This window comes from uncultured Hymenobacter sp. (assembly GCF_964243305.1).
In the GTDB taxonomy this organism is placed as follows: domain Bacteria; phylum Bacteroidota; class Bacteroidia; order Cytophagales; family Hymenobacteraceae; genus Hymenobacter.
The window spans coordinates 1-53526 of the sequence record NZ_CAXTEF010000032.1 but is presented as its reverse complement, the minus strand read 5'-3'; the positions used below and the strand labels follow the sequence as shown (position 1 = coordinate 53526).

The window sequence follows — 53526 nt, the reverse complement described above, 5'->3', positions numbered from 1 at the left end:
CATGGGCAGTGGAAGGTAAGACTGGCCACTGTCTGTTTTCACTGGACCACCTCATCCTTCAGCGTATGGCTTGCATTCCTCAGCCCAAAGCGCTATCTTTGCGCTCCGTTTCGTAAAAAATTCAACCGTGGCAGCGGCGCTGCCTTTCAGCCTTTTACTTCGCCATGAGCGTACTACTCGACTTTATCAACCAGGAATCTCAGGAGCGCCGCGCCAGCTTCCCCAGCTTCGCCGCCGGCGACACGATTATCGTGCACGTCAAAATCCGCGAGGGTAATAAGGAGCGCATCCAGCAGTTTCAGGGCGTGGTGCTCCAGCGCCGCAACCCTAGCTCGAATGGCGAAACCTTCACCGTGCGCAAGATTTCCAACCAAATCGGCACCGAGCGCATCTTCCCGCTGCTCTCGCCCAACATCGACAAGATTGAGGTCATCCGCCGCGGCAAGGTGCGCCGCGCCCGCCTCTTCTACCTGCGCGGCCTCTCCGGCAAGCAGGCCCGCATCAAGGAGCGCCGCCTGAATCCGGTGACCGAGGCTTCGGCCTAAGCCACCTGCGGCGCTTAATTTCAGCAATAAAAAGCCGGCCCTCTTCTTTCGGGAAGAGGGCCGGCTTTTTGGCTTTGGCAACCAGACAGGGGGTAGGGACGTGGCAAGTATTTCTCTATTCCCTACCCCCCTTGCCTTCGCCTAACGGTGCGACGAGTAGTCCTGCGGCAGGCTGCCGTCAATGGTATCGGGCGCGTCGGCAGCGCCTTTGAACTGCTGGGCCACGGCCGTGAGCACTTCGCCGAGCTTGGTGACGCGGGTCGCGGTGTTGGTGTTCTCGGCAAAGTTGGCGGCCAGGCTGGTATTTTTGCCCAGCTTGGTGAGCAGACCGGCAATCACGTCTTTGTCGAAGGTGCCGGAGCCAAAATGCGCCTTCAGCGCCTGCATGTCCACTATCAGCTCGTGCAGAGCGGGGTTGTTTACTTCTTTTAAATCGCCAATCCAGCGCTGTAATTGATTATCGAAACCAGCGCGCGACGCTTCTTCAACTAAATCGCCGCTGAGCAGCTTGATGGCGCCATCGAGGTGCTGCTGGTGCTGAACATCTTTCTTTTCCATGTTTTAAGGGAATAGGATAGGGAATACGAAAGCCGGGCGACCATTGTCGGCCGGCGTCTTTGCCAACGGCACAAGCCCCGGCAGGGTTGAGGTAGCCCCGCAAAAAGCCCCGCCCGGAAGTTTCCGGGCGGGGCTTTTAGATAAATAGCGATAATGAGTGCGGCGGAAGTTGGGACGGCTAATCCCTACCCCCCTCGGGCGGCGCGAAGCCCCTATTCAATCTTGTTCATGCGGTCTTTCACGGCCTCCAGCGCGAGGCGCATGTTTACAATGTCGGCGCGGGCGGCTTCCTGCTCTTTGAGGTTCAGGTCCACGAGGTTGTTGTACTGGAGCAGCTCGGCGGCGTTGGCAGCCAGCTGCTGCTGAATCTCAATTTTGCGGGCCTTGTTTTTCTCGATGTCTTTCTTGATGTTGTCGCCTTTGGCGATAACGGCCATGTGATTGTTTTGCGAAGCCACCAGCGCTTTCTCCGACTCCGAAACCTGGGCTACCAGGTCTTCGCGGTACATCTGCCGGGCAAAGTCCTTGAGATATTTCTCGCCGGCTTTCCACTGTTGCGGCGTGGCTTCCTTGCCCAGGTAGGCATTGCCGAGGTCAATGCTCCACCACACGCTCGTGCCCGTGGGCGAGGCCTCCACCTTACTAATGACGCGCACCGGGTTGGGCGCGATGTCCTCAATCGTAATACCCTCCATCGTGATGACGCCCTTGTTGTTCTTCACCTTGCCGGGAAACTTCTCAGTGAGCTGCTTGGCCCAGGCCGACTCCACCCGGCGGCTGTCGAGTTGAATGCTCACGCGCTGCCCCTTGCGCGGAATGTTGTTGATAGATTGCTCGGTCTCGTCAACCGGCGACTTCTGCGCGTAGCCGCTCAGCGAGGCCAGCAGCAGCGCAAAAGCCAAGAGTATACTTTTCTTCATGATGTATTGGAGGAGTAAAAATTGATGGATAAAGATTAAAGTACAATTCGCGTACCAACGTGCACCTAGTACGGCCTTTCAAATTTAGGTGCTTTCTATTGACTGGCCTTTGTCTGCGGCAACATTTTTCGCTGAATCCGTAAGATTATTACTTTTCTTATATTATAAGTCCGATAGGTGCCAAATCAGGCTTCTAGTGCACTTATTGGTTTATCCAACCGAACAAAGCGGCCCTATCTGGGTTACTTCCCTCTATGCCCATCACCGTCTGCCGCACCGAGCATTTCAACGCCGCTCACCGCCTGCACAACCCCGCCTGGACCGACGAGCGCAACGCGCAGGTCTTTGGCAAGTGCAATAATCCAAATTATCACGGCCATAATTACAACCTCACCGTGCGCCTGACCGGCGACGTGGACCCCGAAACTGGCTACCTCTACGACCTCAAGCGCCTGAGCGACCTGATAAAAGCGCAGGTGCTCGACCGCTACGACCATCGCAACCTCAATCTCGACACCGAGGAGTTTGCGCACCTCAACCCCACGGCTGAGAACATCGCCGTCGTTATCTGGCAGCGCCTGCGCCCGCACCTCGACGCCAGGCTGGGCCTCTCGGTCACGCTCTATGAGACGGACCGTAATTTTGTCGAGTACTATGGATAATTCAGCTGAAGACCAGGCGGCAGCCCTGCTGGCCCTGCCCGGCGATGCGCACCTGCCCGAAAACCTGCGCACGCCCCTGCGCGCCGACGCTTTCGCCGGCGCTGATGCCGACAAGATTGAGCGCATTGCCACGCACTTCCGCGCCATCATGGACGAGCTGGGGCTGGACTTGAGCGACGACAGCCTGGCCGGCACCCCGCGCCGCGTGGCCAAGATGTACGTGCAGGAGTGGTTTCGGGGCCTCGACCCCGCGCAGCGGCCCGAGGTGCGGCTGTTTGAAAACCGCTACGAGTACCGCGAGATGCTCGTGGAGCGCGATATCACCTTGTTTTCGTGCTGCGAGCACCACTTCGTGCCCATCATCGGCAAGGCCCACGTGGCCTACTTGCCCGCCGGCAACGTGGTCGGGCTGAGCAAGCTCAACCGGGTGGTGCAGTACTATGCGCGCCGTCCGCAGGTGCAGGAGCGCCTCACCCGGCAGATTGCCGCCGAGCTGCGCCTGAGCCTGCACACCGACGACGTGGCCGTGCTCATCGAAGCCGACCACCTCTGCGTGATGAGCCGCGGCGTGAACGACACGAGCAGCTCGACGCTGACCGCTGATTACGGCGGGCGCTTTGGCGAGGACGCGCAGCTGCGGAGTGAGTTTTTGCGACAGATTGGAAAGTGATTGAAGAACTCGTCATGCTGAGGAACGAAGCATCTTATGACGTGAGAGCGACGCGGTAATTAATTGATTACTGCTCGTCCAGGCATGGTAAGATGCTTCGCAAGCTCAGCATAACAGGTGTGGTTTTTATAACAGCCAGTTGAGTCTGAGCGCCAGGCTCACATTTACGCCTCTCCTAATTTCCTACCCCCGTCATGGCGCGCAAAGTCCTCATCACCGGCGGCACCGGCCTCATCGGCACCCGCCTTTCAGAGCTGCTGATTGACGCGGGCTACGAAGTGGCCCTGCTCGGCCGCTCGCCGGCCAAGGACAGCCACTACCGCACCTTCCGCTGGGACCCGCAGGGAGCCGGCAGCATCGATGAGGCGGCCGTGCCCTACGCCGACTTTATCATCAACCTGGCCGGCAGCAGCGTCGCCGATGGCAAGTGGACCGATGAGCGCAAGCGCGACATCATGGGCAGCCGCCTCGGCGGCCTGGCCCTGCTGCACCGCGAGCTGGCCAAGGGTGACGGCCATCGCGTACAGGCCTTTATTTCCGCTTCGGCCATCGGCATCTACGGCGACGCGGGCGCCGCGCTGCTGACCGAGCAGACGCCGCCTGCCGTCCCTACCCATGATTTTCTGGCGGATGTCTCGCAGCAGTGGGAGCTGGCCGCCGCGCCCATCGCGGCGCTGGGCATCCGCACCGTGATTCCGCGCATCGGCGTAGTGCTCAGCGATAAGGGTGGCGCGCTGGTGCCCATTGCCCGGCCCGTAAAGCTGGGCGCGGGCGCCCCGCTCGGCAACGGCCGGCAGTATATCTCCTGGATTCACATCGATGACCTTTGCCGGCTCTTCATCGCTATGCTGGAGCAGGCGCGCTACGCGGGCGTCTACAATGCCGTGGCTCCTACCCCCGTCACCAACGAGGCTTTCACCGAGATTCTGGCCGAGGTGCTGCACCGGCCGCTGCTGCTGCCCAAGGTGCCCGCCTTCGGCCTGAAGCTGCTGATGGGCGAGATGAGTGAAATGGTACTCGGCTCGCAGCGGGTGAGCGCGGAAAAGGTGCTGCGCGAGGGCTTCACGTTTGAGTATCCGACGCTGCGGGCAGCGCTGGAATCTTTCTACGGAGCGAAGGTGTAGCTTGAAACAAGCCATACTTTGTAACTTGGTACTGCTAACGTTTCCTGCACCTTTATTACCACAAAGCTGATGATTACCAAAGATAATCTTATTGCCAGCCTTCAGGACTTACCAGAAAAGTTCACACTCGATGAGTTGTTCGAGCGGGCTATTTTGCTGGAAAAGATTGACCGGGCTTTGGCGCAGGTAGCAGCAGGCGAAGTATATACGACCGAAGAAGCCCGGCAGAAGCTGCGAGAATGGTCAAAATAACGTGGTCAAATCTGACCCCATCGCTGCACTCGCTCAACTTTCATGATAGCCCGCTGCCATGATAACTCAAAAGCAAATTGCGGTTGTGCTGACAACGTTGCCTCAAGAATTCTCAATAGCTGAGTTAGTTGACAAGCTTCTGCTTGTAGAAAAGATTGAGCTAAGTATTCAAGAATACGAGCGCGGCGAGACATACTCGACTGAGGAAGCACGTGAGCTGCTGTGGCAGTGGTCTAAAGATTTATAGATACTTAACTTATGATAAAATTTATCAGGTCACTTTTCAGCAAGCCGCGTTCCTCTGAAAGCTTACCGCTTGACTACCCCAGCTATATTAGGAATGCTGTTACTGTAGTAACTAACACCAACGGCCAACTTGAGGACGAGGAGCTTATTAATTTATTTGTAGAAAATGGGATTCCAAGAAACGAAGCAACAGAACTGCTTTTGTTTCTACCTACTGCTTTCTGCCGACACCTACTGCCGCTAGTTGACTGGCCGACTTATTATTGCGAACAAACCGCATCTAATAAAAACATTAAGATTGAGTATGCCGACAATCCTCGTTTCGTAGCTATCCAGAATGTTACGGCTGAAACATACGCCTCTGTGTTTGAGCAAGGCAATGTGGTGAAAATAGCGGGCCGCAGCGCATCATTTAAGGCAATCAACAATTTGTTAAATGATGGCGGACGGCTAGAGGATGTAGCCGTCTCTCCCGAATACGTTATCCGCTAACTCCGCTACAAGCTATCCGGCAGGGCCGCGCCGCCCGCGCCTCGCACGCCGCTGTTCAACTGCTCCAATAAATTATCCGTCGCCAGCGTGTCCACGGCGCGCTCGCGGCGGGGGCCGTCGTCGTAGCCGGGCGAGACGCAGTTGTATTTCTTGGTGATTTTGCTCGATGGCTTGGGGAAAGGGCCGTAGTCGTAACCGAGGCGGCGGTCCTGGTAGATTTTCTCCATGTACTTGCCGAACACGGGCAGGGCCATGCGCCCGCCTTCGCCCTGCTGCGAGCCCTGGAAGTGGATGCTGCGGTCCTCGCCGCCAACCCAGACGCCGGTCACGAGGTCCTTGGTGACGCCCAGGTACCAGCCGTCGGAGTAGTTGCTGGTGGTGCCCGTTTTGCCGCCAATCTGATTGTCCTTGTGCCAGAGGTCGTATTCCCAAAGCGCCTGCGAGGTGCCGCCGGGCTCGTCCATGCCGCCGCGCAGCATGTAGAGCATGAGCCAGGCCGTTTCGGCCGGAATGGCGCGCTGCTGCCGCGGGTCAAACTGCTTGATAACGTTGCCGTTGCGGTCCTCGATGCGCGTGACGATGCGCGGCTCGGAGCGGAAGCCGGTGTTCACGAACGTGCTGTAGGCATCGACCATCTCGTACACGCTCACGTCGCCACCCGAGCCCAGGCCGATGCTGGGTACCGGCAGCAGCGGCGAAGTGATGCCGACCTTGTGGGCGTACTTGGCCACGTTTTCCCAGCCTACTTTCTCCGTTAATTGGGCCGTCACGGAGTTGACAGAGCGGGCCATCGCATGGCGCAGGGTCATGTTGCGGCCGGTGTACTCGCGGGTCACGTTGTCGGGCTGCCACTGCATAGGCTGGCCGTTTTCGACGTAGTTGATGGTCACGCGCTGGTCGCGGATGCGGTCGCAGGGTGAGTAGCCGTTATCGAGCGCCGTCAGGTAGACGAAGGGCTTGAACGTGGAGCCGGCCTGCCGCCTACCCTGCCTGACGTGGTCGTACTTGAAGAAATCGTAGTCGAGTCCACCGACCCAGGCCTTGATGGCGCCCGTAAACGGGTCCATGCTCATCATGCCGGCCCGCAGAAAGTGCTTATAGTAAGCCAGCGAATCGAGCGGCGACATGACCAGTGTGGTATCGCGGTCGTCGTGCTTCCAGGTGAAGACCTTCATGGGCCGCTTGGCATTCAGGGCCGAATCCAGGCGCTGAGGCTGGCTTTTGTAGCGCGCGGCCAGGGCCTTATAGGAGTCGGTGCGCTTCATCTGCGTCTCGATGAAGCCGGGGATTTCGTGGCCGTCCTCATCAACCCAGGGCTGGGAGCGGCGGTTGCGCCAGAACCGGTCGAAATCCCGTTGCAGGCGCTTCATGCGCTCGTTGAGCGCCTCTTCGGCGTGCTCCTGCATCCTAGAGTCAATCGTGGTGTAGATGCGCAGGCCGTCGCGGTACATGTCGTAGCCGTTCTGCTCGCACCACTGGTTCACGAACTGGCTGATGGCGCCGCGGAAGTAGGTATTGGGGCCGTCGATGTGCTTTTCGACCTGGTAGCGCAGGGCCACGGGCGCGGCTTGCAGGGTTGCGACTTCGGCGGGGGGTAGGAAACCGGCCTGCCCCATGCGGCCGAGCACCACGTTGCGGCGGCGGCGGGCGGCTTCGGGGTGAAAGCGGGGGTTGAAGGCCGTAGGATTGTTGAGCAGGCCGACCAGCATGGCGGCCTCCTCGGGCCGGAGACTGTCGGGCGAGGTGCTGAAAAACGTCTTGGCCGCGACTTTAATACCGAAGGCGTTGGAGCCGTACTCGACGGTGTTAAAGTACATGCGCAGCAGCTCTTCCTTGGTGTAGCGCCGCTCCAGCTCCACGGCCGTGAGCCACTCTTTCGTCTTGGCTACCAGCGTGCTCACGCCCGGCACGTGGCCTAGGGCGCCGCGCTCGCCGCGCCGGGTTTTGTAGAGGTTCTTGGCCAGCTGCTGGCTGATGGTGGAGCCACCGCCGCTGTTGCTGCTGCCGCGCACGAGGCCAAACGCGGCCCGCGCTAGGGCCGTGAGGTCGATGCCCGAGTGGTCGTAGTAGCGCACATCCTCGGTGGCAATCAGGGCCTTAATGAGCAGCGGCGACATCTTGCTCAGCGGCACCGGCGAGCGGTTTTCGCGAAAATAGGTGCCAATCAAAACCCCATCGGAGGTGAACAGCTGCGAGGCCTGCTCGACCTTGGGATTTTCCAGCTCATCCAGCCCCGGCGACTTGCCGAACAGAAACATAAAGTTCGACTTGACCAGCCCCGGGTAGAGCAGAAAAAACCCGACTCCCAGTCCGAACAAGACCCAGGCCGTGTGCACCAGCCGGCGCGGCCAGCGGCGGCGCGCAGCAGTAGGTTTAGCGGTCGGAGTGGATGCTTGCGGGTCAGCCATGCGGGCAAAGATACCCGACGCGGTGCGTTTAAAGTAGGGTGCGCAGCTTAGCTGCGCCCAGCCAGGGGTAGGGTGCGGGGCTTGCCCCTGCCCAGCGGGCGCGCCATCAGGATGCGGGAGCCGGGGAGGGCGTCCGGTCCGACGCCCTAGGCGTCCGACCGGCTGTCGGGCGCGCCGGTAGCATGCCGTTGTTCGGCTTGGCCTGACAACAGCCGGTCGGACGCCTGAGGCGTCGGACCGGACCACCTGCTGGCGCGCCGGGCCCGGACGCCGGGCGGGGACAAGCCCCGCGCCCTACGTGTAATACCGCCGTGTCATCAAGCGCTGGGCCTGGCAGCGCCAGGCGGCCAGCACGATGAGCAGACCCTTGGCCGTATCCAACGCCAGATTCGCCGGGCGGCCAAAGGCCAAGTAGATGCCTAGCCCGAGGCCTATCCACCAGAAGCCCAGCAGGTAGCAAAGCACATAGAAGTGCGGGCGCCGCCGCCACACCTGCGAGAACGCCAGCGCCGCCACCAGCGTGATGAAGAGCAGCGTCCAGCCCAGCACGTAGCCCAGAAACGCGGTTTCGGGCGAGTAGCGCACCTGAAACTGCGCCAAGGTGAAGGCCGGCGCGAAGAAAGCGCCCGCCGCCAGCGCCGCTTCGGCCGCCACGGCCAATGCCAACAACCACAGCAGAATCGTGCGCGCCATGCGAAACGGGGGAAATGAGCGGAAGGAGAAACAACGCCGGCCCGCCGGCGCCAAAATGGCGGGCCAAGCTAGCCAATTAGCCCCACAATCCCGCTCACTCCTACCCCCTTACCGCCGAACCAAGGCTCATCGTCGCTCAGCTGGCCCTAACCTGCGACCAACTGCGCCGCCCGCCCGCCACCCCCAGCCGCGCCCGCAGCCACAGCAGCCCCAGCGCCGCCAGCAGCAGCCCGAACAGCAGGATGGTTTGCATAAAGCGCATCTTGTTTGATAATGAAGTGAGCATTAGCGCGGCGCGGTTCATAGCAGCGCCAGCTGCACCACGGCCAGCAGCAACAGCGCCAGCAGCAGCGCCGAAGCGGGCAGCACTCCGCGCAACAGGCGCAGGCGGCGCGCATCGGGCGAGGGCGCCCGCTCCTGCCAGGTGAGCAGCAGGGCCAGCGCGGCTACGTCGCCGGCGCAGAACAGCAGGCCCAGGACGGTGAGGGCGAATTGGGGGAGCGTGGTCATGGAAGGAATACTCTATTTGTCTCTTGTGTCCGCTCGCGCGCAGGTGAGCAGGTGTTCATCAAAACCACGGTCCCCAAGACTGATTGTCGAATGGCAATGCTGCCATTGTTAAGAGTGCCATCAGACACAAGATTTGGAACATTGCTAAGCACCAACGCCATACAAACAAGATTGGGGCTAACCAGCCTAATGTAATCATGCCTTCGGACCCATCTAATGACCAGAGAACAAAGACAGCATACTTCCAAATCAGAATGTGGGCAACTGCGAAGCCGATGAAGGCAGCAGTATATCCAACCCAAAAGCCATTTTCATCGGATGAGACAGCGTAAGCTAAAGTCTTTGCAACATAGGCAAATGCCATACTACCCACGATACAGCCAACTGTCCACAATATGCTGATGTGTAGCCGGCGACTAAATTCCTGCTTCATGCTCCTTTCATTTGGTTTATTTGAAGCCGTTCAACTCCCGGTTAGCCCACCACCCGCTCACCGTGCGGCTCTGCAAGTTCAGGCGCGGAAAATCGGCCCGAAACTCCTGTTCCTTGGCCGCCAGCCGGGCCTGGGCGGATTCTAGGGAAATGACCTCAAACCGGCCGTAGCTATCCGTTCCGACCAGCGTCGCGGCCTGGGTTAGCACGGCGCGCTGGGCCAGCAGCTCGGGCAGCACGCGGGGCGGCATATCGAGCAGGAAGCCGATGTCGAGGGTGCGGAAGCGGGATTGCAGATTGTAGCGGGCCATCCAGATTTCCCAGTTGCCGGCCGCCAACAGTAACAGCACGGCGTAGGCGGCCCAGGCATTAAGGCGGAACAGGCTGAAGGCCGAGCGGCGCTGCCAGATTTTCAGCCCGACCGTGCCCAGGCCAAACAGCGTGAGCAAGAGAAAAAAGCAGACTCCGATGCGCTTGTACGCCAGGCCGGTGTGCAGGATATAGTAGTAGTTGCGCAGCCCGACCGAGACGGCCAGCACCGCGTTTTGCGCGAGCCAGACCGTGGCGGCGCCGCGCAACCAGCGCCGGCCGGGGGCGTAGAAATTGAGGTTGCGCCGGAAAAACCAGAGCATGATGCCCGCCGCCAGCAGGATGCTCACAATCAGCACGTAGGTGCCCTCGTGCACGAACTGCGTGAGGTCGAAACCGGCCGGCGGCGTGAAGCCAAACCAGAGCAGGTTGATGTCAATAATGTTGACGACCAGCAGCAGCGCGTTCAGCAGCCCGAACACGGCCAGGGCCACGTAGTATTCCTTGCGCAAATCCAGCGAGCGGAAGGCGCGCAGCCGGAAATCGGGCCAGCGCACGCCCAGCGAGGCTACACTGTCGCGCTGCCGGCGGATAAAATCGCCCAACCGGCTTTCGTGGTCGGCGAAATAGTAGACCGGCACCACGACCAGCGCGCCCGCCGCGACAAAAAAGCTCACCCCGAAGAATAGCAGGTGCGGCAGCGAGATATCCGGCAGCAGCCGGCCTAGCCACTCGCCCAGCACGGCCAGCATCCGCCCGCTCAGTTCCGCGTACACTGGGTTAGCGAGGGCGAAGAGCAGGTGAAACACGCCCAGCAGCCCCAGCGGCACGCCCAGCAGCCGACCGTAGAACCAGCCGCGGCGCAGCCGCTCGCGCCCCGCGCTGGCCTGGCCGGGCTGCCGCCAAGTGCGCCATACCGCCGCGCCCGCCCGCCAGCCGCTGCTCAGGGCCGTGAGCAGCGCATTGCTCAGCAGCCGCAGCCCCGGCTGATTGAGCTGGCCCAGCACCAGCAGTAGCGAAACGATGCAAGCCAGCACTGCCGCCGTCGAGCCATACCAGGCCACGAGCCCGGCACCCAGCAAGCTGCCCCCTACCCCCACCCAAAAGGCCCAAGCCCGCCAGACCGCCGCGTGGCGTGGCAGCCGCGCCAGCTGCACGATTAAAATAAAAGCGGTGTAGACCAGGAAGTTGAAGCCGGCTGCTTCGGAGTAAAACAGGTAGTCGCAGAGCACCGCGCCCAGCGGCACGAGCACGGTGGCGAGCAGGGCGGGCGCCCGGTAGCCGGGCTTAACGGACACGTCATGGGCAGGCCAGGCCGCAGCGGCTGGAATGGTTGGATTCATTTTTAAAGTGCTTTGTTTTTCAAAGTATATGTAGCTAAAAAATCCGCTTCCTCAGCGGCTTGAACATTCTGCGTCATCTGCGCAAATACTGCGCCCTCTGCGGGAGGCGACGCTAGCGCCGACCACGCTGCCATAACCTACCCCCGCAACAGCTTCTCCAACGCCGCCAGATGCGCCTGAAACGCCGCCCTACCCCCCTCCGTCGCCGCATACGTCGTGTTCGGCTTCTTGCCAATAAACTGCTTGCTTACCAGCACGTAGCCCACCTTTTCCAGCGCCGCCACGTGCGAGGCTAGGTTGCCATCGGTCAGGTCCAGCACTTCCTTTAACTCGGTGAAGCTCACCGACTCATTAGCCAGCAGCACTGCCATTACCCCGAGCCGCACCCGATGGTCGAAGGCCTTGTTGAGCGTATGAATCAGGTGCTTCACGGCGAAACGAGAGCGGCCCCGGCGCGCTCGTAGTGGTTATACATCAGCAGGCCATACCCGATGTGGCCCAGCCCGAAGCCCGCCGCGAACAGCACCAGCCCGTAGCCGGGCAGCAGCAAGCCCAGCAGCCCCAGCCCGATTTCAGTCAGCCCCAGCCAGCGGATTTCATCGAGCGTGTACTTGCTGCCGTTGAGCAAGGCCAGCCCGTAGAATAGCAGCAGGCCCGGCACGACCAGCTCCACGGCCCCGCTCAGATACAGCCGCAGGCAAAACAGCCCGCCCGCCACCAGTGGCACGACCAGCGCCAAGGCCAGCCGCCGGGCCGGGCCGTTCCAGACCGGCCGCCCATCGCGCCGGGTGCGGCGCACCGTGAAAAACACCGCCAGCAGTAGCGCCGCCGCAATCATGGCCGCCGCCAGCGCCAGCAGAAACGGCAGCGCCGCCAGCCGCTCGGCGAGCGTGGACGAGAGCAGCCGCCCAAACCCGCTGGCCTCGTACTCGCCCCGCGCCCCGAACCGCTCCTGAAAGTAGAAGTGCGTGCCGGCCGCGCCTACCAGCGCCACCACGCCCGCCCCTACCCCACTCAGCCCGCTGAGCGAGATAAAGCGCGAACTGCGCTCCATGATGGCGCGAATTTCGGTAAGCTGCGCCAGCGGGTCGGCGGGCGAGGAGACGGCGGGCTTCATAGTTCTCGAAGTGCTTTGTGACGCAAAGTTACTGGAGAGTTTGATATATTCGCCTCACCAAAAAAATTTATGGTTCATTCTCCGCTTACACGCTCACTGATACGCTCACAAAGCGTACAATTATGGCTTCTTACCAATGTTATAGCCATACTGTCATGGGTATTCATAATACTGTTAATCAGTAGAGATGAGGTCTCAATTGGCATAGCAGCTGGCTTGCTGATGACTATTATTTCAGCTCCGATTATTATACCGTCCGCATGGCTGTTCCCGCAGCTACTGCAAACCGAACCGCAGCGGCAGCGATTATTATCTGTTTATGGATTAGCTATCGGGTTTGGAATAAGTAGCATAGTGCTCTGTCTATTGCTGGCTGCATTTCGGGATATGATTTATCTTGGCCGTTTAGTGGAACCAGAATTCTTACTCGTCTTAGGGTTAATAGTTTTGCCTTATCTATTGGCTGGACTAATGGCAACAACTTGGGTGTATAAGCCGTGGCTTTTCCGCCCTGATGAGCCGCTTTCATGAATTGATTTTAGCAGTAACAGGCGACTCAATTCCCTACCCCCTCTCCCCGCGTGAAGCTCCGCCTGCAACTGCTCGAACTTGAAGACCAGCCGTGGTTTCCGGCCGTCATCCGGGCCGGGATGATGGACTATCTGCGGTTCATGATTACGCTGCTGCACACCTACCGGCCCATCGCGCCGCTGCTGGCTGAGGGCCTCGCCCGCACCGGCCAAACGCACGTGCTGGAGCTGGGCGCCGGCGCCGGTGGCGGCACCGAGGACGTGTGGCAGGCCCTGCGCCAGCAGCCCGGCCTGGCCGAAGTCCGCATCACCCTCACCGACCTCTACCCCCAGCCCGCCGCTTGGGCCGACATCGCCCGGCGCACCGGCGGCGCCATTCAGGGCTGCGCGCCGCCCGTCGATGCGCTGGCCGTGCCCGCGGCCCTGACTGGCTTTCGGGCCATCTTCTCGGCGTTTCACCACTTCCCGCCGCTGGCCGCCGAAGCCCTGCTGCGCGACGCCGTGCGGGCCGGCCAGGGCATCGCCGTGTTCGAGGGCGCGGGCAAGCACTGGCTCGAAATCGGCCTGGCCTGGACCGTGCTGCCCGTCGCGCAGTTGCTGCTGACGCCTTTTTTCCGGCCCTTCCGACTCAGCCGGCTGGTGTTCACGTATTTGCTGCCGCTCATCCCGCTCGGCACCATCTTCGACGGCACGGTTTCCATCCTGCGCCTCTACCCGCCTGACTACCTGCTGCGCCTGGCCCGGCAAGCCGACCCGGCCGGCCGCTACGAGTGGCAGGCGGGCAAAAAGCGCCACTGGTGGGGCCCGGAAGTCACGTACCTGATTGGCTGGCCGGAGGGCAATTGATAGTGAACAGTGAAGCAGTGGGCGAAAGAACGTCATGCTGAGCTTGCGAAGCATTTCGCTCGGTTAGTAATCAATGGCTCACAACGATTGAATTACTTCCCCCAGCGAGATGCTTCGCAAGCTCAGCATGACGTTCTTTTGTGTCCCTGCTAACTGCCTGTCCATTGTCAATTGCCAATTACAAAAAGGCGCTGCCGCTGCTGCGCATCCCGTTTTCGCTCTACCTGATGCCGGTGTTCTGGTTTGGGCTGAGCGCGCTGCGCGGGCCCTGGAGCGGCGGGCGGGCGGCGGCCGTGTTCGTGGTGGTGCACCTGCTGGCCTACCCCGCCTCCAACGGCTACAACTCCTACTACGACCGCGACGAGGACAGCATCGGGGGCCTCAAGGCGCCGCCCAAGGTGACGCCGGAGCTGCTGCACCTGGTCTGGCTCTTCGATGCGCTGGCCGTGGGCGGCGCGGCGCTGGTGTCGGGCGCGTTTGCCGGGCTTATGGTGCTGTATCTATTGGTGTCGAAGGCGTACAGCTACGAGGGCATCCGCCTCAAGAAATACCCGCTCCTGAGCACGGCAGTGGTGGTGGTGTTTCAGGGCGCCTACACGTTCTTGATGACGCAAGTGGGGGTAGGGAATAACGCAGCGGCCTTGTTTGAAAATACCAACCTGCTGCTGGCCGTGGTCAGCACCCTGTTTTTGTGCGGCTCCTACCCCCTTACCCAGGTCTACCAGCACCAGGAAGATGCCCGGCGCGGCGACCGCACCCTGAGCTTGCGGCTGGGTGTGCGGGGCACGTTCATCTTCGCGGCTCTAGGGCTGCTGGCGGGCGCGGCGGCGCTAGGGCTGGCCTACTGGCTGCGGCAGGAACCGCGGGCGCTGCTCGTGTTTTTGCTGGCCACGGGGCCGGTCGTGGCCTTGTTTGGGCGCTGGGCCTGGCTGGTCTGGCACGATGCGGTGGCGGCCAGCTTCGAGTGGGCCATGCGCATGAACCAAGTGTCGTCGCTGTGTTTGAGCGCTGCGTTCGGGCTGCTCGTGCTGGCGCGGCAGCTGGGTTGGGCCGGGTTTTAGGTGGGAAAATAAGAGGGGGTAGGAGGATAGGAGGGAAAAAAGGCGGTCATGCTGAGCTTGCCGAAGCATCTCGCGGGCAGCACTAATTCAATCGTTGTTTATCACTAATTGCCTTCCCTCAAGCGAGACGTCTCGGCAAGCCCGGCATGACCGCCTTTTGCCTCCTACCCCCTCTTATTCTCCTTTATCCTTCAGCATCCGCCTGCCGCAGCGCGGCCTCCACATTGGCGGCCAGCGCGGTATAGGACTGGTAGCCGCGGGCCAGCACGTAGCCCTGCTCGCCCAGGCGCAGCACCACCGTGGGGAAGCCCCGCACGCCGGTGCGGGCCACGGCGGCAAATTCCTGCTGCGTGGCGCGGGCCGCGTCGGGGCTGCGCCAGCGGGCTTCCCAGGCGGCGGCGTCCACGTCAGCATACAACTCAGTCAGAATCTGCTGGTAGGTGGCGGCCTCGTTCAAATCCTGGCCATCCCGAAACAGCGCCGCCTGCACGTCGTGGGCAAAGGGCACGGCGCGGCCGGGGTCCCGGGTCCCCTCCAGCTGCCGGAACGCCACAATAGCCCGGCTCGGCGGCTCCGAGTCATACACGTAGTCGCCGGCTTCGGCCAGCTGCCGAAAAGCCGCGCCAAACTGCACGCCCGTGGCCCGCTCCACGTCGCCCAGCGCGTCTTTTATGTAGCCCCAGTTTTCCTTGATAGGCCCGGCCCGCTCGCCCACGGCCATGCCGCCGCAGAGCACCGTCACGTCGAGGCGGCCGGCGTAGTCATGCTTGAGCTGCTGAATCACTGGGCTCAGGCCATAGCACCAGCCGCAGAGCGGGTCATGCAGGTAGAGGAGTTCGGGGCGGAAATCAGGAAGCGGGACGGGCGGCACGCAGGCAGGTAGGATGGGGAATATGACCCGCCGAAATTACAACTAATCCAAGCTCGAAATAATATTTCTTCCCGTTTTATGACTATCCCAACAAAGCATAGTATCTTGAGAGCTTACCTAGGTGCCGCTGAAAGCTGAACCACCACTTGCAATTTACCTTGCAGGCCGCTTTTATAACATATCGTCCAGCTTATTGAAGCTTAGCTGTTAATTTCTACTTCTGTAAGATGGGGCTCCAAGCACTCTATTGCGCTTATTCAACTAAGGTCAGCTCACGGGCTCGCCACCAATCCTTGCTAATGCAAAAATCTAAAATCGAGCAGCTTCACCTGATTCGTGCCATTGCCATGATAGGTGTCGTGCTGACGCACGCCAAATTCGTGCTCTGGAGCGGGGGTGAGGCCTACTTGGCCAAATACCCTACTGCCACCTGGCACCCGACCGATTACCCCTTATTCTTTACCGACTTAATCAGCTCGCTCGGCGAGCAGCGGGTGTACCTGTTCTTTATCTTATCGGGGTTCTTTATTCAATATTCGGTCCGGCATGGCTTTTCACTGCCGGCCTTCCTGCGCAAACGCTTGCTGCGCATCTATCCGGCTTACGTGGTTTCGGCCCTGCTCGCTGGCCTGGCGCTGTACGTGGCCGTTAAGGTGATAAGTCCCGCTATCTACACCGAGCACCTGCGCGAACTCAACTCCCGCCTGGTTTCCAGCTATCAGGGCCTGACGGTTTCGTCCCTGTTGCACACCCTGTTTTTCACCAACGACGGCGAATATTTTGGGCTGACCATCCAGTACTGGTCGCTCAAGCACGAAATGCTGTTCTACGCGTTGTTTCCCTTCTATGTCCTTTGCAGCTTCCGGGGCCAACTTGGCCTGCTAGGGCTTGGCCTGGGGCTGGCTGCTTTCACTACCAACTCCCTGGTATTTTGCCAGTTGTTTTTTCTGATTGGCATGTTGTTTTATCAGCTCTTCGAGCGCGGAATTCAGCTGCCAGGCACCTGGCCCGCCTGGGCCTACTGCACCGCTTTCGGAAGCCTCTACCTCAGTATTTATCTGCTCAACAAGCTGCAATACAAGTATACCAGCAGCCTGCTGACCGTGGTCCTGGCTTTCCTGGCTCTTGAATTTCTGCTTACCCGCCCCGTCAGGGTGCCCCGGTTTCTGACTTGGCTTAGCACCATCAGTTACTCGGTGTATCTCAACCACTTCTGGGGCCTGCTGCTGTACTACGCCGTGCTGTCGCGGCTCTCGGGTGAGCTGGTATTCTACAGCCGGTGGCCGTACTACACGGGAGCAATAGTAGCGGTGCTGTGCTCCCTGCCGGGCTATTATCTGCTCGAAAAGCCCATTGTGGCCTACCTGCGCCGCTCCGGCCGCCAAGGGCAGGCGCCTACGATAACTCACGAGAACACCACCGGCTTGCCAAAGCTGCAACTGCTCCAGTCGGCCGCCCAAATAGTGCGGGTGGCCGTGGCCGAGAAAGCGTAGCTAGTGCGTCGCGGCCTGTTCAGCCGCCGCACAGCTTGCCTGGCATCGGGTGCGCCGCGGGGCTCACTATTTTTTCACTAGCAGTTTGAGCGCTAGCGCCAATGCTGCCGCAAAAAAGCCTTTCCCCGCGGGGAAAGGCTTTTTTGCGGCAGCATTGGCGAGGCAAACAACTCAGCCATTCATCGAAATCAGAAACTCCTCGTTGTCCTTGGTGCCCTTCATACGGTCTTTGATAAACTCCATCGCCTCGGTGGCGCTCATATCGGTCATGAAACGGCGCAGAACCCACACGCGGTTCAGCTCGTCCTTGCTCATGAGCAGGTCTTCGCGGCGGGTGCCGGAGGCGGGCACGTCGATGGCCGGGAACACGCGCTTGTTGGCCAGCTTGCGGTCGAGCTGCAACTCCATGTTGCCGGTGCCCTTGAACTCCTCGAAAATTACTTCATCCATCTTCGAGCCCGTCTCAATCAAAGCGGTGGCGATGATGGTGAGCGAGCCGCCGCCCTCCACGTTGCGGGCCGCGCCGAAGAAGCGCTTGGGCTTTTGCAAGGCGCCGGCATCAATACCGCCCGAGAGAATGCGCGACGAGCTGGGCTGCACCGTGTTGTAGGCGCGCGCCAAACGGGTGATGGAATCGAGCAGAATCACCACGTCGTGCCCACACTCTACCAGGCGTTTGGCCTTTTCAATGGCCATGTCCGCGATGCGCACGTGCTGGGTGGCCATTTCATCGAAAGTGGAGCTGAGCACCTCGGCTTTCACGGTACGGGCCATGTCGGTTACTTCCTCGGGGCGCTCATCAATCAGCAGAATAATGAGATAGACTTCGGGGTGGTTTTCGGTGATGGCGTTGGCCACTTCCTGCAAGAGCACGGTTTTGCCGGTCTTGGGCTGCGCCACAATCAGGCCCCGCTGCCCCTTGCCGATGGGCGCAAACAGGTCCATAATCCGGGTGCTGTACTGGCTGGATTTGGTGCTGAGCTTGAGCCGCTCGTTGGCAAAAAGCGGCGTGAGGTGGCTGAACGGCACCCGGTCGCGCACTTCTTCCACGGTGCGCCCATTGATGTTGTCGATGCTGACGAGGGCAAAATACTTCTCCCCTTCGCGCGGCGGCCGAATCTGGCAGGCCACGGTGTCGCCGCCCTTGAGGGCAAATTGCTTGACCTGCTGGGGCGACACGTACACGTCGTCGGGCGAGGCCAGGTAGTTATAAAAGGGACTGCGCAGGAAGCCGTAGCCGCCGTCGGGCATCAGCTCCAGCGTGCCGCCCCCTGGCACCACCAGCTCCAGCTCCGGCGCCCGCGGCGGGCGCGGCGCCTGCTGCGGGCCCTGCCCATCGGGGCGCGGCGGGCGCGGCTGGTCGGGGCGGTTTTCGCGGCTCTGCCCGTCGCGACTCTGGCCATCACGGTTTTCCCGCGGGGCGAAACGGTCTTCGCGACGCGGCTGGTCCTGGCCGTTGCGGGGCTGGTCGTTGCGCGGCTCGCGGTCGGGACGGCCGTTCTGGTCCTGGCCGTCGCGGCCGGCTAACTCAGCGCGGGCGGGCTGGTCGGCGCGCGGCTCCCGCGGCTGGTCGTTACGAAACTCACGCTCCGGACGCGGCTCGCGGGGCTGGCCGTTGTCGCGGTTTTGGTTGAAATCTGCGCGGGGCTGGCCGTTGCGGTTGTCACGGCCGTCCCGCTCGGGGCGACCGTCCCGGTCTTCCCGAAACTCGGCGCGGGGCGCGTCCTGGCGGGCAAAGCGCGGCTCACGGTTGTCACGGTCGCGGTTGTTGCGGCGCTCGTCGCGGTCGGGGCGGGCGTCGCGGTTTTCCCGGTTTTCGCGGCCACTCTGGTCCCGGTCGCGGGCTGGCAGCTCAGCAGCCGCTACGGGGGCTTCCGTCTCGCTGGGCGGGCCGGGCTGGGCCGTCACGGCGGGGCCGGTGGCGTCCACGGCGTCGGCGTTGCGCAGGTCCGGGTTTTCGGGGGTCGGGTTGGTGCCGGGCTCGGGACGCGGCGGCAGGGGTCGGCCGAGGCGGTCGGTGCGCTGCCGGCCGCCAGTGCGCGGCGCCGGGGCGGGGCTGCCGGGTGCCGGGGCAGCCTCCGCCGTAGGTGCTGCCAGCGCTTCGCCGGCTGCTGTGCCGTTCACATTTGAGTTGTCCGCGTGGTTGTCGGAACCGGCATTCGTGTCGGCCGGGGCCAGGGCATCGGCCGGAGGCGCGGGAACCGCTTCAGCGGCCGGCGCCTCCGCAGCCGGCACTTCCGCAGCCGGAGGGGGGGTAGGGGCGGCAGCCGGCGCTGGCCGCGGCGCCCGTGCCGGGCGAGCGGGCGCCTCCGCCCGGCCATTGCGGGCGGCGCGGCCGTTGCCATTGGCGGCGGGCGGGGGAGCCACGTCAGAGAAGGGCAGCTCAGCTACCAGGACGGGCGCGGCGGGCGTCACGGGCGCAGCCGAAGTGGCGCGGCGCGGCGTGGGCACGGCAGCGGCCGGTGCGGGCGACTCGCCATCGCCGGCCGGCACCAGGGCCTGCTGATCGAGAATCTTATAAATCAAGTCCTGCTTGCTCAGGCGCTTGAAGTTGCCGACGTGCAGCTGCTCCGCGATTTCCTTGAGGTCAGACAAGAGCCGGTCTTTCAGCTCACTAATGGTGTACATACGGTAGGATAGAGGGAACACAAATGGCGGCCGGGGCCCGCGAAAAGGAGCCGGACGGCACAAAGCCAGCTAGTATCAACAGCACGGGCGCCACGGCCCAGACAAGCAAAGGCGGCGGCGGGCTGCCGGAAGGCAACTCTCGGCACGAGGCAAACGGGGGCAGTAAAGGAGGCAGCAGCGGCGAATGGCTCCGGGCGAGCACAAAAATCGGACCCTGAAACGGGCAAAGCCGCCCGCGGGTCCGGCCCCACGGGCCGGCTTGCTTCCGCAATGATAAGGCTTTACGCACGAACGGCCAAATTGGGTTAGGCTTTGAACAAGTCGTTTTTAACGCTTGCCATCCCTACCCCCCTCCGTCATCCTGAGCTTGCGAAGGACTTTATCACCGTTGAACAACTCACAGTAATCACTTGATTAGTGCTTGTTCTAACCTGACGGGGTCCTTCGCAAGCTCAGGATGACGGAGGGGGGGTAGGGATGACCGTCTTACTTTTGCCCTGACCACTCCCCACTGCTACTAGCTATTTCTCCTCAACACCATGCTCCAAATCGCCGTTCTGCGTGACCAGCCCGAGAGGGTGCTGGCCGGCCTCGCCAAAAAACACTATCCCACGGCTCAGGCCGACGTGCAGGCCATCCTCGCCCTCGACCAGCGCCGCCGCCAGCTCCAAACCCGCCACGACGAAGCCAAAGCCCACGGCAACGAGCTGGCCCGCCTCATCGGCCCGCTTATGAAAAAAAAGCAGACTGCCATCGCGGACCTGCCTGTTCAAGATGAAAACGCGCTGGAAAAATTTCAGGCTGACGCCCTGCTGGCCAAGCAAACCGTGGCCGAAGCCGCCGCCGAGCTAACCCAGACCGAGCACGAGCAGCAGCAGCTTTTGCTGCGCCTGCCCAACCTGCCCCACGCGAGCGTGCCCGAAGGCCGCCGCGCCGAAGACAACGAAGTGGTGCGCGAAGTCGGCCAAACCCCTACCCTCCCCCCCGGCGCCCAACCCCACTGGGACCTGATTAAAAAGTACGACATCATCGACTTTGAGCTGGGCAATAAAATCACCGGCGCGGGCTTTCCGGTCTATAAAAATCAGGGCGCCCGGCTGCAGCGCGGGCTGATAAACTTCTTTCTCGATGAGGCGCGGGCGGCCGGCTACGCCGAGATGCAGCCCCCGATTCTGGTGAACGAGGCTAGCGCTTACGGCACCGGCCAACTGCCCGACAAGGAAGGCCAGATGTATCACGACGAGCGCGACAACCTCTTCCTCATCCCCACGGCCGAGGTGCCGCTCACTAACCTCTACCGCGACGAGATTATTCCCGCCGACAAATTGCCCGTGCGCCTCACCGGCCACACCCCCTGCTTCCGCCGCGAGGCCGGCTCCTGGGGCGCCGACGTGCGCGGGCTCAACCGCCTGCACCAGTTCGACAAAATCGAAATCGTGCAAATCACCCGGCCCGAAACCAGCTACGAGGCGCTCGAAGCCATGCTGGCCCACGTCGAAGGCCTCTTGCAAAAGTTAGGTTTGCCCTACCGCGTGCTGCGCCTCTGCGGCGGCGATATGAGCTTCGCCTCGGCCCTGACCTACGACCTCGAAGTGTGGAGCGCCGCCCAGGGCCGCTGGCTCGAAGTCAGCTCAGTGTCGAATTTCGAGACCTTCCAGGCCAACCGCCTCAAGTGCCGCTACAAGGCCGAGGGCGGCAAAACCCAGCTCCTGCACACGCTTAACGGCTCGGCGCTGGCCCTGCCCCGCATCGTGGCCGCGCTGCTGGAGAATAATCAGTCAGCTGAGAGCATTGCGCTGCCGGCGGTGCTGCACTCCTACTGCGGGTTCGGGCGGATTGTCTGAACCACGGATTTATCGGATTAAACGGATTAGTCGGATTTTGAGGACGATTCCGCTTTCAACTGCATAGGTTATAATCTGTAGAATTAATTATTTACTTTAAATAGTATACTTCTGGACAGTCAGTACAATCAACTTACGGGCAGCATCATCGGGTGTGCAATGGAAGTACATCGCACACTAGGCAGCGGTTTTCAGGAAGTAATTTATCAGCGCAGCTTAGCAGTAGAGATGGAAAAAGCAGGGTTAGTCTTCGGACGTGAATTAGAGATGCCACTGTTCTATAAAGGGGTAGATGTGGGCTCGCGGCGCGTTGATTTTTTGGTAGGCAATGCGGTGTTAGTAGAGCTAAAAGCGTTGCATGAACTTACACCTACCCATTTTGCCCAAATCATCAACTACTTGGAAGCATACCAACTCGAAGTAGGTTTGCTCATCAACTTCGGCGAGCGAAGCCTACGCTTCAAACGTTTTGTTAAAAGTCAGTCCCACACGGCGTAAACATGTCGCAAGGGATGTAATGCAGTTGAAAGCGGAATCGTCCTCAAAATCCGACTAATCCGTTTAATCCGATAAATCCGTGGTTCAGACAACTACCGCCCGTCGCGTGGGGGCGGCAGATTCAGGTCCAGCTTTTGGTCGCGCATACATTTGAAATGACCTTGCGGGCACTGCGCGAAGCCGATTTTCGAGCACGGGCGACACGGCAAACCCGGCACTTCGAGCACCCGAAACTCGGTGCGGTAGGGATACATGCCGAAGGCGGGCACGGTATTACCCCAGACGCTGAAAATCTCCTTCTTAAACGCGGCGGCAATGTGCATCAGGCCCGTGTCGTGGCTGACTACCAGCTGCGCCTGCCGCACCAGCGAGGCCGACTGGTGCAGCGAGAAGCGCCCGCAGCCATTATAAATGAGTGGCTGAGTGACTGAGTGACTAAGTAACTTCTTAGGGAAGTAATAGGGACTGTCGGGAATGGTGGCGACGGCGGGCGCGGCCTGGACCGCCTGTTTTTCGAAGGCCAGTTCAATAATGTGGCCGACGCTCTCATCCTCGGGGCCACCGAGCAGAATGATAGGACGACGCAGATTGGCGCACAGCTCAATCAGCTTCTCGACCGGCAGGCGCTTGGTGGCGTGCTGCGCGCCGATGGCCACGGCCACGTAGCCGCGCTGGAAGCCGGCGGGCAAATCGGCCAGGCTCACTTCCTGGTCTTCAGGGATGAAGTAATCGAGCCCGCGGCCGTCGTTGCGCACGCCGAGCGGGGCGGCGGCAGCCAGGTATCGGTCAACGATATGCTGGCGGGGCAGCACGTTGATTTTAAAGTTTACCAAGAGCCACTTCTGCCAGTTCAGCTTGTCGAATGAGGTGCTCGGCACGCCCAATTGAAGCTTGAGGAGGCTGGTGCGCAGGTTGTGGTGCAAGTCAATTACGTAGTCAAACCGCTCGGCCCGCAGCTCTTTGACCAGCTCGCGCAACGAACCAGTGAGGTAGTGCCCCTTGGCAATGAATGGGTTAGGCTCAATCAGGCCCCGGTAGGCGGGCTTGGTGGCAAAGTGCACCTGCGCGCCCGGCACTTGCTGGCGCAGGGCCCGCACTACGGGCGAGGTAAGCACGATGTCGCCGATAGAAGAAAAGCGGAGTACTAGAATTTTCATAGCAAAAAGCCCGACCGCCCAAACTTCCCTCCTCATTTATAGAAGGGAATTTATGTGTGCGTTACTCAAACAAGGACGACTTGGAAACCGGCAGCGCCTGAATGCCAGCTTTGCGCTGCTCAAAATACGCGGCGGCCTCGTCCACGGTCTTGGCGTTGAAGGTCATCGCCTTGGTTAGCAGACCTTTGCGGCCCATCAGTACGCCGTAGCGCATGTCGGCGTAGCCATCGGTGTGGTGGGCGTCGGGGTTGATGCTGAGCTGCACGCCCTGGTCGAGGGCGTAGCGCACCCAGCGCCAGTCCAGGTCGAGGCGCCAGGGGTTGGCGTTGATTTCAATGATGACCTGGTGCTCGGCGCAGGCGTCAATAACGGCTTTGTAGTCAATGGGGTAGCCTTGGCGACGTAAGAGCAGCCGGCCGGTGGGGTGGCCGAGCATGGTGCAATACGGGTTGCGAATGGCGCGCAGCAGGCGCTCGGTAGCGCGCTGCTCGTCCATCTTCAGGTTAGAGTGCACCGAGGCCACCACGAAGTCGAAGCTGGCCAGCACATCGGGCGCGTAGTCAAGGCTGCCATCGCCGAGAATGTCGCTCTCGATGCCCTTGAAGATGCGAAACGGCGCCAACTCCTTATTTAAGCCGTCAATTTCCTGCTGCTGCTGGCGCACGCGCTCCGAACTCAGGCCATTGGCGTAGTGGGCGGCCTGCGAGTGGTCGCAGATGCCGAGGTACTGGTAGCCGTGGTCGCGCAGAAACGTGGCCATCTCGCGCAAGGAGTGGTTGCCGTCGGAGTAAGTGCTGTGGTTGTGCAGCGAGCCGCGCAAATCCTTATCTTCCAGCAAATCAGGCAGCTGTTGGGCGGCGGCCAGCCCCACTTCGCCCAGGCCTTCGCGCAGCTCGGGCACCACGTACTGTAAGCCAGCCTTTTCGTAGATGGCTTCTTCGCTGAAAAAACGCTCGGTGCCGGCCCACTGCCGCAGGGTGGCGGGCTGGCCCGGTGGCCGGCTTGGGCCGGCGGGGGGGGGTAGAGATTCGCTCAGGTGGGCTTCGGCGCCGGTGAGCAGGAAAAGCTGATTAATAAATTCTTCCGCCTTGACCACCAGCACCTCCACCGGCGCGCCCGACTGCGTGGCCGTGCCGCGCCAGGCGAACGGGCCGGAGCGCTGCGGCGCGGAACTCAGCCCGTCCAGGCTATTGAGCACCTGATGCACGGCGGCGGGCTGCGCGGTCGCGGCCACCAGCCGCACCAGTTCCACGGTTTCGAGGCGGCGGCGGATTTCGCCGGCCACGGCTACCTGCTCGGTCTTCAGCGCCTCACGCAGGCGGCGCTGGAGGTCGTCGGCCAGCTGCTCGGCCTGGGGGTAAAGCAGCTTGCCGCGGCTCTGGTCGGTGAACTCCAGGGCGGCCAGGATGCTGTCCTGGGTTTTTTGGCCAAAGCCCTTGAGCTGGGCCACGCGGCCGGCTTCGGCGGCTTCGCGCAGCTGGTCGGGGCTTTCAATACCGGCCTCGCGCCAGAGCTGGCGGATTTTCTTGGGGCCGATGCCCTTGATTTTGAGCATCTCGACCACGCCGGGCGGCGTGGTGTCGAGCAGGCGCTGCAACTCCTCGAATGTGCCGGTGTCGAGCAGCTCGGCTACTTTGGCGGCGGCAGTTTTGCTCAGGCCGGTGCGGTCGGGCAGGCCGGAGCGCTCGACTTCGGCCACCGGAAACTGCAGCTGCTCCAGGGCCGTGGCCGTGCCTTCGTAAGCGCGGATTTTAAAGGGATTTTCGTCGTGCAGCTCCAGCAGCTGCGCGCAGAGGCGAAAGGCGCGAATCAGGGCGCGGTTGTCCACGGGAAGGAAAATTATGAATTATGAATTAAAAATTATGAATTAAAAATCGAAGTCGCCTAGCTGACAAACGCAGCCTGACGGCCCTCATTTTTAATTATTAATTCATAATTTTTAATTTCCGGAAGCGAATGGGAAGTGGCTAAAGGTAGCGGGCGAAGGCCGTACCTTCATTGGCAGAGCGCATTTTCGATTCTACGAAAATTGTGGGCTCTCATCTTAGGCTCCGCCAGCAATGCTCATTATTCGTCTTTTCGCCCTGACGGCCCTACCCCTGCTGCTGGCCGCCACCTGCCAGCCCGCCGACCGGGTGCCGGGGCTCCCGCCCGCGCTCAAGCTCAAGCCGCTGTACGGCACCTGGCTGCACTCGCAGGAGGAAGACCGGGGCGACACGCTCGTTTACCGCCCCAATACCTACAATTTCCCGCCCAGCCGGGGCCGCACCGGTTTCGCCATCGGGCCCGGCGGACGCTTCACGCAGTACGACATTGCCCCCACCGACGGCCTGCAGGGCCAGGCCGGCACCTGGACGCAGCGAGCTGGCAACCGCCTGCGCATCCAGCTGAGCAGCGAAAACGCCACGGCCTACGAGCTGGAAATAGTGCGGCTGGAAGGCAAAAAGCTGTACCTGCGGCGGCTGGAAATGGCGAAGTAGGGCCGGGCGCTTAGCAGGGGGGTAGGGAATTTATAGCAGGCACTTGTTAAATCCCTACCCCCTCCTCAAGTGCCAGGCACCAAGCACCGTTATGAATTACTGGCTCGTCAAGTCGGAACCCTCGGCCTACTCGTGGGCCGATTTCGTCAAGGAAAACGGCACGGCCTGGACCGGCGTGCGCAACTACCAGGCCCGCAACAACCTGCGCCTGATGCAGCCCGGCGACCTGGTGCTCTTCTACCAAAGCGTGCGCCAGCCGCAGGTGATGGGCCTGGCTGAGGTGGCCGCGCCGGCCGCGCCCGACGGCACAGCGGCGCCCGGCAGCCCTTGGGTGGCGGTGGCGCTGCGGCCGGGGCCGCCCCTACCCCACCCGGTGCCGCTGGCCGCCCTGCGGGCCGACGCGCGCCTGAGCGAGCTGGCCTTGCTGCGGCAGTCGCGGCTGTCGGTGGTGCCGCTGCGGGCCGCCGAGTTTGATGCCGTGCTGGAACTGGCCGGAATGGTGTAACTTCCCTGCCCCAAGCTACGCTACTTTACGCTCTCCTCCCGGCGAGCCCCGGCCCGCTGCCCACTGCCATGAAATCTTCTCTTGCGCTGCTTGTGCTGCTGCCGCTGCTGGCCGCCTCTCCGGCCTGGGGGCAGCGCCTGCGCCCGGTGGCGCCCGGCCGCCTGCCCGAAGGGCCCGGCCCCGTGGGCACTACCCTGCGCCTGACGCCCCCGCCGCCCGTGCCCGAGAAAAGCCGGCGCCGGGCCGGCGCCGCCCGGCCGGCGCCGGACTCGGCGGCGCCAGCCCAAACCGCCCGCCTGGAACTGCGCCTCAGCGAGGCCGAAAACGAGGTGCACGTGCAGCCGCTGGCCGCCGACAGCTCGGTGGTGGTGCTCATCGGCCAAGACGCGCAGGGGGGTAGGGACGACGGCTTTTACTTTCAGCACTACGCCGCCGACCTGCGCCGCCGCCGCGAGGTGCCGGTGGCCGTGCCGCCGGAGTTTCGGTTTGTGCGCCTTTGTGCCGAGGCGCGGGTAGTCTATGCCCTGTTCAGCTCGCGTGACCAGCCCGGCCGCCTCTGGGCCGTGGCCTACGATGCCGTGGGCGGGCAGCTGCGCACCCAGCTGTTTGAAACCAAGCTCAGCCGCGAGGTGGTGGAGCTGCGGGCCGTGGAGGGCTCGCTGTTTGCCACCGTGGTGCTGACCGACGCCACTCACCTGACGGCCCTGCTGCTGAACGTGGCCACCGGGCAGTTCCGGTTTCTGGCCAGCATCTACGAGCCCCTGCCCACCCAGCTCAGCTTCGAGGCCGACGAGCGCACGGGCAAGGCAGCCTACGTGCTGAGCCAGAACAATGGGCGCAAAGCGCGCTTGCAGCTCAAGCAGCTCGGCACCAACGGCCAGCTGCTGGGCGCCGAGGTGGTGCAGGCCGAGAGCGAGCGCAACCTGCTCACGGCCCAGCTCAGCCCGCTGGCCGACTCCAGTGCCCGCCTGCTGGCCGGCACCTATTCGCTGCGGGAGCTGAGCTACGCCCAGGGCTTGTTTGCCACCGACCTGCGGCTGCCGGCCACCGTGCCGGCCGGCACTGCGCCGGCCGCGCTGGCGCGCGCGCCGCTGCGCTTCTATGACTTTCTGCGCTTCAAGCACTTTTTCGATTTCCTCAAGCCCCGCCGCGAGCAGCGCCTGCGCCAGCGCGCCGCGCGCCGCCAGCAGCAGGCCCTGGCGCCGCTGCGCTGGCGCTACCGCCTGCTGCTGCATCCTATGCAGCCGCTGCCGGGCGGCGGCTTCGTGCTCACGGCCGAGGTGTATTATCCGCACTACCGCTACAACAACTACGGGCCCTCAATGGGGCTGGCCTCGGCTGGCACTTATGCTGGCTATCCGGGCTACAGCTACTACGGCGGCAACCGCTCGTTCGACGGCTACAGCACGTCGCACGCCGTCATCTGCGGCTTCGCCTCCGATGGCACTCTGCTCTGGGACAACTCCTACGTAGTGAAGGACTTGCGGCGCTATGAGCTGACCGAAGCCATCCGGCAGGCGCCGCTGCCTGATGGGCGCCTCGTGCTGGCTTACCTTCAGGACGACGAGCTGCACTACAAAATTGTGAGCCAGGCCGCGCCTTCGGCCAACGACCTGCTGGTGCCGCTGCAAACCAGCTCCACCGGCACCGGCGAAAAATCCTTCGACGCCTCGGCCACCGACTTGCAGCCCTGGTTTGGCACCACGTTCGTGGCCAGCGGCTTTCAGCACGTGCGCCCCGAGGGCGGCGTGGCAGAGCGGGAAGTGTTTTTCCTCAACAAGGTCACGTTCAAGTAGCTTTTCTCCGGGTTAAGGTGGGCGGCGCCGGTGGGAAGGGAGCTGCAATGCGCCGGCACTGCAAGGCCAGAGGCCAGCTGGGCGGGCGGCGCTTGGGCGCCCGGCGCGCAAAATTCTGCGGCGAACTCATCTAAGTTTGGCGTGCTGCGTTTGAAGCGCTACACTTTCCCTACCCCCCTTCCCCTCTATGGCTCGTCGTCTTTTTCTGCTGGCTTTTCTGACGCTGGCCGGTTGCCGCGCTGGCGGCCCCGGCACGCCGGCCCTTACCGTGGCCCAGTTTTTCAATAAGTATGAGCGCCGCGAGGGCTTCAAAGCCACCGACTGGTCGGCCGACCTGCTCCAGCGCCTGGCCCTGGTGAAGGCCGCCAAGCTGCTGGGCGGCTCGGAGCTGACCGATGCCATTACCGGTATCCGGGCGGCCAAGGTTATCTCGTTTGCCCCCACCACGGCGTCGGCCCGCGAGCTGGCCGCGCAAGGCCTGCGGCAGGAAGCGACCGGCGTGTTGCAAAGCCAGAAATACGAGCCTTTGAGCGTGGGCAGCACGCTCAGCAACGACTACCAGGTGTCGGTGCGCCCCCGCGGCGACCGGGTGTCGGAGTTCGCCGCTATCGGCGCTCTGCCCGACGTGGCCGACTCGTTCGTGCTGGTTTCGGTCGAGGGCAATTTCACCCGCAGCCAGGTCAACGCGCTGGCCAAGTATCTGCCCCAGATTGTGCAGGCCACGGGCAAATAGCGCCACTTGTCATCCTGAGCTTGCGAAGGACCTTCTCACCGCAGAACAACGACTCGTTCCGGCGGGACAAGGTCCTCCACTGCGTTCAGGATGACTCTGATTAAATCCCTACCCCCTCATCAAGCGCTCAATCTCTTCGGCTTGCAAAGGAATGTCGGCCATCAAATCCTCGTTGCCGGTGGCCGTGATGAGAATGTCGTTTTCCAGGCGGATGCCCAGGTTTTCGTCGGGAATGTAGATGCCCGGCTCGCAGGTATAGACCATGCCGGCCTCGAATTTTCGGTACTTGAAGCCTACGTCGTGCACGTCGAGGCCGAGGTAGTGGCTGGTGCCGTGGGGGAAATACTTTTTATAAGCGGGCGCGTCGGAGTCCTGATTTTTCACGTCCTCGGCCTTGAGCAAATCGAGCTTAATCAGTTCCTGCTCCATATTCTGGCCGACTTCTTTGTGGTAGGTTTCGATGTCGTTGCCGACCACGAGGCGGGTTTTGGCAAAGCTCATCACGCGCAGCACGGCGTCGTACACCTGGCGCTGGCGCGGGCTGAACGTGCCCGACACGGGGATAGCGCGCGAGAGGTCGGCGGCGTAGTTGGCGTACTCGGCGCCGAAATCGAGCAGGAGCACGTCGCCGGCCTGGCACTGGTGGTCGTTGCTGGTGTAGTGCAGCACGGTGGCGTTTTTGCCGGAGGCAATGATGCTGCCGTAGGCCGGCCCACGGCTGCGCCCGCGCACAAACTCGTGCAGAATCTCGGCCTCAATCTCGAACTCCCACACGCCCGGCCTGACGAAGCCCAACACCCGCCGGAACGCCTGCCCCGTCAGGCGCATGGCCTCGCGCATGGTCCGGATTTCCTCAGCGCTCTTGATGGCCCGCAGCCCGTGCAGGAGCGGCGCCACGCGCCGGTACTGGTGCAGGGGGTAGGCGGCTTGCAGGCTTTTGATGAAGCGCGCGTCGCGGGTTTCGACTTCCACGGTTGCCCGAATGTGCTCGTTGGCGTTCAGAAACACGTATTCGGCCTCGTTCATCAGGGCCGGCAGCACGGTTTTGAAGGCGTCGAGCCACATGATGGTCAGGATGCCCGACTGCGTCCGGGCCTCGTCCTTGGTCAGCTTGTAGCCTTCCCAGACGAGAATATGCTCGCTGGTTTCTTTTAGAAACAGGATTTCGCGGTGCTTTTCCAGCGCTGCCCCGGGGCAGAGCACGAGGATGCTTTCCTCCTGGTCGACGCCGCTGAGGTAGAACAAGTCGTTGTTTTGGCGGAAGGGCAGGGTGCCGTCGGCGTTGGTGGGCTGAATATCGTTGGCCTGGAAGATGGCCAGCGCGCCGGGCGGCAGCAGCTCGCGCAGGCGGCGGCGGTTTTCGATGAACAGCTCGGGGGCGAGGGGGGCGTAGCGCATTGGGCGATAAAGTGACTTGAGTGGCTTAGTGATTTGGGAAGGGGGTAGGGCGCGCAAGTTAGCTGGCAGACGCCGGGGCGGAGCGCCGTATTTTTGCCTACCCCCTACTCATGCCTCCACCCGCCGCCCGCCCCACCCTGCTCATCCAAACGGCCTTTATCGGCGACGTGATTCTGGCCACGGCCCTGGTCGAGCACCTGGCCCGGCGCGCGCCCGGCGCGCCGCTCGACGTACTGGTGCGGCAGGGCAATGAGGGGCTGTTGCACGGTCACCCGCACATCCGGCAGGTGTTGGTCTGGGATAAGAAGCACGGCAAGTACGCCGGCTTGTGGCAGCTCCTGCGGCAGATTCGGGCCGGGGGCTACGGCCGCGTCATCACGTTGCAGCGCTTTGCCAGCACCGGCTTGCTCACGGCTTTTTCGGGCGCGCCCGAGCGGATTGGGTTCACCGAAAATCCGTTCAGCCAGTTTTTCACGCGGCGCGTGCCCCACCTCATCGGCGACGGCACGCACGAGGTGGCGCGCAACCTTCGGCTGCTTCCTGAAGCATCAGGCAGGAGCAAGGAAGAAGTATTGTCTCCTAATTTTCCCTTGCTAAAGCCCCGCCTCTACCCCACGCCCGCCGACGAGGCCGCCGCGGCGCCCTACGCCGCCCACGGGCCGTATATCTGTCTGGCGCCCACCTCCGTGTGGTTTACCAAGCAGTATCCGGAAAGCAAGTGGCAGGAGCTGCTGGCCGCCCTCCCCCCCGGCCCGCGCGTGTACCTGCTCGGCGGGCCGCCCGATGCGGCGGCCTGCGCCCGGCTGGCGGCCGGCAGCGGCCGGGCGGCAGTCATCAGCCTGGCCGGGCAGCTGAGCTTGCTGGCTTCGGCGGCGCTTATGCGCGGCGCCCGCATGAATTACGTCAACGACTCGGCCCCGCTGCACCTGTGCTCGGCCGTGGACGCGCCCGTGACGGCCGTGTTTTGCAGTACCGTGCCCGCGTTTGGGTTTGGGCCGCTCAGCGCGCGCGCGTTCGTGGTAGAAACGCCGGAGCCGCTGGCCTGCCGGCCCTGCGGGCTGCACGGCCACAAGGCCTGCCCGCTGGGGCATTTCCGCTGCGCGCACAGCATTGAGGTAGCGCAGCTGCTGGCGCCACTGGGGGTAGGCGTGAAATAGCCCCGGCCGCAGAAACGCCTACCTCCCTGCCCCCACTCTGGTCCCGGCGGCCTAATCCGTCCCTCATTTGCGGCCACCCGAAACCTGCGGCCGGCGGCCGTAGTTTTGTTTTCTCTATGGCTGATTATCACCTGCACGAATACCCGAATGGCATCCGCCTGCTGCACCAGCAGGTGCTGCACACCAAAATCGCGCACTGCGGCTTTTTGCTCGACATTGGCTCGCGCGATGAGGCGCCGCACCAGCAGGGCCTGGCCCACTTCTGGGAGCACATGGCCTTCAAGGGCACCGAGAAGCGCAAAAGCTTCCATATTCTCAACCGCCTCGAAACCGTGGGCGGCGAGCTGAATGCCTACACGACAAAGGAGAAAATCTGCTTCTACGCCGCGCTGCTCAGCACGCACTTCGAGCGCGCATTTGAGCTGCTCACCGACCTCACGTTCAACTCCGTGTTTCCGGCGCGGGAGCTGGAGAAAGAGCGCGGCGTGATTCTGGAGGAGATGAGCATGTACGACGACGCGCCCGAGGATGCCATCGTGGACCGCTTCGATGAAGTCGTGTTCGAAGAGCACCCGCTGGGCCACAACATCCTGGGCACCCGCGAGAGCGTGAGCGGCTTCACATCCGAAGATTTTAAGCAGTTTTTGCGGGAGCAGGTGCGCACCGACCGGCTGGTGTTCAGCTCGGTGAGCAATTTGCCGTTTGCCGAAGTCAAGCGCCTGGCCGACAAATACCTGGCCCCGCTGCCGGCCCGGCTCGGCCCGCGCGAGCGGCGGCCGTTCGGCGATTATCAGCAGAAGATGCAAACCGAAAACCGGCCCATCACGCAGGCACACTGCCTGCTCGGCGGCCCGGCCTTTTCGATTGCCGACGAGCGGCGTATTCCGTTTTTCATGCTCAACAACATCCTCGGCGGGCCCGGCATGAATTCGCGCCTCAATCTGGCCGTGCGCGAGAAGTACGGTTTGGTGTACACCATCGACTCGACCTACGCACCCTACACCGACACGGGCCTGTTCAACATCTACTTCGGCACCGAGAGCAAGCAGGTCAAGCGCACCATCAGCCTGATTCAGAAGGAGTTGAAAACCCTGCGCGAGAAGCCCCTGACGACCACGCAGCTGCACAACGCCAAGGAACAGCTCATGGGTCAGCTGGCCATGAGCGAGGAAAGCAACTCCGGCTTGATGCAGCTGCTGGCCAAATCGACGCTGGATTTAAACCGGATTGAGCCGCTCACCGAGCTGTTCGGGCGCATCCGCCGCATCACGGCGGCGGAGCTGCAAGACTTGGCCAACCAGGTGCTGACCGAGCAGCACCTGAGCGTGCTGCAATACCTGCCGTCGGCGAAGGCGGCCTGAGGAAAAGCAGCTTAGTCCGGCCGGACAGGGCAGAGAGGACCGCCCAGTTTTGCATTTATCAACTCAGCAAAAAGCCCCGGCTCACGAGCCGGGGCTTTTTGCGGGGCAGCGCACGAATACGCCTTGCCTTGGCAGCTAGCGGCTGATGGTGAGCCGTTTGGTCGTCACTTCGTTGGCAGTCGTTAGCTTGATTACGTAAATGCCTTCGCGGTATGCTTTGGTGTTAAGCTCGAAGGACAGGGCCTGCGGGCTTGTTGTGCGGCCCGCGGCGAGGGTCTTCACCAGCGTGCCCTTCAGGTCGTAAATCGCCAGGCGGTAGTCGGCACCGCGGGTCGTGGCGAACTCCAATTTGGTCCGGCCCTGAGCCGGGTTCGGGTACAGGCTCAGCGCCGGCGCGCCGGCCCGGCTGGCCGATTTGCTGGCGGTAGCGACGGCCGAGGTGACGTGAATATTGTCAAAGTAAAAGTCGGCCGCGCTGGTGGCGGCGTCGCCGGCAAACATGAAGACCTGCCCCACTGACACCAGGTCGCCGTTACCGAAGGCCGCGATTGGAATCACAACCTCGTGCCACTGCCCGTCGCGGACCAGGCCGTAGGGCGTGGCGCCGGCCGGGAAATTAACCCAGCTTTCGCCCACGCCCGATTTGATACCCACCTTGAACTGCCCGGCGTAGGTGGTTTTGAAGTTGAAGCGCAGCGCGCCGCCGGCGAAAGCCGCCAGGTTTTTGGGCTGGGTGGTTTCGATGCCGAAGCCAAACCAGTTGCCCGCGGCGGCGCGCAGAGCCAGCACCTCGGTGCCCTCGAAGGGGGTAGGGGCGGGCGTGGCGATGTAGGTCAGGTTGTTCCAGAGGTAGAGGCTGGCGGTGGCGTTTTGCCCGTACACCAGCTTGTTGGCAATGGCCGGGTTCTCGGTGTAGATGCCGAAGTTGCCGCTAATGGGATTGGCGCTGCCCAGGTACAGCTCATCGCCGGGGCGCTGGTAGAGCCGGACGTAGTCAACCTGCATGGTGGCGGGCAGCGCCGCCGTGATGCCGCTGGGGCTGTTAATGCCGACGTATTGCCCCCCCACGGCCAAGTTGAGCAGGATGAACTGGGCCCGGTGAAACTCCTCTAAATCGGCCGCCGCGGCCTGCGCGATGTTAATGGCGTAATACTCCCGGTCGTCGATGAACATGCGGATAAACTGGCTGTCCCAGCTCATGCGGTACACGTGGTAGTCGGTCGTCAGGTCGGTGGGGCTGTCATATTTGGTGTCGTAGGCGGCGTGGGCGCCGTTGTTTTCCCAGTGAGTGGCGCCACCCACGCGCCGGTTGGTGAGGCCGGCCGCAATGGCCGCCGCCGAGCCCATCTCCATAATGTCCACTTCGCCGCTGGCGGGCCAGACGCCGGTGGCGCCCAGCATCCAGAAGGCCGGCCACAGGCCATTTTGCAGGTTCGGCACCTTGATGCGGGCTTCGAGGGTGCCGTATTTGAACTGCACGCGCCCCAGCGTTTTCAGGCGGGCCGAAGTGAAGGATTTGCCCTGCAACGCTTCGCGCCGGGCCTCGATGACGAGGTTGCCGTTTTCGATGCGGGCATTTTCGGGGCGGTTGGTGTACGTTTCCAGCTCATTGTTGCCCCAGCCGCACACGCCGATGGCGCAGCCGTCGCCGAGGTCGTAGGTCCAGTTGTTGGCGTTGATGGTGGGGCCATCGAAGTTTTCTTCCCAAACCAACTGCTGCTGTTGGGCCTGCGCGGCGCCGACGGACGCCAGGCCGAAAAGAGCGGACAGCAGCAGGTGCCGAGTGGTTTTAGCCGGGGCGGAAAAGCGAAGAAGTTTTCTCATGGGGAGAATGCAAGTGGGTGGGGAATGGAGAAATGGTGAGCTACAAAGCAGCAAGTATATATAAACCAGTCGATGCTGCTGAAAGTGGGAACAGGACAGCAAGTTTAGCAGGTTTGTTCCGCGATTTCAAACCCGGCAGGGCGCTCCGCGTTAGGAGAGCCTTATTTCCCGGCGTGTGCTGTACGCTTATAACACACGTAATATCATCCATAATCCGCGCTACCATTGCTTTAGCGCAAATGGCTGCCGCCGCCGGCAAATGGGTAATAAGCAAGCGAAAATTTGCCTTTGAGCCGCACTTTCTAACTTCCCGGCGCTTAGCGCTTAGCCGCCTTTGGGCTAACCGCTGCTTTCCCTACCCCCCTTCCATTCCGTCATGCCCCTCTTCGGCCACGTGCGCTACTACCGGCCCGGCGACACGTTTCGCAACCGCCTAGAGCTGGCCGCCAGCGGCGTGCACCGGCCGCGGCGCGCGGGTGTGTGCGGCACCCAGGACGAGGGCGCCGAAAGCATCGTGCTGGCCGACCAGTACGAGGATGACTTCTATTCAGAAGCCGAAATCATCTACGCCGGCCACGGCGGGCGCGACGCCAAAACCGGCCGCCAAGTTGCTGACCAGATTGCCACGCCCCGCAACCTGGCCTTGCTCAAGAGCATCACAACCGGCCGCCCCGTGCGGGTGCTGCGCAAGGTGCCGGCGGAGGATGGAACCGGCGAGGATGTGTACCGCTACGAAGGGTTGTACCAAATTATTGAGCACGAGTACGGGCCGGGTAAGTCAGGCTTTCAGGTGTACACGTTTCGGCTGCGGCCAGTAGCAGTAGGCAGTTAAAAATGAGTTATCAGTTAAAAGTGAAGCGTTAAAAGTTAAAATCCCTACCCCCTATCTGGCTTCGAGCCGAGTGAGGAGGGTAGGGATTTTTAACTTTTAACGCTTCACTTTTAACTCAATCTCCTACCCCCCCTGATACTGCGAAATGAAGGCCAAGGCCTCCAGCGTGTATTGCGTGATGGAGCTGAAGTGGTTGCCGCCCTCGATGGGGTGCAGCGACACCTGCGTGGCGCCGCGGGCGCGCATGGCCTTGTAGGCGTCCTCGGAATTGAAGAAAGGCACGTAATCGTCGGCGGTGCCGTGGAAGAGGGCCAGGGGCGCTTTGGGCTGCCAGTTGTAGATGTCGTTGTCTTGCAAGGAAGCTGTCAGCGGGGCGTCTGTGTTGTTGAGCACGGCATTGCGGAAGCCGGGCGTGAACAGCTCATCGGCGCGGTCCGGCACACTGCTGAAGCGGTCGGCTTGCAGGCGGCCGGCGTAGGGCGGGTTGAAATAATACGTTAGAGGTTTATTCAAGCTGTAGACGCGGTTGTAGGTGTCGAGCACCCAGACATAGGTGCTCAGGAAACTCAGCGGCTGCTTCGAGGCCAGGATGTACTTGGCGAAGGCGGTTTTGTGGTAGGCGCCAGCACCCGGCGCGCTGGCCGTGACGGTCAGCTCGGCGGCATGTTTTTCCTCGATGAGCTTGTGCAGGGCCATCGTGGCGTAGCCGCCTTCGGAGTAGCCGAGCAGGAAGTTCTGCTGGTTGAGGGCGACTTTTTCCTTGGCGCAAAACTCCTTGGCGGCGCGCAGCATATCGAGCGAAGCGGAGGCCAGCGAGGCGGCGTGCTCATACGGGTGGGGTAGGGATTTGCTCGCGCCGTAGCCGATGTAGTCGGGCGCCGTCACGACGTAGCCGGTGGCCGCCAGGATGGAGACGGCTGAATACACTTCGCTGCTCGTTTTGTAGTAGGACGGCGCGCGCCCTTCTTCGTCGGGGCGGATGGTGCCGTGCTGGTAGCTGATGAGCGGCAGCGCCTGCGCGCCCGCTACCGGCACCAACAGCGCTCCGGAGGCCGTGACCGATTTGCCGTCGGTGTTCTGCGTGGAGTAGGTGAGCTTATAAACCCGGATGGGGAAGCGCGCCAGCACGCCCGCCACCGGGATGCTGCCCAGATGGCTGGCCACCTGCGCCGGGCTGTACTCGCCGATGAGCGTGCTGCCGAGCAAATGCGTTTCGGGCGCCGGAGCCGGCGCGGCGGGCGTCGTGGCTTGCGGCGCCGCGTCGGCGGCTTCCTTGGTGCAGCTGCTGCCAGCCGCGCTGCTCAGCAGGCCAGTGCCCAGCAGCAGGGCCAGGCGCAGGCGGCGAAAATCAGGCGTTTTAAACAATGTCATACGAAGGATGAAAGGCTGGTTATTGGGAGTGTAACAGCCCGAGGCCGAAAATCTATCCGGCGGGGCCCGGTGAATTCAGGTCAGGGAAACGGCCGCCAGCCGATTCGACCCAACTTTGCGCGCTGCCGCCCGGCCCACCCATTCCCAATCGTCCCCGAAATCCGTGCAATCCGAAAAATCCGACGAATCAGTGGTCCAGGCCTACGCCGACCTGCACTCCGCGCCGGAGCCGCCGCTCCTGCACCAGCTCTGGCGCGAGACGCACTTGCAATTAATGATGCCGCGCATGGCTTCGGGCTACGGCCAGGGCCGGCTGCTGAGTATGCTGAGCCACTTGCTCCGGCCGCGGCGCGTGCTCGAAATCGGCACCTTCACCGGCTACGCGGCTCTGTGCCTGGCCGAAGGGCTGGCGCCGGATGGGCTGCTGCATACCATCGAAATCAACCCCGAGCGCGAGCGTCGCATCCGGCGCTACGTGGCGGCAGCCGGCCTCACGGAGCGCATAAAGCTGCATATCGGGGCCGCCGTCGAGGTATTGCCGGGCCTGGTCGATGAAACCTGGGATTTGGTATTTATTGACGCTGACAAAGCGAATAATCAGCTTTACTTTGACCTGCTTATCGACCAGGTGCGGCCCGGCGGGCTGGTCTTGGTCGATAATGTACTCTGGAACAACAAGGTGCTGCCCGACTACCAGGCGCCACCTGCCGACCACGACACCCACGCCGTGCGCGCCTTTAACGCGGCCATGACCCGCGAGCCCCGCGTGGTGCCGCTGCTGCTGCCCCTGCGCGACGGTCTGCTGCTGCTGCGCCGGGTGTAGGGTGCGGGCAAGTGGGCGGTGCGGGTGGCTATTTCGCCGCCCGCCCGCTCGAAGGGTGCGCCGTTAGCGCCGATTCCCTACCCCCTCGTTCTGACTTCGAGCGGGCGGGCGGCGAAATAGCCGCCCGCCCGCACCACACCCGGCTTTAAACCTTGCCGCCCGGCGGGCGTCCTAGCCGTTCGGCTGATTCCCTACCCCCCTACCCGAATGCGCTACCTCTTCTACTGTCTGCTGCTGTTCTCTATTTCCGCCCAGGCCCAATCCGTGGTGCGCGGGCGCGTGGCCGATGCCAAAGACCAGGCCCCGCTTATCGGGGCCAACGTGCTGCTTATCCGTCTGCCCGACTCGGTGAAAACCGGCACCGCCGTGGATGTTGAGGGGCAGTTTCAGTTTGACAACGTTCAGGCCGGTTCCTATCTGTTGACCGTGAGCTTCGTGGGTTACCAGGCCCGGCAGCAGCCGCTGAGCGTGCCGGCCGGCGGGGCGCCCGTAGCCCTAGGCAGCATCGCCTTGCAGGCCGGCGGCGTCCAGCTCAAAGGCGTGGTGGTGACGGGCCAGGCGGCGGCGGCCACGCAGCGCGGCGACACGACGGCCTACAACGCCCGCGCCTTCAAAACCAACCCCGACGCCAACGCTCAGGACCTGCTTACCAAGATGCCCGGCGTCACGACCGGCACCGATGGCCGGGTGCAGGCCCAGGGCGAAACCGTGCAGCAGGTGCTCGTCGATGGCAAGCCCTTCTTCGGCAACGACCCCGACGCGGTGCTCAGAAACCTGCCCGCCGACGCCATTGATAGGGTCGAGGTGTTCGACCAGCAGAGCGAGCAGAGCCGGTTTTCGGGCTTCAACGACGGCAACACGACCAAGACCCTGAACCTGGTCATCAAGCAGCAGTACCGCAACGGGCGCTTCGGGCGGGCCGTGGTGGGCGGCGGCACCGAGCGCTACCGTGCCAGCGGCAACCTCAACGACTTCAAGGGCGCCCGTAAGGTGAGCGTGCTGGCCCAGAGCAACAACGTGAACGAGCAGAACTTCGGCACCGAGGACCTGCTCGGCGTGGTCGGCAACTCGCAGCAGGGCGGGCGCGGCGGGGGGGGTAGGGGCGGGCAAGGCGGGGGTGGCGGCAACGCGGGCGACTTTCTGGTGAACCAGAGCGGTGGCATCAGCACCACGAACGCGGCCGGCCTGAACTACGCCAACGTGTTCGATAAAAACACCGAAGTGACGGGCAGCTACTTTTTCAACCGGGCTAATAATGGCCTCAGCTCGAACACCTTTCGCCAGTTTGTATTGCCCGAGGCGACCGGCACGACCTACGCCGAAACGGCCATCAGCCGCAGCACGAACATGAATAACCGGGCGAACTTTCGGATTGACCACAAGATTGATTCCGTGACGTCGGTCTTGTTCCGGCCCCGGTTTTCGTGGCAGGAAAACAACTCCACGCGCGCCCTGGATGGCGAAACGGCCCGCAACGGCGAGACGCAGAGCGACGTGAACACCGACTACCAGGCCCAAAACCGCGCCCTCAACCCCGGCGGCGACCTGCTGCTGCGCCGCCGCCTGCGCGGGCGGCCCGGCCGCACTATTTCGCTGAACCTGAACGGCAACTACAACCAGCGCGAGGCCACGAACTTCCTGCTCAGCACCAACTCAGCCCGGCCCGCCGACAACCTCAACCAGCGCTCCACGCTCGACCAGACGAGCTGGAACGCGGGCGGCAACCTCAACTACACCGAGCCGCTGAGCAAGCAGGACCAGCTTCAGGCTAACTACTCGCTAAGCTACGCGCCCAATAAGTCAACCAAGTACACCAACGACTACTCGGTCTCGGACGGCGAGTACAGCCAGCTCAATCCGGCGCTGAGCAACGTGTTCGACAACTATTATTTAAACCAAAACCTGGGCCTGAACCTGCGCCACGCCACGCGGACGCTGCAAGCCAGCGCCGGCGCCGCGCTGCAATCGGCCCAGCTGCGCGGCAATCAGACCTACCCCGTGGCCGGGCCGGTGCGCAACTCCTTCGTCAATGTGCTGCCCCAGGCCTCGCTGATGTGGCGCGTGGCGCCGACCAAGAACCTGCGCGTCTTCTACCGCACCAATACCAACGCGCCCAGCATCGGCCAGCTTCAGGCCGTGGTGAACAACTCGAATCCGTTGCAGCTCACTATCGGCAACCCGGCCCTACGCCAGGAATACCAGCACAACGCCGTGCTGCGCTACTCCGTGGCTGACCCTGGCAAGTCGAGCAACTTTTTCGCCCTGCTCTCGGGCGCCTACACCCAAAATCCGATTGCCAACCGCACATTTCTGGCCGGCGCCCAGGGCACCGAGGTCACACCCGAAGGCCTAAATCAGCCCGTGCGGCTGCCCGCCGGCGGCCAGCTCACCCAGAGCACCAACCTCCAGCAGCAGTATAATCTGCGCTCCAACCTCAACTACGGCCGCCCGCTCAAGGCCCTCAAATCGAACCTGAACCTGAGCCTCGGCGCCAGCTTCAACCAGTCGCCGGGCCTCGTCAACGACCGCCTCAACTACGCCCGCACGCCGGCCCTGAACGCGGGCGTGGTGCTCAGCTCCAACATCTCCGACAAGCTCGACTTCACCGTCTCGACCACGGCCGCCCCCAGCTTCGTGCGCAACACGCTCAGCCGCCAGCTCAACTCGAACTACTACACTCAAAGCTCCCGCCTGCGCCTGAACTACATCTTCGGCCCCGGCATCAACTTCCAAACCGACCTTACCAACCAGTATTTCGCCGGCCTCGCCCGCGGCTTCAACCAAGCCTACACCCTTTGGAATGCCAGCCTGGGCAAGAAGCTCGGCGAGCGCCAGCAGGCCGAAATCCGCCTCTACGCCTTCGACCTGCTGGGCCAGAACCGCAGCATCCAGCGCAACGTGACTGAGGCCTACTATGAGGACGTGCGCACCACCGTCTTGCAGCGCTACCTGATGCTGATGTTCACCTACAACATCCGCAGCGGCAACCTCGTCATTCCCAGCGGCGACGCCGAGGGCCCTGGCCGGGAACGGGGGGGTAGGGAACGCGGCGGGCAGGGCGCCCCCCCACCGGGCGGGGGCGGGTTTGGGCGCCCGCCCGGTGGGCAGTAGCGCCACTAGGCTGTAGCGTGGACTCTGCGAGTCCGCGCGTGGGTAGTTCGGGAATTGTGCGGGTTTCGTTCCCGCGCGGACTCGCAGAGTCCACGCTACATGTACTTCGACCTCGAAACCGCTCTGACGACTACCGGTCGGATGGCAGCACGGCCGTACCAAGCCGCCAAGCATTTCCTACCCCTCTTCCACTACCAACCGCTGGCCGCCGTTGCCCGTATCTTGCGGGCTATGGATGGGTTAGCTAAAATTGAGGACCTGGGTCGGCCCAGAGTAGTTATTGTGGGTGGCGGGTTTGGAGGGTTGGCGCTGGCCCAGAGCTTGGCCGGCGCACCGGTGCAGGTCGTGCTGCTTGATAAGCAGAACTACCACACCTTTCAGCCGCTGCTCTACCAGCTGGCCACGGCCGGGCTGGACGCCGACGCCATCGTGGCACCGTTTCGGAAGGTGCTGCACACGCAGGCCAATTTCTTCTTTCGCCTAGCCGAGGTGCAGAAGGTCAATACCGAGCAGCAGGTGGTAGAAACCTCCATCGGGCTGGTGCGCTACGACTACCTGGTGCTGGCCACCGGCGCCACGGCCAACTACCTGGGCAAGGCCGATATGGCCCAGAATGCTATTACCCTCAAGAGCGTCGAAGATGCCATTGAGCTGCGCAACACCGTGCTGGCCGGCTTCGAGAAAGCCTTGCAGCTCGGCGATGAGCAGGAGCTGAACAGCCTGCTCGACTTCGTGATTGTGGGCGGCGGGCCCACGGGCGTCGAGATTGCGGGCGCGCTGAGCGAACTGCGCGACCACGTGCTGCCGCGCGACTACCCCGAGCTGGACTTTAAGCAGATGGACATCCACTTGGTGCAGAGCGGGCCCTTGCTGCTCAAAGGCATGTCGGCTCACGCCTCCCAAAAAGCGCTGGACTACCTCCACGGCTTCGGCGTGAAGGTGTGGCTTGATTGCCGCGTGGAGAGCTACGACGGCTACACGGCCGTGCTCAACAACGGCCAGCAGCTGGTGACGCGCACGCTCATCTGGGCGGCGGGCGTCACGGGCGCGCCGGTGCAGGGCCTGCGCCCGGAGTGCCTGCTCAAAGGCAACCGCTACCGGGTCAATGAATTCAATCAAATTGACGGCTACGACAACATTTTCGCCATCGGCGACATCGCGGCCATGCCCAGCGCCGCCTACCCCGACGGCCACCCGATGGTGGCGCAGCCCGCCTTGCAACAGGGCCGCCTGCTGGGCCGCAACCTGTTGCGCTTGTTGCGCCAGCAGTCCCCGCAGCCCTTCGCCTACGACGACAAAGGCAGCATGGCCACCATCGGCCGCAACCACGCCGTGGCCGACATCCGCCTTTTCGGCCGCGACCTGCACCTGGGCGGCTTCCTGGCCTGGCTGGCCTGGAGCCTGGTGCACGTGCTGGCCCTGATTACGTTCCGCAACCGCCTCACGGTGCTGGCCAACTGGGGCTATTCGTACTTCAGCGCCGACAAGGGCCTGCGCTACATCATCGGCAAAACCCGCGTGCCGATGAAGGCTGAGCCCGGCCAGGCCAAGGCCATGCAGTAAGTGGCCACGCCGGCTGAGGCTGGTTTTTCGGGGCGCTTAGTGACCGGACAGGGAGTAGGGAAAACGAAGAAACGATGCGCGGCCGGTGGGCATTGGCTCAACTCTGCTCGTATGGCTGTTCTCAGGTTTAGTCACGCTTCTGAAAGGAGTTAAAAGTGGAGAATTAAAAGTTAAAAGGGCAGACAGCAACTGAGTTTTAACTTTTAACTCTTAACTTTTAACTTAGTATCCCCACCTGATAGCCGCTCTAATTCCCGTTTTTGCGGTCCGGTTCGGGAATGGCGGGCAAATCAGCCGCCTGATTCCCTACCCCCTGCTTTGCGCCCAACCTATGAAATACGCCCTGCTGCTGCTCTGCCTGGCCCGACTAGCCCAGGCCGCGCCCGCCCCGCCGGTGCCCGCTGCCCTCGACGTAGCTGGCCTGCACCTGAGCCTCGATGACGATGCCCGGCAGCTCATCCAGCAGCGGGCCGATGGGCTCATGCGCCACCAGCCCTCGTTTCAGGCGCGAGTTGATTTGGCCGACGCGAGCTTTCCGATAATTGATAGAATCCTGCAAAAAGAAGGTGTGCCGCTGGATTTTCGCTACCTCGCGCTTCAAGAAAGCGCCTTGCTCGGCGACGCGGAAAGCAACCACGGCGCCGTGGGCTACTGGCAGCTCAAGCGCGAAACCGCCACCGGCCTGGGCTTGCGCGTGGATGAAACCGTGGACGAGCGCCGCCACCTCGTGGCCAGCACCCGCGCCGCCGCCCGCTACCTGCTGCGCTCGCAGGCCACGACCCAGAATTGGCTGCTGGCTTTGCTCAGCTACCAGACCGGCCTCGGCGGCGTGCGCGCCTACCAGCTGCCCACCGACGCGGGCGCTACGCAGATGAATATCAGCGCCGCCACGCACCCGTATGTGCTCATGTTTCTGGCCCACAAGCTGGTCTTTGAGCCGGCCTGCGACCTGAACCCTACCCCGCCGCTGCGGCTGCGCGAGTTTCCGGCCGCGCCCGGCCAGACGCTGGCCGAGCAGGCCGCCGCCCTCGCCACCGACCCCGCCGGGCTGCTGCGCCACAACCGCTGGTTCTTGCACCCCGACCGCCCCGTGCCATCGGATGATGGCCCTTACACGCTGCTGGTGCCCGTTTTCTCAGCTACCGGCGGCGCCCAGAACGCGGCCCTGGCTGGCCACCAGGCCACGGGCAGCCGCGGTCAGCTCATCACGCCGCCCGCCGCCAGCGCCCGCGATGCCCGCCGCGTGCGCATCAACAACCTCGACGCCCTCATTGCCCTGCCCGGCGAAACCGCCGACGACCTGGCTCGGCGCGGCGGCGTGCGCCCCATCCAGCTGCGGCGCGACAACGACCTGCGCGCCTTTGACGCCATCGTGCCCGGCCGGCCGTATTTTCTGGAGAAGAAGCGTGACGAAGCCACCACCGACTACCACGTGGTGCAGCCCGGAGAGGATTTGGCGGCGGTTTCGCAGCAGTACGGCATCCGGCGCTCCGCCATTCGCCGCAAAAACCGCTTTTCCTTCAATGAAGACCTGCGGCCCGGCCGGGTGCTTTGGCTGCGCCACACCCGCCCCCGCGAGGTAGCCATCGAGTACCGCAACCCGGCCGAAGCGGTGGCCCTGGAGCGGCGCGCGAGTGGGCAGCAGCCAATTCCCGCGTCCGCCGCAACGGTCCCGCGTCGTCCGGCCGCCCTACCCCCGGCCACGCCAGCAATGCCACCCCCGCCCGCCGAAGTAGCGACTGCGGAAGCCGCCGCCGCTGAGTTGCCCACCCCGGCGCCGCAGCCGCCTGCTGCCCCGGTCGCGGAGGTCTCCCAACCAGCGCCGGCCGAGCCGGCGCAGCCTGTCCCGACGGCGCCCGCGCCAGTGGCCCCAGCCCCCGTCGTCACAGAGCGGCCCACGTCCCCGGCCAGCGCGCCGGCCGTGGTTTATACGCGCCCAGCCCGGCCGGCTGCGCCCGCTGCGGTCCCCACTGCTGCGGTCCCCACTGCTGCGGTCCCCACTTCCCTACCCCCCGCACCAGCCGCAACCCCAACCGAGGCCCGCGCGCCGGTGCCCGCCAGCGGCTTCTATCGGGTGCGGGCCCGCGAAACGGTCTACGGCCTGGCCCGCCGCTACGGGCTCAGCCCCGCCGACCTGCTGACCTGGAACAGCCTGCAAGCCAGCGCCAGCTTGCAGCTCGGGCAATTGCTGCGCCTGCGCGCGCCAACGGCGGCGGCCGGCGACGTTTCGGGTGCAGCGGCCCCGGCCCTACCCCCTACTCACACCGTCGGCGCCGGCGAAACCCTCTACAGCATCGCCCGCCGCTACGGCCGCACTGTGGCCGAGTTGCAGCAGCTCAACGCCAAGCTCTCGGCTGATGTGCGCATCGGCGAGGTGCTGCGCGTGGCGGCGCCGTGAGGTTTGTGGTCCGGTGCTTTTTCCCAGTTATCAGGCCACACTAAAAAGCCCGTTGGTGCCTCGTAGGCCCAACGGGCTTTTCATTTCCCTACCCCCCCGCCTGAAATCAAACCCGCACAGCCTCAGCCGGTGGGCGCCGGGCGTTTGGAGCAGCCCGCGGCCCGGCGGTATCTTTACCAATGAGGAATTAAGAAGGAGGAATGAAAAATAGTCAGGCAGTAATTCTTCATTCTTAATTCCTCATTCTTCATTAAGCGAAGCGTCCCATGCCCACCTTCTCCCACCTGCACTGCCACACCCAGTACTCGCTGCTCGACGGCCAGGCCAGCATCAGCAAGCTGATGCAGAAGGCCCAGGCCGACGGCCAGCCCGCCGTCGCCCTCACCGACCACGGCAATATGTTCGGGGCGTTCAACTTCGTGGCCGAAGCGAATAAGTACAACGTCAAGCCCATCGTGGGCTGCGAGTTCTACATGGTCGAGGACCGGCACCGCAAGATTTTCAGCAAGGAAACCCGCGACAACCGCTACCATCAGCTGCTGCTGGCCAAGGACCAGGCCGGCTACCAGAACCTGGCCAAGCTTTGCTCGATGAGCTACATCGAGGGGCTATATTCGAAGTGGCCGCGCATCGACAAGGAGTTGCTGCTGCAATACCACGAAGGGCTGATTGCCACGTCCTGCTGCATCGGCGCCGAGATTCCGCAGACCATTCTGTTTGAGTCGGAGGAGCGGGCCGAGGAGAAGCTGAAGTGGTGGCTGGACGTATTTGGCGATGATTACTACATCGAAATTCAACGTCACGGGCTGATGAACTTCGACGGCACCGGCAAAAGCCAGGAGGACGTGAATCAGGTGCTGCTGGGGCTGGCGCGCAAGTACAACGTGAAGGTCATCTGCACGAATGACTCGCATTACGTGGACCAAAAAGACTTTGCCGCTCACGATTTACTGCTCTGCGTGAACACCGGCGAGGAGCACAGCATCCCGGTTGGCGACTTCAAAACCAACTACTTCACCCTGATGAGCGGCGAGCGGCAGGTCAAATACGACACGCTCGATAACCTGCGCCGCGACCATCAGCGCGACGATTTCGCCCAGAAGCAGTTGCGCCGCATCGATGAGGAGTTTCAGAAGTCGCGGCCCCACTCGCGCTTTGGCTTCGCGAATGACCAGTTCTACTTCAAGCAGCAGCAGGAGATGGTGGCGCTGTTCCACGACGTGCCGGAGAGCGTGGACAACACGAACGAAATCGTGGACAAAATCACGCCGCCCAAGCTTCAGCGCGACATTCTGCTGCCCAACTTTCCCCTACCCCCCCAGTTCGCCACGGCCGACGACTACCTGCGTGAACTCACGTTTAAAGGCGCCTTCGAGGGCCCCAAGCCGCGCTACTCCGAGCGCACGGCCGAAGTGGAGGAGCGCCTGAACTACGAGCTGCGCATTGTTCAGACGATGGGCTTCGCGGGCTACTTCCTTATCACGCAGGACTTCATCAACAAGGGCCGCAGCATGGGCGTGGCCGTGGGGCCGGGCCGCGGCTCGGCGGCCGGCTCGGCCGTGGCCTACTGCGTGGGCATCACCAACATTGACCCCATTAAGTATTCGCTGCTCTTCGAGCGGTTTCTGAACCCGGAACGCGTGTCGATGCCCGATATCGACATCGACTTTGACGACGTGAACCGCCAGAAAGTCATTGACTACGTGGTAGATAAGTACGGCCGCAACCAGGTGGCGCAGATTATCACCTTCGGCACGATGGCGGCCAAAAGCTCCATCAAGGACGTGGCGCGGGCCCTGGAATTGCCCCTACCCCAGACCACGGACCTGACCAAGATGGTGCCCGAGCAAGTCGGCGTGACGCTGGCCCGCGCCTTTGCCGAGAACCAGGAGCTGGACGCCATCCGGCGCGACGAGAGCCCCGACAACCTGCGCGGCCAGATTCTGCGCCTCGCCGAGCAGCTCGAAGGCTCGATGCGCAACACCGGCATCCACGCCGCCGGCATCATCATCGCGCCGGACGACATCACGAAGTACATTCCGGTATCGACCAGCAAGGAATCGGACCTGCTCATCACCCAGTTCGACGGCCGCGTGATTGAGAGCGCTGGGATGCTGAAGATGGACTTTCTGGGCCTTAAAACCCTGACCATCATCGTGGACGCGCTCAACCTGATTGAGCGCAACCACGGCGTCAAAATCGACATTGATGACATTCCGCTCGATGACGAGAAAACCTACGCCCTCTACCAGCGCGGCGATACCATCGGCACCTTCCAGTTCGAGAGCGAGGGGATGCGGCAGTACCTCAAGGACCTCAAGCCGACCGACATCGAGGACCTGATTGCCATGAACGCGCTCTACCGGCCGGGGCCCATGCAGTTCATCCCCAACTTCATCAACCGTAAGCACGGCCGCGAGCCGGTCGAGTATCCGCACGAGCTGCTGATTCCCATTCTTGATTACAGCCAGGGCATCATGGTTTATCAAGAACAAATCATGCAGGCGGCACAGATTCTGGGCGGCTATTCCTTAGGTGGCGCCGACCTCTTGCGCCGGGCAATGGGCAAGAAGGACTTGAAGAAGATGGCTCAGGAGCGCGACAAGTTCGTGGCTGGCTGCAAGTCACTTCACGGCATCCCGGCCAAGAAAGCGTCGGAAGTGTTCGACGTGATGGAGAAGTTCGCCGCTTACGGCTTCAACCGCTCGCACTCAGCGGCTTACAGCGTCGTGGCCTACCAGACGGGCTACCTCAAGGCCAACTACCCCGCCGAGTACATGGCCGCCGTGCTGACCAACAACATGGGCGACATCAAGAAGGTCACCTTCTTCATTGAGGAGGCCCGCAAGCAGGGTGTGGCCGTGCTCGGGCCGGACGTGAACGAGTCCTTGCAAAAATTCAACGTCAACCAGCAGGGCAAAATCCGCTTTGGGCTGGCGGCGGTGAAGGGCGCGGGCGAGGCGGCCGTGCAGGAGCTAGTCGAGGACCGCGAGAAAAACGGCGCCTACACTGACGTGTTCGACTTCGCCAAGCGCGTGAACCTGCGGGCGGTGAACAAGAAAACCTTCGAGAGCCTGGCCCAGGCCGGGGCGTTCGATTCGTTTGAGCGCTACCACCGGCGGCAGTTTCTGGACGCGCCGGCCGGCGACACCAACCTGATTGAGAAGGCCATGAAGATGGGCCAGCAGCACCAGGCGGCCAAGGAATCGGCCCAGCACAGCCTGTTCGGCGCCAGCGCCTTCGGGGCCGTGGCCGCACCGCTGCCCAAAGTACCGGAGATGGAGCCCTGGACCAAAACCGAGCAGCTGCGCCGCGAAAAGGAAGTTGTGGGCTTCTACTTGTCGGGCCATCCGCTGGATGCCTACAAGCTCGAAATCGATGCCTATTGCACCTGCGCGCTGGATAAGGTGGAGAACTACAAAAACCGGGAAATCAACTTGGCCGGCCTCATCACCAACGTGGCCATGCGCACCACCAAAACCGGCCAACCGTTCGTGGTTTTCAACCTCGAAGACTACGAAGCTTCCCTACCCCTCGCTTTATTTCGGGACGACTACACCAAGTTCGCACCCCTGATAAACCCGCGCAACTACCCCAACGAGCAGGTGCCAGCCATGTACCTGCGGGCCAAAATGGAGCTGCGCCGCGGCACCCAGGACCAGTGGGAAACCCGCATCCTCCACATGCAGCCCCTGCACGAAGTAGCCGACAAGCTCAGCCGCGGCGTGCGCGTGAAGCTGGACTTGCGCACCGTCACCGGCCCCATGATTGACCGGCTGGAAGAAGCCATTCAGGCCGCGCCGGGCAAGAAGCGGCTCGAAATTCAGTTCGCTGAGCCGCACGAGCACTTGGCGGTGGACATGTTTTCGCGCAAATTTCAGATTGAGCCGAAGCTGTTTATCGAGAAGATGAGTGAGCTGGAGCTGGACGTGTGCGCGCTGATTTAAGGGTTTGAGGGGGTAGGAAATAGAGCAAAAAGGCGGTCATGCTGAGCGCAGTGAAGCATCTCGCTTGGGTAAGTAATTCAATCGTCATTTCAGTTGGATTACTACCGCAAGCGAGATGCTTCGCTGCGCTCTGCATGACCGCCTTTTGGGGTCAATTCCCTACCCCCTTTTGGCCGCTTGAACTTTCCCCCCGGCGCTTTGTTTTGCCTCCACTCTGCTACCTTGCGGCCGCGCTGGCCGTACACGCCAGAAACTTTTCAACCCCAATTCATATCGTAATGGGAACCAAAGCAATTGAAATCACGGACGCCAACTTCGAGCAAATCATCAACTCCGACCAGCCCGTGCTGGTGGACTTCTGGGCCGAGTGGTGCGGCCCCTGCCGCATGGTGGGTCCGGTAGTAGAAGAGCTGGCCGGCGAGTACGAAGGCCGCGCCGTGGTCGGCAAAGTCGACGTGGATGCCAACCCGCAGACCAGCATGAAGTTCGGCATTCGCAGCATCCCTACCCTGCTCGTATTTAAGAACGGCCAGATTGTCGACAAGCAAGTGGGTGCCGTGCCCAAGCATGTGCTGGCCCAGAAGCTCGAAGCGCAGGTTACTGCTTAAGCTTCCGACTTTTCAGATAGAAGACTTCTTAATTGAAAAAGCCCTGCATCAATAGGATGCAGGGCTTTTTCTTTTTAATCGACTGCTAGGGTATTACGTGAGCGTGACGGGGCGGTTGAAAATCTCTTCGAGCGAAATCATGGTCTCGGTGCGCTCAATGCCCTCAATGAGCTGCACCTGGCCGTGGAGCACTTCGCGCAGGTGCTGGGTGTCACGGCACACGAGGCGGGCAAACACGCCGTAAGCGCCGGTAGTGAAGTGAATGCTGACGACCTCTGGAATGGCCCGCAGCTGCTCGACGACGCTGCTCCAGACTGAGCTTTTCAGCAAATAAATGCCCAGGAAAGCATTGACACCGTAGCCCAGCTTCTGGAAATCGAGGCGCAGCGTGGCGCCCTCTACAATGCCCAGCTCTTCCATGCGGGCCATGCGCACGTGCACCGTGCCCCCCGAAACCTGCACCTGCCGCGCGATTTCGGTGTAAGGCATGTTGGCATCCTGAATGAGCAGATTCAGAATTTTGCGGTCAGTGTCGTCCAGCTCGTAGTTGCGGTTCATAAAAATCAGGTTGCGGAATGCGCCGCGAAATTACGGGGCCAAGCGGCAGAATGCCTCAGCAGCTTGCCCAGCAAACGCAGGTTTTGCTATCAGTGCTATAGGCTAGGCGCATTTTCTTCAAATTCCCTACCCCCCCACCCACGCTAACGGCGAGCCACGGCCGGGCGCTGCTGGTGCTGCCGCAGGCCTTCGTCTAAGAAGCCGACGAACTTGGCTACGTCGGGCTCGTAGGCCACGGGCGTGTTCAGGGACGTGCCGTCGGGGGCGAGCAGCACGTAGTAGGGCTGAGCATTGACGCCGAAACGGGTGATAGAATAGTCCAGATTTTGCTCGCCGAGGCTCTTCTTCAGGCGGTTATCGCGGGCGGAGGTGTACCAGTCGGCCTGGGGCAGCTCGGTTTTGTCGTCCACGTAGAGGGCCACGACGATATACTTGTCGCGCAGCCGGCGCAGCACCTGCTCATCGCTCCAGACCGAGGCCTCCATCAGGCGGCAGTTGCCGCAGTTGTGGCCCGTGAAGTCCACAAACACGGGCTTGTTCTGCTCTTTAGCGCACTTCAGGGCTTGTTTGAGGTCGAAGTAGCCGTTCAGGCCAAGCGGCAGCTCCAGCTTGTCGGCGTAGCGCGGCGTTTCGCACAGCGGCGAGTTGCCGACTACATTGCTGACAGCAACCCCAGCCGTTTGAGGGGCAGGCAAGGCACCAGCAGCCAGCGTGAAGTCGTGGCGTGAGGGTGGCGGCACCAGCGCCGAAAGGCCCGTGAGCGGCGCGCCGAACAGGCCGGGTAGTAGGTAGAGCATGAACACGAAAGCCGCCCCGCTCAGCACTAGGCGCGGCACTGAGACGTGCGTTGATTCGGAATCGTGGGGTAGGCGGATTTTGCCCAGCAGATAAAAGCCCAGCAAGCCCGCCAGCACCGCCCAGATGGTGATGAACACGCCGCGCGGCAGCAGGCCCCAGTGATAGGACAAATCGGCGGAGCTGAGAAATTTGAAAGCCAACGCCAACTCTAGAAAGCCCAGCACGACCTTGAGCGTATTGAGCCAGCCGCCGGAGCGGGGCAGGGTTTTCAGCCAGCCTGGAAACAGCGCAAACAAGACAAACGGCAAGGCAAACGCCGTGGCGAAGCTCATCATGCCCAGCGTGGGCCGCAGCAGCTCGCCGCCGGCCGAAGCAATGGCCACCGAGCCCACAAACGGCACGGTGCACGAAAACGATACTAAGACCAGCGTCGCGGCCATGAAAAACAGCCCCGACCAGCCGCCCTTGTCGGCCTGCGCATCGACTTTATTGACCAGCCCGGCCGGCGCGCTGATTTCAAACAAGCCCAGAAACGAGAGGCCAAAGGCCACGAAAATCACGAACGAGAGCACATTGGGCAGCCAGTGCGAGCTGATGACGTTGCCGGCATCGGCCCCAAACAGCGCGCTCAGCAACACGCCCGCGCCGGTGTAGATGGCAATAATGGACAGCCCATAAACCAGCGCCTTGGCCACGCCCTGCGCCCTGGAGCCGCCGGAATTGGTGAAGAACGAAACCGTCATGGGCAGCAGCGGATAGACGCAGGGCATGAGCACGGCCAGCAGCCCGGCGCCGAAGGCCAGGGCCAGGTATTGCCACAAGCCTATGCTGGCGCTGGGCACGGCGCGGGCCGTGGCGACGGCCGCCGCTGCCGTTGCCAGACCGGAAGCGGGCGTTTCGGCCGGGGCGGCATTGGCTGGTGAGGGGGGGGTAGGGACGGGTGCGGCAACCGAAGAGGCGCTTCCTACCCCCTCCTGGCTGGCCGAAGTCACCTTACCGGTTGGCGGCGTAGGGGCCGGGCCGCCAGCCGCCGCAACCGCCGCGGCAGGTTTGGCCGCGGCGGGGGGGGTAGGGGTTGCCGCTGAAGCAACGGCTTTGGCTGCCGCCGTGCCGCCGGCCGCCGCGACGGTCAGCGGGCCAAAAGTCAGGGCATCGGAGCCGGGCACGCAGCGGCCATCGACGCTGGTGCAGGACTGGTAGTCGGCGGTGGCCTTGATGGTGAGCGGGCCGACTTGCAGCAGCTTGACGCGCTGGCGAATCTGGCCGGTCTTCTCGAAAAAAGCTACTTCGCCCTTGAACACCGGGTCCTGCTCGTGGTGCGACTTAATAGACTTTGGCTCGCCCACCACCTGGTAAGCAGGGCTGGGAGCGAGCGTGAGCGTGAACACGACCGGGCCCACATCTTCGCTGAAATCGGTGGCGTAGAGATGCCACTTTTCGTCGATGCGGGCGTTGATAATAAGCTCCACCTCCTCCCCTACTTTGGCCGTGGGCTTGCTCAACGCCGTGCTCAGGTGGGTGGGCACCAGAATCTGACCCAAAGCGGGCCCCACGGCTAAGAGCCAGAAAAACAGAAATTTAAAAACAGACGAATAAGTCATGCCGGCTAGTCATAGAGAGAAGTACAAAATAAGCCGCCAGCCCCCACAAAGGTTCGGCTGAGCGACCAGACCGGGACGGCAGACGCCCGCCGGGCCCCGGCCTTACGCCAACCCGCGGCGCCAAAGTGCGTACTTTTGTAGGATAATGGTTTCCAGACCGTCTGCGTCGCGGGGCCGCTCCTATGGGTTTAAAAATTCTATTCACCGTTATTCTCGTTCTCGTGAACGGGTTTTTCGTGGCGGCTGAATTCGCACTGGTCAAGGTGCGCGTCTCACAAATCGAGCTGCGGGCGCAGGAAGGCAACCGCCTGGCCAAGCTCACGCTCAACATGCTGCACAATCTGGAGGCTTACCTTTCGGCCTCGCAGCTGGGCATCACCCTGGCCTCGCTGGGTTTGGGCTGGATTGGGGAGAGTGTGGTGGCCTCCATCATCCTGGCCGCCGTGCACGCCCTGAACCTGGACGTAACCGACGAGCTGGCCCACCGCATTGCGCTGCCCGTTTCTTTCGCTACCATCACGGTGCTGCACATTGTTATCGGCGAGCAGGCGCCGAAGGTGCTGGCCATTCAGCGGCCCGAGGCGCTGAGCATGATTATCGCCGCGCCGCTGCGCGTGTTTTACATCATCAGCTTTCCTTTTATCTGGATTCTGAACAAGCTCTCGAACCTGGTCTTGCGGCCCTTCGGCGGCGCGGCAGTGCACGGCGACGCGGCCCACACCTCCGACGAGCTGCGGATGCTGCTCGACCAAAGCAAGGAAAGCGGCGAAATCCAGGATTCCGAGCACGAGCTGATTGAGAACGTCTTTCAGTTCAACGACCGCATGGTGAAGCAGATTATGGTGCCCCGCACCAAGCTCTCCGCCCTCGACGTGGCCGCCACGGAAGCAGAGATTCTGGAAACCGTGTTCACCGAGGGCTACTCGCGCCTGCCGGTGTACGAGGAGAATATCGACAATATCGTGGGCGTGCTCAACGTCAAGGACCTCCTACCCCTGATTCAGCGCCAGGAGCCGCTGGATTTGGCCCGCATCATGCGCCCGGCCTATTTTGTGCCCGAAACCAAGAAAATCAACCGCCTGCTGCGCCAGTTTCAGCGCAAGCACATCGTAATGGCCATCGTGAGCGATGAGTTTGGCGGCGTGTCGGGCATCGTCACCATCGAGGACATTATGGAGGAGCTGGTGGGCGAAATCCAGGACGAGTACGACAACGAGGTGCCAGTGGTGGAGAAGGTTTCCGAAACCGAGTACCGCGTAAATCCCGCCACGCCCATCCCCGACGCCAACGAGTACCTGCCCTACCCCCTGCCCGAGGGCGAAGACTACGAAACTGTAGGCGGCCTGCTCAACGTCATCTACGGCGCCATCCCGGAGGTGGGCGATTTGGCCGTGCTCGACCCCTACGAGTTCCGGGTGCTCAGCCGCGCGGGCCGCGTCGTGGAGCTGGTCGA

General features: G+C 62.5%; 46 protein-coding genes. 27 read left to right on the top strand and 19 right to left on the bottom strand.

Annotated features, from left to right (window positions below):
- Window positions 1-164 precede the first annotated feature (164 nt).
- On the top strand, window positions 165-545 hold the full coding sequence (rplS, locus tag ACFE70_RS15910; RefSeq protein ID WP_375418759.1) for a 50S ribosomal protein L19: 381 nt from the start codon (window positions 165-167) through the stop codon (window positions 543-545).
- A 141-nt stretch (window positions 546-686) separates the two neighbouring features.
- Here rplS and ACFE70_RS15905 read toward each other — a convergent pair whose 3' ends face one another.
- Window positions 687-1103: a hypothetical protein gene (locus ACFE70_RS15905; RefSeq protein ID WP_375418758.1), complete on the bottom strand. Its 417-nt coding sequence runs from the start codon at window positions 1101-1103 to the stop codon at window positions 687-689.
- Window positions 1104-1315: 212 nt separating this feature from the next.
- Complete coding sequence (locus ACFE70_RS15900; protein WP_375418757.1) at window positions 1316-2023, bottom strand: DNA repair ATPase; 708 nt, start codon at window positions 2021-2023, stop codon at window positions 1316-1318.
- A gap of 254 nt (window positions 2024-2277) precedes the next feature.
- Between ACFE70_RS15900 and ACFE70_RS15895 the strand changes: the two genes are divergently transcribed.
- The 6 genes from ACFE70_RS15895 (at window position 2278) to ACFE70_RS15870 (ending at window position 5469) form a co-directional block, all read left to right on the top strand.
- On the top strand, window positions 2278-2685 hold the full coding sequence (locus ACFE70_RS15895) for a 6-pyruvoyl tetrahydropterin synthase family protein (protein ID WP_375418756.1): 408 nt from the start codon (window positions 2278-2280) through the stop codon (window positions 2683-2685).
- On the top strand, window positions 2678-3355 hold the full coding sequence (gene folE / locus ACFE70_RS15890; protein ID WP_375418755.1) for a GTP cyclohydrolase I FolE: 678 nt from the start codon (window positions 2678-2680) through the stop codon (window positions 3353-3355). Before ACFE70_RS15895 ends, folE begins: the two co-directional genes overlap by 8 nt.
- 194 nt (window positions 3356-3549) lie before the next feature.
- Window positions 3550-4479 (top strand): TIGR01777 family oxidoreductase, encoded by a 930-nt coding sequence (locus tag ACFE70_RS15885; RefSeq protein ID WP_375418754.1) that lies wholly within the window; start codon window positions 3550-3552, stop codon window positions 4477-4479.
- Window positions 4480-4548: 69 nt separating this feature from the next.
- A complete protein-coding gene (locus ACFE70_RS15880; RefSeq protein WP_375418753.1) occupies window positions 4549-4731 on the top strand; it encodes a hypothetical protein in 183 nt (60 codons plus the stop codon).
- A 58-nt stretch (window positions 4732-4789) separates the two neighbouring features.
- Complete coding sequence (locus ACFE70_RS15875; RefSeq protein ID WP_375418752.1) at window positions 4790-4978, top strand: hypothetical protein; 189 nt, start codon at window positions 4790-4792, stop codon at window positions 4976-4978.
- 11 nt (window positions 4979-4989) lie between these two features.
- Window positions 4990-5469, top strand: coding sequence for a hypothetical protein (locus tag ACFE70_RS15870; RefSeq protein ID WP_375418751.1), 480 nt, complete (start codon window positions 4990-4992; stop codon window positions 5467-5469).
- Between the two features lie 5 nt (window positions 5470-5474).
- On the opposite strand, the gene ACFE70_RS15865 is transcribed toward ACFE70_RS15870, so the two are convergent.
- The 8 genes from ACFE70_RS15865 to ACFE70_RS15830 all read right to left on the bottom strand — a co-directional run bounded on the left by ACFE70_RS15865 (window position 5475) and on the right by ACFE70_RS15830 (window position 12281).
- A complete protein-coding gene (locus ACFE70_RS15865) occupies window positions 5475-7877 on the bottom strand; it encodes a transglycosylase domain-containing protein (protein WP_375418750.1) in 2403 nt (800 codons plus the stop codon).
- Window positions 7878-8171: 294 nt separating this feature from the next.
- Complete coding sequence (locus ACFE70_RS15860; RefSeq protein ID WP_375418749.1) at window positions 8172-8570, bottom strand: hypothetical protein; 399 nt, start codon at window positions 8568-8570, stop codon at window positions 8172-8174.
- Window positions 8571-8706: 136 nt separating this feature from the next.
- The gene (locus ACFE70_RS15855; protein WP_375418748.1) at window positions 8707-8832 is read right to left on the bottom strand and encodes a hypothetical protein; all 126 of its coding nucleotides are present in this window, start codon (window positions 8830-8832) and stop codon (window positions 8707-8709) included.
- Window positions 8833-8870: 38 nt separating this feature from the next.
- Window positions 8871-9080 carry a hypothetical protein gene (locus ACFE70_RS15850; protein ID WP_375418747.1) on the bottom strand — a complete coding sequence of 70 codons (210 nt, stop codon included), beginning with the start codon at window positions 9078-9080 and terminating at the stop codon, window positions 8871-8873.
- Window positions 9081-9138: 58 nt separating this feature from the next.
- Window positions 9139-9444: a hypothetical protein gene (locus ACFE70_RS15845; protein WP_375418746.1), complete on the bottom strand. Its 306-nt coding sequence runs from the start codon at window positions 9442-9444 to the stop codon at window positions 9139-9141.
- A gap of 85 nt (window positions 9445-9529) precedes the next feature.
- Entirely contained in the window at window positions 9530-11119 is a 1590-nt protein-coding gene (locus ACFE70_RS15840) for a DUF4173 domain-containing protein (protein WP_375418745.1), read from the bottom strand.
- Window positions 11120-11301: 182 nt separating this feature from the next.
- Window positions 11302-11595 carry a winged helix-turn-helix domain-containing protein gene (locus ACFE70_RS15835; RefSeq protein ID WP_375418744.1) on the bottom strand — a complete coding sequence of 98 codons (294 nt, stop codon included), beginning with the start codon at window positions 11593-11595 and terminating at the stop codon, window positions 11302-11304.
- Window positions 11592-12281, bottom strand: coding sequence for a hypothetical protein (locus ACFE70_RS15830; protein WP_375418743.1), 690 nt, complete (start codon window positions 12279-12281; stop codon window positions 11592-11594). Before ACFE70_RS15830 ends, ACFE70_RS15835 begins: the two co-directional genes overlap by 4 nt.
- 222 nt (window positions 12282-12503) lie before the next feature.
- Here ACFE70_RS15830 and ACFE70_RS15825 point away from each other — a divergent pair, with 222 nt between their 5' ends.
- From ACFE70_RS15825 to ACFE70_RS15815, 3 genes are all read left to right on the top strand, one after another.
- Window positions 12504-12812, top strand: a complete 309-nt coding sequence (locus tag ACFE70_RS15825; RefSeq protein WP_375418742.1) for a hypothetical protein — start codon at window positions 12504-12506, stop codon at window positions 12810-12812.
- Window positions 12813-12862: 50 nt separating this feature from the next.
- The gene (locus ACFE70_RS15820) at window positions 12863-13657 is read left to right on the top strand and encodes a class I SAM-dependent methyltransferase (protein ID WP_375418741.1); all 795 of its coding nucleotides are present in this window, start codon (window positions 12863-12865) and stop codon (window positions 13655-13657) included.
- A 164-nt stretch (window positions 13658-13821) separates the two neighbouring features.
- Window positions 13822-14718 (top strand): UbiA family prenyltransferase, encoded by an 897-nt coding sequence (locus ACFE70_RS15815; RefSeq protein ID WP_375418740.1) that lies wholly within the window; start codon window positions 13822-13824, stop codon window positions 14716-14718.
- A 184-nt stretch (window positions 14719-14902) separates the two neighbouring features.
- Here ACFE70_RS15815 and ACFE70_RS15810 read toward each other — a convergent pair whose 3' ends face one another.
- On the bottom strand, window positions 14903-15589 hold the full coding sequence (locus tag ACFE70_RS15810) for a DsbA family protein (protein ID WP_375418739.1): 687 nt from the start codon (window positions 15587-15589) through the stop codon (window positions 14903-14905).
- A gap of 299 nt (window positions 15590-15888) precedes the next feature.
- Here ACFE70_RS15810 and ACFE70_RS15805 point away from each other — a divergent pair, with 299 nt between their 5' ends.
- The gene (locus tag ACFE70_RS15805) at window positions 15889-17082 is read left to right on the top strand and encodes an acyltransferase family protein (RefSeq protein WP_375418738.1); all 1194 of its coding nucleotides are present in this window, start codon (window positions 15889-15891) and stop codon (window positions 17080-17082) included.
- 171 nt (window positions 17083-17253) lie between these two features.
- Here the strand turns inward: ACFE70_RS15805 and rho are convergent, their stop codons facing one another.
- A complete protein-coding gene (gene rho, locus ACFE70_RS15800; protein ID WP_375418737.1) occupies window positions 17254-19710 on the bottom strand; it encodes a transcription termination factor Rho in 2457 nt (818 codons plus the stop codon).
- Between the two features lie 539 nt (window positions 19711-20249).
- Between rho and serS the strand changes: the two genes are divergently transcribed.
- The gene (gene serS, locus ACFE70_RS15795; RefSeq protein ID WP_375418736.1) at window positions 20250-21554 is read left to right on the top strand and encodes a serine--tRNA ligase; all 1305 of its coding nucleotides are present in this window, start codon (window positions 20250-20252) and stop codon (window positions 21552-21554) included.
- A 105-nt stretch (window positions 21555-21659) separates the two neighbouring features.
- On the top strand, window positions 21660-22052 hold the full coding sequence (locus tag ACFE70_RS15790; RefSeq protein ID WP_375418760.1) for a GxxExxY protein: 393 nt from the start codon (window positions 21660-21662) through the stop codon (window positions 22050-22052).
- Between the two features lie 92 nt (window positions 22053-22144).
- On the opposite strand, the gene ACFE70_RS15785 is transcribed toward ACFE70_RS15790, so the two are convergent.
- Window positions 22145-23209 carry a glycosyltransferase family 9 protein gene (locus tag ACFE70_RS15785; RefSeq protein WP_375418735.1) on the bottom strand — a complete coding sequence of 355 codons (1065 nt, stop codon included), beginning with the start codon at window positions 23207-23209 and terminating at the stop codon, window positions 22145-22147.
- A gap of 61 nt (window positions 23210-23270) precedes the next feature.
- Window positions 23271-25037: a DNA polymerase/3'-5' exonuclease PolX gene (polX, locus tag ACFE70_RS15780; RefSeq protein ID WP_375418734.1), complete on the bottom strand. Its 1767-nt coding sequence runs from the start codon at window positions 25035-25037 to the stop codon at window positions 23271-23273.
- A 232-nt stretch (window positions 25038-25269) separates the two neighbouring features.
- On the opposite strand from polX, the gene ACFE70_RS15775 reads away from it, so the two are divergent.
- The 4 genes from ACFE70_RS15775 to ACFE70_RS15760 all read left to right on the top strand — a co-directional run bounded on the left by ACFE70_RS15775 (window position 25270) and on the right by ACFE70_RS15760 (window position 28723).
- The gene (locus ACFE70_RS15775; protein WP_375418733.1) at window positions 25270-25689 is read left to right on the top strand and encodes a hypothetical protein; all 420 of its coding nucleotides are present in this window, start codon (window positions 25270-25272) and stop codon (window positions 25687-25689) included.
- 91 nt (window positions 25690-25780) lie between these two features.
- A complete protein-coding gene (locus tag ACFE70_RS15770; protein ID WP_375418732.1) occupies window positions 25781-26194 on the top strand; it encodes an EVE domain-containing protein in 414 nt (137 codons plus the stop codon).
- A gap of 68 nt (window positions 26195-26262) precedes the next feature.
- A complete protein-coding gene (locus tag ACFE70_RS15765) occupies window positions 26263-27990 on the top strand; it encodes a hypothetical protein (RefSeq protein ID WP_375418731.1) in 1728 nt (575 codons plus the stop codon).
- A gap of 187 nt (window positions 27991-28177) precedes the next feature.
- Entirely contained in the window at window positions 28178-28723 is a 546-nt protein-coding gene (locus ACFE70_RS15760) for a DUF4252 domain-containing protein (RefSeq protein ID WP_375418730.1), read from the top strand.
- A 108-nt stretch (window positions 28724-28831) separates the two neighbouring features.
- Here the strand turns inward: ACFE70_RS15760 and ACFE70_RS15755 are convergent, their stop codons facing one another.
- Complete coding sequence (locus tag ACFE70_RS15755) at window positions 28832-30121, bottom strand: aminopeptidase P N-terminal domain-containing protein (protein WP_375418729.1); 1290 nt, start codon at window positions 30119-30121, stop codon at window positions 28832-28834.
- Window positions 30122-30231: 110 nt separating this feature from the next.
- Here ACFE70_RS15755 and ACFE70_RS15750 point away from each other — a divergent pair, with 110 nt between their 5' ends.
- The gene (locus tag ACFE70_RS15750; protein WP_375418728.1) at window positions 30232-31278 is read left to right on the top strand and encodes a glycosyltransferase family 9 protein; all 1047 of its coding nucleotides are present in this window, start codon (window positions 30232-30234) and stop codon (window positions 31276-31278) included.
- 116 nt (window positions 31279-31394) lie between these two features.
- Window positions 31395-32639, top strand: coding sequence for a M16 family metallopeptidase (locus ACFE70_RS15745; protein ID WP_375418727.1), 1245 nt, complete (start codon window positions 31395-31397; stop codon window positions 32637-32639).
- Window positions 32640-32774: 135 nt separating this feature from the next.
- Here ACFE70_RS15745 and ACFE70_RS15740 read toward each other — a convergent pair whose 3' ends face one another.
- Window positions 32775-34463 (bottom strand): family 16 glycosylhydrolase, encoded by a 1689-nt coding sequence (locus ACFE70_RS15740; RefSeq protein ID WP_375418726.1) that lies wholly within the window; start codon window positions 34461-34463, stop codon window positions 32775-32777.
- A 376-nt stretch (window positions 34464-34839) separates the two neighbouring features.
- On the opposite strand from ACFE70_RS15740, the gene ACFE70_RS15735 reads away from it, so the two are divergent.
- Complete coding sequence (locus ACFE70_RS15735; protein ID WP_375418725.1) at window positions 34840-35295, top strand: YDG/SRA domain-containing protein; 456 nt, start codon at window positions 34840-34842, stop codon at window positions 35293-35295.
- Between the two features lie 123 nt (window positions 35296-35418).
- Here ACFE70_RS15735 and ACFE70_RS15730 read toward each other — a convergent pair whose 3' ends face one another.
- Entirely contained in the window at window positions 35419-36666 is a 1248-nt protein-coding gene (locus ACFE70_RS15730) for an alpha/beta hydrolase family protein (RefSeq protein WP_375418724.1), read from the bottom strand.
- 163 nt (window positions 36667-36829) lie between these two features.
- Between ACFE70_RS15730 and ACFE70_RS15725 the strand changes: the two genes are divergently transcribed.
- The 6 genes from ACFE70_RS15725 (at window position 36830) to trxA (ending at window position 49116) form a co-directional block, all read left to right on the top strand.
- Window positions 36830-37489, top strand: a complete 660-nt coding sequence (locus ACFE70_RS15725) for an O-methyltransferase (protein ID WP_375418723.1) — start codon at window positions 36830-36832, stop codon at window positions 37487-37489.
- 207 nt (window positions 37490-37696) lie between these two features.
- A complete protein-coding gene (locus ACFE70_RS15720; RefSeq protein ID WP_375418722.1) occupies window positions 37697-40600 on the top strand; it encodes an outer membrane beta-barrel protein in 2904 nt (967 codons plus the stop codon).
- Window positions 40601-40699: 99 nt separating this feature from the next.
- A complete protein-coding gene (locus ACFE70_RS15715; RefSeq protein WP_375418721.1) occupies window positions 40700-42163 on the top strand; it encodes an NAD(P)/FAD-dependent oxidoreductase in 1464 nt (487 codons plus the stop codon).
- A 331-nt stretch (window positions 42164-42494) separates the two neighbouring features.
- Entirely contained in the window at window positions 42495-44561 is a 2067-nt protein-coding gene (locus ACFE70_RS15710) for a LysM peptidoglycan-binding domain-containing protein (protein ID WP_375418720.1), read from the top strand.
- Between the two features lie 266 nt (window positions 44562-44827).
- On the top strand, window positions 44828-48508 hold the full coding sequence (gene dnaE / locus ACFE70_RS15705) for a DNA polymerase III subunit alpha (RefSeq protein ID WP_375418719.1): 3681 nt from the start codon (window positions 44828-44830) through the stop codon (window positions 48506-48508).
- Window positions 48509-48786: 278 nt separating this feature from the next.
- On the top strand, window positions 48787-49116 hold the full coding sequence (trxA, locus tag ACFE70_RS15700; RefSeq protein WP_375418718.1) for a thioredoxin: 330 nt from the start codon (window positions 48787-48789) through the stop codon (window positions 49114-49116).
- Window positions 49117-49209: 93 nt separating this feature from the next.
- On the opposite strand, the gene ACFE70_RS15695 is transcribed toward trxA, so the two are convergent.
- Both ACFE70_RS15695 and ACFE70_RS15690 read right to left on the bottom strand, forming a co-directional pair.
- Window positions 49210-49674, bottom strand: coding sequence for an AsnC family transcriptional regulator (locus tag ACFE70_RS15695; RefSeq protein ID WP_375418717.1), 465 nt, complete (start codon window positions 49672-49674; stop codon window positions 49210-49212).
- Window positions 49675-49817: 143 nt separating this feature from the next.
- Window positions 49818-52073, bottom strand: a complete 2256-nt coding sequence (locus tag ACFE70_RS15690; RefSeq protein ID WP_375418716.1) for a cytochrome c biogenesis protein CcdA — start codon at window positions 52071-52073, stop codon at window positions 49818-49820.
- 221 nt (window positions 52074-52294) lie between these two features.
- On the opposite strand from ACFE70_RS15690, the gene ACFE70_RS15685 reads away from it, so the two are divergent.
- On the top strand, window positions 52295-53526 hold a 1232-nt coding region (locus tag ACFE70_RS15685), incomplete at its 3' end, for a hemolysin family protein (protein ID WP_375418715.1).

Excerpts from the sequence above, each read along its gene's own strand:
- rplS (WP_375418759.1), top strand. The coding sequence starts at position 165 with ATGAGCGTACTACTCGACTTTATCAACCAGGAATCTCAGGAGCGCCGC.
- ACFE70_RS15905 (WP_375418758.1), bottom strand. The coding sequence starts at position 1,103 with ATGGAAAAGAAAGATGTTCAGCACCAGCAGCACCTCGATGGCGCCATC.
- ACFE70_RS15900 (WP_375418757.1), bottom strand. The coding sequence starts at position 2,023 with ATGAAGAAAAGTATACTCTTGGCTTTTGCGCTGCTGCTGGCCTCGCTG.
- ACFE70_RS15895 (WP_375418756.1), top strand. The coding sequence starts at position 2,278 with ATGCCCATCACCGTCTGCCGCACCGAGCATTTCAACGCCGCTCACCGC.
- folE (WP_375418755.1), top strand. The coding sequence starts at position 2,678 with ATGGATAATTCAGCTGAAGACCAGGCGGCAGCCCTGCTGGCCCTGCCC.
- ACFE70_RS15885 (WP_375418754.1), top strand. The coding sequence starts at position 3,550 with ATGGCGCGCAAAGTCCTCATCACCGGCGGCACCGGCCTCATCGGCACC.
- ACFE70_RS15880 (WP_375418753.1), top strand. The coding sequence starts at position 4,549 with ATGATTACCAAAGATAATCTTATTGCCAGCCTTCAGGACTTACCAGAA.
- ACFE70_RS15875 (WP_375418752.1), top strand. The coding sequence starts at position 4,790 with ATGATAACTCAAAAGCAAATTGCGGTTGTGCTGACAACGTTGCCTCAA.
- ACFE70_RS15870 (WP_375418751.1), top strand. The coding sequence starts at position 4,990 with ATGATAAAATTTATCAGGTCACTTTTCAGCAAGCCGCGTTCCTCTGAA.
- ACFE70_RS15865 (WP_375418750.1), bottom strand. The coding sequence starts at position 7,877 with ATGGCTGACCCGCAAGCATCCACTCCGACCGCTAAACCTACTGCTGCG.
- ACFE70_RS15860 (WP_375418749.1), bottom strand. The coding sequence starts at position 8,570 with ATGGCGCGCACGATTCTGCTGTGGTTGTTGGCATTGGCCGTGGCGGCC.
- ACFE70_RS15855 (WP_375418748.1), bottom strand. The coding sequence starts at position 8,832 with ATGCGCTTTATGCAAACCATCCTGCTGTTCGGGCTGCTGCTGGCGGCG.
- ACFE70_RS15850 (WP_375418747.1), bottom strand. The coding sequence starts at position 9,080 with ATGACCACGCTCCCCCAATTCGCCCTCACCGTCCTGGGCCTGCTGTTC.
- ACFE70_RS15845 (WP_375418746.1), bottom strand. The coding sequence starts at position 9,444 with ATGGCATTTGCCTATGTTGCAAAGACTTTAGCTTACGCTGTCTCATCC.
- ACFE70_RS15830 (WP_375418743.1), bottom strand. The coding sequence starts at position 12,281 with ATGAAGCCCGCCGTCTCCTCGCCCGCCGACCCGCTGGCGCAGCTTACC.
- ACFE70_RS15825 (WP_375418742.1), top strand. The coding sequence starts at position 12,504 with ATGACTATTATTTCAGCTCCGATTATTATACCGTCCGCATGGCTGTTC.
- ACFE70_RS15805 (WP_375418738.1), top strand. The coding sequence starts at position 15,889 with ATGCAAAAATCTAAAATCGAGCAGCTTCACCTGATTCGTGCCATTGCC.
- rho (WP_375418737.1), bottom strand. The coding sequence starts at position 19,710 with ATGTACACCATTAGTGAGCTGAAAGACCGGCTCTTGTCTGACCTCAAG.
- serS (WP_375418736.1), top strand. The coding sequence starts at position 20,250 with ATGCTCCAAATCGCCGTTCTGCGTGACCAGCCCGAGAGGGTGCTGGCC.
- ACFE70_RS15785 (WP_375418735.1), bottom strand. The coding sequence starts at position 23,209 with ATGAAAATTCTAGTACTCCGCTTTTCTTCTATCGGCGACATCGTGCTT.
- ACFE70_RS15775 (WP_375418733.1), top strand. The coding sequence starts at position 25,270 with ATGCTCATTATTCGTCTTTTCGCCCTGACGGCCCTACCCCTGCTGCTG.
- ACFE70_RS15770 (WP_375418732.1), top strand. The coding sequence starts at position 25,781 with ATGAATTACTGGCTCGTCAAGTCGGAACCCTCGGCCTACTCGTGGGCC.
- ACFE70_RS15765 (WP_375418731.1), top strand. The coding sequence starts at position 26,263 with ATGAAATCTTCTCTTGCGCTGCTTGTGCTGCTGCCGCTGCTGGCCGCC.
- ACFE70_RS15760 (WP_375418730.1), top strand. The coding sequence starts at position 28,178 with ATGGCTCGTCGTCTTTTTCTGCTGGCTTTTCTGACGCTGGCCGGTTGC.
- ACFE70_RS15755 (WP_375418729.1), bottom strand. The coding sequence starts at position 30,121 with ATGCGCTACGCCCCCCTCGCCCCCGAGCTGTTCATCGAAAACCGCCGC.
- ACFE70_RS15750 (WP_375418728.1), top strand. The coding sequence starts at position 30,232 with ATGCCTCCACCCGCCGCCCGCCCCACCCTGCTCATCCAAACGGCCTTT.
- ACFE70_RS15745 (WP_375418727.1), top strand. The coding sequence starts at position 31,395 with ATGGCTGATTATCACCTGCACGAATACCCGAATGGCATCCGCCTGCTG.
- ACFE70_RS15740 (WP_375418726.1), bottom strand. The coding sequence starts at position 34,463 with ATGAGAAAACTTCTTCGCTTTTCCGCCCCGGCTAAAACCACTCGGCAC.
- ACFE70_RS15735 (WP_375418725.1), top strand. The coding sequence starts at position 34,840 with ATGCCCCTCTTCGGCCACGTGCGCTACTACCGGCCCGGCGACACGTTT.
- ACFE70_RS15730 (WP_375418724.1), bottom strand. The coding sequence starts at position 36,666 with ATGACATTGTTTAAAACGCCTGATTTTCGCCGCCTGCGCCTGGCCCTG.
- ACFE70_RS15720 (WP_375418722.1), top strand. The coding sequence starts at position 37,697 with ATGCGCTACCTCTTCTACTGTCTGCTGCTGTTCTCTATTTCCGCCCAG.
- ACFE70_RS15715 (WP_375418721.1), top strand. The coding sequence starts at position 40,700 with ATGTACTTCGACCTCGAAACCGCTCTGACGACTACCGGTCGGATGGCA.
- ACFE70_RS15710 (WP_375418720.1), top strand. The coding sequence starts at position 42,495 with ATGAAATACGCCCTGCTGCTGCTCTGCCTGGCCCGACTAGCCCAGGCC.
- dnaE (WP_375418719.1), top strand. The coding sequence starts at position 44,828 with ATGCCCACCTTCTCCCACCTGCACTGCCACACCCAGTACTCGCTGCTC.
- trxA (WP_375418718.1), top strand. The coding sequence starts at position 48,787 with ATGGGAACCAAAGCAATTGAAATCACGGACGCCAACTTCGAGCAAATC.
- ACFE70_RS15695 (WP_375418717.1), bottom strand. The coding sequence starts at position 49,674 with ATGAACCGCAACTACGAGCTGGACGACACTGACCGCAAAATTCTGAAT.
- ACFE70_RS15690 (WP_375418716.1), bottom strand. The coding sequence starts at position 52,073 with ATGACTTATTCGTCTGTTTTTAAATTTCTGTTTTTCTGGCTCTTAGCC.